Source organism: Halanaerobium polyolivorans (genome assembly GCF_020711195.1).
Taxonomy (GTDB): Bacteria; Bacillota; Halanaerobiia; order Halanaerobiales; family Halanaerobiaceae; genus Halanaerobium; species Halanaerobium polyolivorans.
Map to the genome: position 1 here is coordinate 1 of NZ_JAJFAT010000014.1, position 57,671 is coordinate 57,671.

Sequence of the window (57,671 nt, forward strand, 5' to 3'; positions counted from 1 at the left end):
TATTACAGTTTGGTCCACTATGGGCATTTTATTTATTATTTTTTTAATTAGTTCAAGTTCATTATACAATCAAGCATAATATTATAATGTTAAGAATAGAAAGAAAATATTATTTTTTTTATATTTGATATATCACATATCAAATATGAGATATGTAATATCAATAATCAATATTAATTAAAAGGGGAGTTGTTCAAGTTGAAAATTACAAAACTGGAATTATTTAAAGTTCCATCTCGATGGTTTTTCTTGAAATCTCAACTGACTAGGGAATTACAGACTAAGGTGAGCCAGTTGTCGAAGGCAAAGCAGATACCGCAATAACAGTAGTTAGAGAAATGGAGGACTACCTGGTTGAGAAAAAACCTCTAGAAATAGAAGTTATCTGGCACAAGTTTACAGATAGATGCTGTTTGTTCAAATATATTTATTCAGGAACAGAGACTTGGTATTCATTATAACAAAGGCAATGATTTACTAAATTATCTGATTAATAAAGAAGCATTTAAATATCAGGCTGGCTATGCAGAAATATCAGATTCTCCGGGGAGTGGAATCAAGATTAACGAAGAACGGGTTCGGAAATTAGTTTCTGATTCACATAACTGGAAGAATCTGTTCTGGCGAAATCAGTATGGCACAGTCGCCGAATGGTAAAATTAAAATATCTTATTATTTTTCTAAACCATAATTAGAGAGAAAAAGATTAATAATATCAAATTAGAAATTGTCACCCAGGATAAGTACTTAAAGCAGGATGAAATTAAAGATTAATTAATCAACTTGCTGCAGAAATAAAAATTGCAGGAGTTGAAAAACTTCTCTTAATTCCAGCTGATTACAGCCGTAAGTCTTTAAAGGAGATTGTTTGGCAAAATTCCAGTAACTTCATTTCTAGCTCATAACTGGAGAACTGAAACAATTAAAGTTGGCTAGATTTCAGCAGCAAAAATGAAATAATTTTCGATGGAGAATTAACTGAAGCACTTCCGCTGGAAATTAATAAACATTTATTTATTGATAAATATGATCTTATAATATCTACCGGCCAAGTTATCCCACATGAGTTGGTAGTGATGGCAAATTACACTAAAAATATAGTGGTGGCTGTGGAGGCAATCAGATTATTAATAAGTCATACTTGTGGATATTCCTAGCATTAATGGAAAAAATAACTTGTAAGGATTATTCACCTGTTAGAAAGCTATATGATTAATGTCAGAGTAAATTTATAGATCAGCTGCTACTTCTTTACCTGATGACAGTTAACTCTCAGATTAGTGATGACAAAAAAGGTTTGACAGAAATTAAAGGTATTTTTGCTGGCAGTAGTAGAGAAACTTTTGAAAAATCAGTTGAGTTAAGTCAGCTAAAAAATATAATAAGAGTTGAAAAACCGCTTAAAAATAGTGGTTTTCTTAAAAGAAGATAAATTTAAAAGCACCTGGATTGGCGGCAAGGCAATTTATCGGACTAGAATGGCAGTTGCTGATGGAAGAGAGGTGATTATTATTGCTCCCAGTATTCACAAATTTGGCGAGGAGCAGGAGATTGACATGCTGATTTGCAAATATGGTTATTGCGGTAAAGAAATAACCTTTGATTATTTATGTAAAAATAAAGACTTACAGGAAAATATTTCTGCAGCTGCCCATTTAATTCATGGTTCTTCTGAGGGTAGATTTAAAATTTCACTTGCTTCCCCCCCCACTAAGCGAGGAATAAATAGAAAATATTAATTTTAATTATTTATATTATCAGCAAACAATTGACAAATATAAAATAGATGAATTAAAAGTAGGATATAACAATGTAATTTGAGAATAGATTTTTTATGTCAATAATCCTGCAATAGGATTGTGGGTATATAAGAGAAATAAAAAGATTATTATATATCAGATACTAGATATTTGGAGGGTTTATTTTGAAAAAAAAATGGTGGAAAGAAGCAGTTGTTTATCAGATTTATCCAAGAAGTTTTAATGATAGTAATAATGATGGTATAGGTGATTTAAATGGAATTACAGAAAAATTAGATTATTTATTAGAATTAGGAGTAGATGTTCTTTGGTTAACTCCAATTAATAAGTCTCCAAATTATGATAATGGATATGATATAAGTGATTACAAAAAAGTAATGGATGAATTTGGTACTTTAAGTGATTTTAAGAATTTAATTAGTGAAGCAGAAAAAAAAGGACTAAAAGTAATTATAGATTTAGTTATGAATCATACGTCTTATAAGCATAAATGGTTTAAGGATTCTAAAAAGAAAAAAAATAATAAATCTGACTACTATATTTGGAAAAAAGAAATACCAAATAATTGGAGATCTTTTTTTTCAGGTTCAGCCTGGGAATATGAAGAAGAAAGGGGAGAATATTACTTACATTTATATGCTAAAGAACAAGCTGATTTAAATTGGGAAAATAATGAAGTAAAAGATGAATTTAAAAAAATAATGAAGTGGTGGTTGGATTTAGGAGTTTCAGGATTTAGACTGGATGCAATTCATCACTTGGCCAAAGAACAAGATTTTTCAGATATTGAAGTTGAAAATATTGATGATGAAAGCCAATTATTTTCTGCACCTCAATACACTCATAGAGAAAAAGTACATAAGATATTAAATGAATTTAATAATGAAATTTTCAATCCGAATAATTTACTTACTGTTGGTGAAATTGGATATGCTGATTTAGAAACAAGTTATAAATATACAGCTACAGATCGAAAAGAAGTTAGTATGGTAGTGCAATTTGATCATTTGAACTTATCAGATTTTAAAAAAGACAATTTAAAAAAAATGAAAAAAATCCAAAAAGACTGGTATAATAAATTATTTGAAGAAGCATGGATTGTACAATATTTAGAAAGTCATGACCAGCCGAGATCTTTATCAAAATATGGAGATTTAAAATACAGAGATAATTCAGCTAAATTATTAGCCACTCTATTGTTAACATCACCAGGAACTCCATTTATTTATCAGGGAGAAGAAATTGGGATGACTAATGTAAATTTTAATAAAATTGATGAATATGATGATATCAAAATGAAAAACAAATATAATGAATTAATTGAAAGAGGATTAAGCGAAGACAAATTTTTTGATGAGCTTAAAAAGAAAAGTCGAGATAATGCAAGGACTCCTATGCAATGGAATAATAAAGAAAATGCTGGGTTTAGTGATTCTACTCCATGGTTAAAAGTTAATTCTAATTATAAAAAAATTAATGTTGAAAATAACTTAAAAAACAATAAGTCTATTTTAAAAAGATATCAGAATTTAATTGAGTTAAGGAAAAAACATAAAGATTGTTTAGTTTACGGTAAATATGAGGATTTATTAGAAGAAAACAAAGATATTCATATTTATAAAAGGAAGTGTGAAGATAAAACGATCTTAATAATTTTAAATTTTACTAGAAAAAATATAAATTTAGAAAAAATAACAGGGGATTTGATTTTATTGGATAATTATGAATTTCTTTTATCTGATAATAAAGATAAAAGAACATTATTTGCTTTTGAATCAATGATATTAATAAATAAATTAAAACGAGGTGAAAAAAATGAAAATAAATGATCTTAGTGAAAGACAATTAGGATATATTTTAATTGCTCCAGCCCTTATATTTATATTCGGGATTGCGATTTTCCCTGTTTTTAGAACTATATGGATAAGTTTACATAATATAGATTTAAGAATAATTCATTTAGGAACTCCGTTTGTTGGATTAGATAATTATATTGCTATTTTTCAAGAAGCAAGATTTTGGAATGCACTAAAAAACACTTTGTTTTTTAGTTTTACATCTGTATCTTTGGAAATGTTTTTGGGTTTTGGGGCTGCTTTATTAGTGAATAGAAAATTTAAAGGGAGATCTATAGTACGGGCTTCTGTGCTCATACCATGGGCTATTCCAACAGTAATATCAGGTTTAATTTGGAGATTATTATATAATGACCAAATTGGAGTAATTAATGATATTTTTTTAAGACTTGGCTTTATAAGTGAATCAGTTTCCTGGATTGGAAATAGTTCAACTGCAATGTGGTCAGTAATAGTTGCTGATGTTTGGAAAACTACTCCATTCGTTACTTTATTAATCTTAGCAGGTCTTCAGACAATACCAAAAGAACTTTATGAATCCGCTAAAATCGATGGAGCAAATAAGTGGCAAGAATTTATAAATATTACTTTACCTTTATTAAAATCATCTATTTTAGTGGCATTATTATTTAGAATATTAGCAGCCTTTAAAGTTTTTGGCTTAATAGATGTTTTAACTTCGGGTGGGCCTTCAAATAGTACTGAAAGTCTTTCTTTATATGCTCATAGATTATTATTTAGGAATTTAAATTTTGGAGAAGGATCAGTAGTGTCGGTGATGACTTTTTTGGGAGTTTTATTAATAAGTTTTATTTTTGTCAAAATTTTTAATGTTGATTTAAGTCGCAAATAAAGGAGGAGAATATTGAGGTTATTAAATAAATATATAAAAAAAATATTATTTGGATTATTTCTAGTAGTTTTTACAGGGATAATTACATTTCCTTTCTTATGGAAATTTTTAATGTCAATTAAACCAGATAGTGAACTATATTCTATACCAATTAAATGGATACCGAGTTCAATAAGTTTTCAAAGATATGTAAATATATTAACTACCACTTCTTTACCTACTTACATAAAGAATAGTCTTATAGTAGCAACAACTACAACTTTAATTTGCATAATTATTGGTTCAATGGCAGCATATTCTTTGGCTCGCTTAGATATTAGAGGAAAGAAAATAATTTTATCTTTAGTTTTAGCTATTTCAATGTTTCCAGCTATTTCAATTGTTTCACCATTGTTTTTGATTTTGAGAGATTTTGGATTATTAAATTCTTATTTAGGATTAATAATACCATATACTACTTTTGCTTTACCATTAACAATTTTTATTTTAACAAGTTTCTTTAGAACAATTCCCTTTGAATTAGAGGAAGCAGCTAGAGTTGATGGTGCAACATATTTTCAGGCATTTATTAAAATAATCTTACCATTAGTTACACCAGGAATGTTTACAACTGCTATTTTAGTTTTTATTAGATCTTGGAATGAATATTTATTTGCTTTAACTTTTAATATGAGTGATTCTATGAGAACTGTACCAGTTGGCTTAACAATGTTTCAGGGTGAGTTTGCAGTTCCATGGGGAGATATCTCAGCTGCAACAATAATAGTAACAATACCATTAATAATTGGTGTTTTAATATTCCAGAGAAGAATTATTTCTGGATTAACTGCAGGGTCTGTTAAAGGTTAATAATTAAAAAGGGAGGTGCTAGTAAATTCTTGTTTTTTACTAAAGGACTATTTTTAATAACAACAAATAATATAAAAAATTAGGAGGATAAAAATGAAAAAACTATTAATATTAACTATTCTATTAACTTTTGTTTTAAGTTTTTCATCAGTTATAATGGCTGAAGATGATGTGGTGGAATTAGTGTTGTATGGTCGTGTAGATGATACTAGTACAATTACAAATATGATTGAAAGATTCAATGAAGAACACCCTAATATAAATGTTGTTCAGGAATCCACACCTTCTGGTGATGCAAGAGATTCTTATGTTACTCGTTTTGCAGGTAGAGATGATAGTTTTGATATTGCTCAAATTGATATTGTTTGGACACCAGAGTTTGCTTCTGCTGGTTGGATAGCACCTTTAAATGAATATTTTACTGATAGTGAATTAGATGCTTTTTTACCTGGACCGATAACTGGTACTAGTTATGATGGGCAACAATATGCCATACCTAGATTCACTGACGCTGGTATTTTATATTATAGAAAAGATTTATTAGAAGAAGAAGGGTTAGAACCACCTACAACATTTGATGAATTATATACACAAGCAGGATTATTACAAAGTAATTATGATGTATCACAGGGAATGACTCTTCAGGCTCAACAATATGAAGGTTTAATTTGTAATATTTTAGAATATATGTGGGGTAATGGTGGTAATGTTTTAGATGAGGATAATAATGTTGTTTTACATAGTGAAGAAAATATTGAAGCATTAGACTTTTTTGCAAAATTAGTTAAAAGTAATGTAACTCCCTCAGGTGTTAGTAGTTATGTTGAAGAAGATGCACGTGTTCCTTTTAATCAAGCAGATTCAGCTTTTCAGAGAAATTGGTTTTATGTCTGGGGACATGTTCAAGCTGAAGATTCTCCTGTAAAAGGAAAAGTAGGAATGGCTCCAATGCCAGTAGGACCCAATGGGGAAGAAAGTGCTGCTACATTAGGTGGTTGGAATATGGCTATAAATAATTTCTCTAACCATAAAGAAGAGGCTGCAACTTTCATTAAATATATTACAAATGAAGAAGCACAAATTGAAAATGCTTTAAATACAGGTAGATTACCAACTCTTAAATCTGTATATAATAGTGAAAAAGTATTAGAAGAATATCCACATTTTGAAGAATTATATGATGTATTCATTAATGCTAAGCCTCGCCCAGTATCACCAATGTATTCACAAATTTCTGAAGTAATGCAGCGTGAAATTCATAGTGTAATTACTGGATCTAAAAATAGTAATGAGGCTTTAAGAGATGCTCATAATGAAATAGAAAATATGATAAACTAATATGTTTTTTTGCAACAAATCCCATAAATTTGGGATTTGTTGCTTTACTTAAATATTTAATAAAATGTTACTTGTTAAGTATTTAAGTGAAGTAACATAATAATATTATTTTTATTATAAACTAGGAGTGAGAATTTTGCTTAGAAGCCAAAAAATTAGACAAAGCGGGCCAGAAATAGATGCCCTGAGGATGGGAATGGACTGGGAAGCTGAAGATCTTGCTAAAATGCAGATAGTAATTGCTAATACCTATGGCAGTGGTCATCCCGGAAGTTTTCATCTTGATAAATATGTTGAAATCTTAAAAGAAGAACTAAAAGAATTAGATGTTATGGGAAGCAGGATGACAACATCTGATATTTGTGATGGTATTGCCCAGGGCCATGATGGTATGAACTATTCCCTGGTTTCAAGAGAGATGATTGCCAATATGGTAGAAATTCAGGCAATGGCTGCTCCCTATGATGGGATTGCATTTTTTTCCAGCTGTGATAAATCTGTTCCTGCTCATTTGATGGCATTACTGCGCCTAAACTTACCTTCCATCCATATTCCTGGAGGTTCAATGGCACCTGGACCAGATAATTTAACTCTGGAGATGATTGGTAGTTATAGTGCTCAACTTGAAAGAGGAGAAATAACAGAAGAAGAATTTAAAAAATATCAATACTCAGCCTGTCCCAGCTGTGGAGCCTGTCAGTTTATGGGTACTGCTTCGACAATGCAGATTATGGGTGAAGCTTTAGGTCTTTCGCTTCCTGGTGCAGCTTTAATTCCTTCAACCAGTATAGCATTAGAGGAAATGACACAAGAGGCAGGTAATTATTTAGTAGAACTGGTTAATAATAATCTCAAACCAGCTGATATTGTTACAAAAAAATCATTTGAAAATGCGATTATGATTCATGCAGCAATAGGTGGGTCAACAAATGCTCTTTTACATATTCCTGCAATTGCTCATGAATTTGATATAGAAATAGAACTTGAACTTTTTGATAAAATTCATCGCCAGATTCCATTTTTAGCAAATATCAAATCCGGGGGAGAATATCCCAGCCGCTATTTCTGGTATGCGGGTGGTGTACCACAGATAATGAAAGAATTAAAAGATTATCTCCACCTTGATCAATTGACTGTGACCGGTAAAACACTGGCTGAAAATTTAGCAGAGCTTGATAAATTCAGTTATTTAAATTATATGACAAGTGATGCCCCTGAGCAGCTGCCTGCTAAAAAGAAAATTATCTATCCAGCAGGAGATCCAATCAATGAACAGGGTTCTTTAGCTGTTCTTAAAGGCAATCTAGCTCCAATGGGAGCAGTTGTTAAACATTCGGCAGTTGATCCAGCTGTGCATCAGTTTATAGGTCAGGCAAAGGTTTATGATCAGGAGGAAACAGCGCTTGAAGCTGTATTAAATGGAGAGATAAAGTCTGGTGATGTGGTAGTGATCCGTTATGAAGGCCCTAAAGGTTCAGGTATGCCTGAAATGTTTTATACCAGTGAGGCTATTGCAAGTGATCCTGTTTTAAACACATCTACAGCTTTGATAACAGATGGCCGCTATTCGGGGGCCACAAGAGGGCCAGCTATAGGTCATCTTTCACCAGAGGCGGTAGATGGTGGACCTATTGCTTTAATTGAAGATGGAGATTTAATAGAGATTGATATTAAAGCTAGAAGTTTAAATATTATTGGTATTAAAGGCGAAAAAACTTCGGCTGAAGAAATTGAGCAGATTTTAGCGGCTAGAAAAAAATTATGGAGCAAACCTGAGCCCAAATTCAACAAAGGTGCTCTGGGGCTTTTTATCAGAAATGCTGTACCAGCAGCAAAAGGAGCTTATATAGCCTTAGATTAAAAGTTAATATTTTTCAATCTAATTCACTCCTCTAGATCGCTCATTTTATATTTGAGCGGTCTTTTTTTGCTAAAAAAATTAAGATTTGTTTAAATATTTAAATAATTGCGACTTTTTTCTTTAAATTTTATTTAAATATGATATAATTATTTTAGGTAAAATTAAGTAACTGGGGTCTTTAAATGGCTATGTGCTTTCTCACTGGAAATTCAGAGGTTCAGATACCCTTTTTGCCTTAATCTTATTTGGGATGTTTATTCCTTATCAAAGCATCTTATTTCCGCTGGTTCAGTTTATGCAGAGAATAGGATTATATGGATCTATACCAGGTTTGATTTTGGTCCATGTTGTTTACGGACTGCCGATTACAACCTTAATGTTTAGAAATTATTATAAAGATGTGCCTAAAGCCCTTACAGAAGCAGCAAAGGTAGATGGGGCTAGTATTTTTAGTATTTATCGGCATATATTTTTTCCAATTTCTATCCCCTCTTTTGTGGTAGTTTTTATCTGGCAGTTTACAAATATCTGGAACGAATTCTTATTTGCGGTTACTTTAACCGATACTGCCAGTCAGCCGATTACTGTTGCTTTAACTAATTTAGCTGGAAGCCAGGTGGTAGAATGGAATGTACAGATGAGTGGAGCCATAATTACTGCTTTACCAACTCTTTTAGTCTATATTATTTTCGGCAGATACTTTATTAGAGGTATGCTGGCTGGTTCTGTGAAAGGATAAAAGAAAGGATTTGTTTAAATGAGCAAGGCAAAAATTGAAATTTATACAAAACAGTGGTGTCCATATTGTAGAAGAGCCAAAGCAATGTTAAAAAGCTTGGACTTAGAATATATCGATTATGACATCACAGATGATGAAGAACTTTATCAAGAAATGCTGGAGAGAAGCGGCAAAAAAACAATTCCCCAGATTTTTATTGATGAAGAAAATATCGGTGGTTATGATGCTTTAATAGAAAAAATCTCTCTGGGTGAATTGGATTATTTAATTGATTTTGACATACCAGAGTGTGAAGGAAATTACTGGGATTTAACTGTAATCGGAGCTGGACCTGCCGGGATGACAGCAGCAATTTACGGAGTGAGAAAGGGTTTAAAGGTGCTTTTAGTTTCCCGTGATATTGGAGGACAGGTTTTAGAAACAGATATTATCGATAACTATCCTCCAGAATATAATGCAAATGGACCAGATCTGATGCAGGATTTTTTAAAACACCTGAGAAATTATCAGCTTGATACCCTCTTTGGTGAAGAGGTTATAGAGATCAAACATGATCAAAGAGACCATCAGATAGTTCTTAAAAGTGATAAGATAATCAATACTGGAGCAGTTATAATTTCTGCTGGGACCAAAAAACGTCATCTTGGTGTCCCTGGTGAAAGCCAGTTAAAGGACAAAGGTGTGAGTTACTGTGCTACCTGTGATGGATTTCTTTATGAAGGCCAGCCGGTTGCAGTAGTTGGTGGAGGTAACTCCGGACTTGAAGCAGCTCTTGATATGGCTAAAATAGCTGAGAAAGTTTATCTTTTGGTCAGAAGTGAGCGGCTATCTGGAGATCAGACTCTTCAGGATAAGGTAATGAATTCGGAAAAAATTGAGATCTGTTGGTCTTATCAGGCACTAAAAATAAAAGGTGAGCAAAAGGTAGAATCTGTTATAATTAAAAATTTAAATACTGGTAAACAAAGGGAGCTAAAGGTAAAGGCGATTTTTATTGAAATCGGTCTACTTCCAAACAGTGGTTTCATCTGTGAAGAGCTTGATATTAATGATTATAATGAAGTAGTTATTGATGAGAATAATAAAACCAGTATTGAAGGTATTTTTGCTGCAGGTGATATCACAAATATTAAAGATAAGCAGATCATTGTTGCTGCAGCAGAAGGTGCTAAAGCAGCCTTAAGGGCAAATGAATACTTAAGTTGAATCAACTTTTGATAATTTAATCCTGCTGCAAATCTGGATGGTTTAAAAACTGTTCAGATTTTTTGCATTTAAAAGGACTTAAATCTTTGTTCTTGAATATAATATATAAGAAAAGAAAATATTTTTCATTATTTTAATTATATTTACTATTTCAGCTGAGGAGAGATATTATGGCTAAGGTCAAATGGGGTATTTTAGGTTGTGCAAATATTGCTAAAAAAGCGATTATACCAGCTATTTTAGCAGCAGATAATAGTGAGCTTTATGCAGTTGCAAGCCGCAGCAAGAGCAAGGCAAAAAGCTTTGCTGAAGAATTTGGAGCAGAGAAATTTTATGCTGATTATCAAAAATTGCTTGCAGATGAGAATATAGAAGCAGTTTATATACCTCTACCCAATAAACTGCATAAAGAGTGGACAATTAAAGCTGCTCAAGCAGGGAAAAATATACTCTGTGAAAAACCACTTTCCGGTAGTTCTAAAAAAGAGGCAGAAGAGATGCTGCAGGCAGCTGAAGAAAATGATGTCTTATTAATGGAAGGTTTCATGTATAGATTTCAGCCCTTTGTAATTAAATTAAAAGAAATGCTTGCTAAGGGAGTTGTTGGAGAGATCAAAGAGATTAAGGCCAATTTTGCCTTTGATGCAAGTAATAGAGATCAGGATCTTAGATTTAATGCTGAATTAGATGGGGGAGCTTTAAACGATATCGGCTGCTATACTGTTAATATTGCCCGTTATTTGATGGGAAAAAACCCAAGTAAAGTTGCCAATTTTTTCGAAAAAGAAAGTGAAGCTGGAGTTGACTTAAGTGGTAGTGCAACCCTTTACTTTGAGGGGGGTTCATTTGCCAGCCTTTATTATTCTATCATGTCTTATGACGAAAAGGATATTGAGGTTATTGGCACAAAGGGAATTATTAAAGTACCTGGATTTTTTGCCTGGAAAGATCAAAACTATTTTCTAGTTGAGCAGGAAGGACATAAGCAAAAATTAGCTGTAGAAACAGATGAACAGTATCAACTGGAAGTAGAAGCTTTTGCTGAGGCTATTATTAAGCAGGAAGATGTTCCTTTAAGGGTCGAAGAAGAAAGTTTTGCTAATCTTGAAGTAATAGATGCGATGCGTAAATCAGCTGCAGAGAATATAATAGTTAATCTATAAGTTGATTGAGCTTAATTTTTCTGCCGGAATTAAAAAATAATGTTTAAAACTGGATTTTTTTGGTGAAATAAATTACAATATAAATAGAGGGAACTTTGGATATAGGGATCATCATCAATCTTTACATTAAAAAGAGAAGGAAGTGTTAGAGTATGAGCAAATTTAATTTATCGGCCATCGATTCTTATAGTTATGAACCACTCCGTAAACAGGTCTACAATGTTTTAAGAGAAGCTATTTTAAAAGGTGAGTTAATGATTGGCGAAAAGATCACAGAAATGGAAATCGCTGATGAGCTTAGTGTCAGCAGAACTCCGGTTAGAGAAGCCTTCAGGATGTTAGAACAGGAAGAACTGATCAATATTATTCCTCAACAGGGCGTTTTTGTAGCCGGAATTGAGACAAAAAAAGAAATCGATGATATTTTTCAACTGAGGGCAGAATTAGAAGGGCTGGCAGCCTATCTAGCAGCACAAAACATTAGTGAAAAGCAGAAAGAACAGCTTAAAGCTTATACAGAAGAACTTAAAGATCATATTGACCATAATGATTACAGGGGCTGTATTAAAGTTGATATCGCTTTTCATAGAATAATCAAAGAGGCATCTGATAATAAATGGCTGGAAAAGTTCCTTGATACTCTTTTTGAACAGGCAACCCGTTTCCGCCGCAGCAGTTTCAGCAGACGGGGCAGGCTGCAGGAATTTTTGCAGGAACATCAGGAATTAGGAGAGGCCATAATAAAGGGGAAGCCAGACCAGGCAAGAGAAAGTGCTGAAGCCCATATAAGAGCAGCCTGGGATAGTATTATCACAGTTTTTGAAAAAGAGCAGCGCAAATAATATTTAATCTGCAGCTCTTGGATATTAAAGCTGGGGGGTGTTGTTTATATTGCCTAATTTTAAAAAGGAAAACAAAATTATTTTAATTTATCTCGGCCTGGGTTTAAGCTGGTATTATTTTTCCCAGCAGTACCTCCCTGTGTTTTCAGATAACTTTGCCTATTATAATCAACTGCAGAACTATAATTTCTTATTATATGTTCTTGTGAGCTCTTTCTTTGCCTTTATACTTTTGAAAAAATATTTATCAACTATAAGGGATAATAAGCGGCTGCTTAAATTAAAAGATAAAGATCTCAGAGATTTTAAAGAGCAGACACAGCAGTTGAATAATAATTTAGAACAGGCAGATCAAAAGCTCAAAAGAAAAAACCAGAGGTTTGTTAAAATGATTGCTGCAGTTTCAGCCTTAAATGATGATCAAGCTGAAGTTGAAGAAGATTTTTTAAGCAAAATTCTCAGCAGTGCTGTTCAGATCATTCCTGAAGCTGACTATGGTAAAATATATTTTTTTGAGGGCGAAAAGTGTAAATTTCTTAGTGCTGTTGGCCATGATTTCGAAATCTTAAGGAAAACAGATTTCAATAAAATTTTTCTTTGTGATTCAAGTGACTATAAGTCAAAGTGTATTCATGATTATATGATTAAACTTGAAAGATTGCCTAAGAAAAAAAGAGAAGAAATTATTAGAGCCTTAAAACCGATCAAAGAATCAATTTATAGTGAGATCATAGTTAAAGATAAGGTTATAGGCAGGATCAGCCTTGATATCGGGGAAGAAAGTGAGCATAATTTTAGCAACCTTAGTTCTATTATTTTAGATTCTTTTGCTGCTTTAGCTTCTTCTCATTTTGCTTATGAACAGTATGATAAATTACAGGCTAAATTCACCAAAGAATTAATCAACTCCATAATTAAAATCCTGGAAATGTATGATATGTATACTAAAGGTCATTCTGAACATGTAGCAAATCTATCACTTTTATTGGCTGAAGAAATGGGATTATCAGATAAAAAGGTTATGGATGCTTATTGGGCTGGGATGGTACATGATATTGGTAAGCTTTTAATCCCGATTAATATACTTAATAAAAAAGAAAAGCTGACAGATATTGAATATGATTTAATTAAACGACATCCTTTCTGGGGAAGTAAATCACTTTCTGATTCTGATGCTTTAAAACATATTGCCAGATATATTCAATTCCATCATGAACGCTGGGATGGTAAAGGTTATCCTAATGGTCTGGAGCGCAATGAAATACCAATTATCTCACAAATTCTTTCTGTGGCAGATACCTGGGATGCTATGACTTCTAACCGTTCATACCGCAATTCACTATCAAAGGAAAAAGCCCTTGCAGAGATCAAAAATAATCGGGGTAGCCAATTTTCACCGGCTGTAGTAGATGCATTTATTGAAATTGTTGAACAAAGAAAAATCAATATAGAGCAAAAGGTTAAAAATAAATTTAATCAATTAGAGAGCAAGGCTGTTTTGAGTGGTGGGAATAACTTATTTGAAAACTTATTTGAAAGGTCTAGCCAGGGGATATTGATCTTAGATGATGATTTTAATGTAGAAAAAGTAAACCCCTATTTTTTAAATCTCTTTGGTTTTCAAAGAAATGATGTTCTGGGTATTAATATTAAAAACTTTTTATTCCCTCGGGAAAAAAGAACTGAAGTAGAAAAAAATATTGAATCTCTCAAAGCTGGCCAAGAAATCAACTTAAATACATACCGTCAGAAAAAAAGCGGTGAAAAAATAGAAGTTGAAATTCAGGCTTTTCCGGTTGGAGAATCGGAAAATGAAATTAATTATTGTTTTATCTATCGCGATATTAGTCAATCAACTTTAAGTAGAAATCTATATCGATATGAAGCTTAAAAAGCTCTCCATTTCTGGAGAGCTTTAAGACTTTAACAGAGGGGGTAATTCTGTTAAAGAAAAATTAATTGCTTTTAACTAAAACCTCAAAACCAATTATCTGCAGAAACTTTTCTACCAATTCTGGATCAAATTGGCTGCCTGCACAACTCTTCAATTCCAAAACAGCTTCTTCTTTAGTCATCGCTTTTTTATATGGCCTTTCATTGATCATTACATCATAAGCATCAACTATGCTTAATATCCTTGCTAAGAGAGGGATTTCTTTAGCCTTTAGCCCTCTGGGGTATCCACTACCATCCCAGTGTTCATGGTGGCTTAAAATTTCTTCAGCCACTGGAGCAAATTCATCGGTTTCAGCTGCTATTTCTGCTCCCTTTATAGGATGTGTTTTTAGTATTTTCCACTCTTCTTCACTTGGTTTGCCGGGTTTATTTAGGATTGATTCTGGTATAGCAATTTTACCAATATCATGGATATTTGCTAATAGAGCCAGTTTATTTAACTCATCATTTCCTACTCCAACTTTCCTGCCTAAATCTTGAGCTAATTCTGCCATCCTGATTGAATGATTCTCAGTCTCATCGCTCTTATTTCTTAAGGTGCTTAATAAGCTTTTTACAATTTTATTTTTGCTGCTCTTTTCTTTTGTCAGCTGATCAGTAAAAAGGGCCTGTTCAGCCTGTTGAACTAGTTCAAATATGTCTTCATTGGCGCTTATTTTTAAGGCTGAGCCGGCACTTAAAGAGATATCAATTTTACTCTGAGGTTCAATATTGATAAGATTTTTAATTTCCCTTGTATATAACTCAACTTCTTTTTTATGGGTATTTGGCATTAAAATAATAAACTCATCACCACCCCAACGGCCAATAATATCACTCTTTTTAAGAGTTGAATTTAAAAGTTCTGCACTTTTAATAATAATTTGATCACCTATATTTTGGCCATAACTATTATTTATCAATTTGAGGCCATTAATATCTGTCATAATAATAGCGAGTGGAAGATTTTTCGGCTGATCAATTTTTTTCATCTCTTTAATAAAAGCTTTTCTGTTATATAAGCCGGTTAATTTATCATGGATATTTAAATAATTGATTTCTTTAAAATTCAAGTATTTACTATAAGCAGCTGAAATAAGATCTCCTAATACTTCTAAAAGATATACTACTTCTTTACTAAAGGCTCTTTTTTTCTTGACCGATTCAAAGCCAAGAAAACCTCTCAAGTCATTTTTATCGAAAATAGCAACTGCAACTAAAGACTTAATATTTTGTGCTTTTAAAGATCTTTTTTCATTTGCAGCAGCTTCACTTAATTGATTTAAATCAGCTATATAAACATAATTATTTTCAACTAAATTATCTCTAAACCAGGGGAAAGCATCATTATCTAGATTTTGTAGTTGATCAATTTTGGGTTCTATACCATCTCGACACCATTCATGGGTATTGCTGCTTTTGCTCCCATCTTCTGAGGTTAAAAATAAGTAGCTGCGGTCTATTTCAAAAAACTTACCTACTTTTTCTAAAGCATAATCGACTGCCTCATCAAATTGATGAGGATCTAATTTAACAAAATTTGCCGAGATATCAGAAATTAATTCTTGAAATTTAAGCTGAAATTTCAACTTAGCTTCTGATTTTTTTCTTTCCGTAATATCTTTAACTATTCCTTCAATCCTGATTGGATTATTTTCTCCATCATAAATTAATTTATTTTGGTCTTCTACCCAGATGACTTCACCATTTTTTTTAATAATCCTCATTTCTTTTCTTGAAAAGCCATTTTCATATAGATCATTATATGTTTCCTTAACTTTAGCTTTGTCTTCAGGGTGAACACAATCATACCAGAGCTTGAAATTATCCTCAAATTCTTCAGCTTCATAACCATAAATATTTTGAATAGAAGGACTGATATAATAAGTTTCATAATCAGGCCAGGAAGCAGACCAGATGGCATTTTCAACATTGTTTAAAATGCTTTGCAGCTTTTCATTAAACTGTTCTAAGCTCAAAACATTTAAAGCAAAGCTGATTTTGTTTTTGTTTTTTACATCAAGATTAAAAGGATAAAGCTCAATCTCAGTTTTAATTTTTTCATTATTCTTTTTGATTAACTCTACATTATTTAAAATCAGATCATTTTTTAAAGGTTGATCCAAAATATCTTTAATTAAATTGGCCTGACTATCAGATAATATATGCTGAATGTTTTTTCCTAACAATTCAGTTTTTTTATAAGCTAATAGTTTCTCGGCTCCAGCACTTAAGTATTTGATTAAAGCCTCCTGCTTTTCTTTATCAATCTGAATGATTATTAAGGCCAGGTTTTTATTTTTTTCGAATAATTTTTTGCAGTTTTCTTCATTGAATAATTTCATATTAGCCCTCCTTTTATAAATTGAAGCTTAAATTTATTGACATTAATTGTAATTAAATTCTAGAATATTAATATTTTTAATTATATATAATATAAATAGAATTTTCAAGCAATAGTAAGCATTATTATTACGATTTAAGCTAATCACCTAAAAGCAGACATTAAGCGACATAATTAGATATTAATGAACAAGGGTATGAATAAAATAAATTTTCAAAAATTATTGACAATTAAGAATAAAGTAATTATAATTAAGATAAATCATTATAACAATATTAAAAATTGTAATATAGAGGGGGCTTATTATGTCTGAGAAAGCACTATATTTAAAAGTAAAAGAATCATTAGCTGAAAAAATAAAAAATAATAAATTTGAAATCGGCAGTTATCTTCCTACAGAAAGAGAACTCTGTGAAGAATATGATGTCAGCAGAATAACTGTTAGAAGAGCTTTAGAAGAATTGGAAGATGAAGGTTTTGTAGTTAAAGAAAGATCAAAAGGAGTCAAGGTTATTAATCAATCTATTCAATATATTAAATCTGCTTTAAATCAATATCAGGGTTTTCATGCTAAAATGAAGCAAAAAGGTTTAAAAGCTGAAACATTTTTAAGTGAATGGGAGGTAAGAGAATTACCAGAAAAATTTTTTAATAATTTTAGTGGTATAGATGAATATTATGCTAGTGATTTATTATTATTAAAAAGGTTACTGGGAGTAGAAGCCAAGCCGATGATTTATTTAAGAACATATTTAACTAAGGAAACAAAGATCAATGTAGAAGATTATGAAGGGGGTTCTCTATATTCATTAATCAGAAAAAAATCAGGAAATAGCATAGCCTATAGTCGTGAATATGTAAGTGCAACTATCAGCACAAAAGATATGGAAGAACTTTTTAGGGTCGACCATAAAATACCGATTTTAGAGAGAAATCAGGTCGGCTATAACAAAGAAGGTAAAATATTATTTTTCACTGAAGCATTCTATAATAGTGAGATTTATCAGCACCATTTTCTTGCTTTAAAAAATGATGAATAGAAAGGTGGTTAAAGAATGAAAGAGCTAAATAAGAAATACATAACTGAAATCAAAAAAGAACTTCCTCAACTTGAAATATACACTCAAAAAGAGGAAAGGCTTATCTATGCCCATGCTACATTTCCAGTTGAATACAAATGGATACTTCAGGCTGAATATAAGTATCTGCCAGATGCAGTCTTAGCACCTGAAAGTGAAGCCGAGCTGATTAAAATTATGAAAATTGCTCATAAAAACAAAGTGCAGTTGATACCATATGGAGGCGGTTCCGGGATAGTTGGTGGAAGTATTGCTGAAGATAATGAAATAATGGTTGATACTAAAAAAATGCGTAAGTTTGAGATAAACCCCACAAATTTAACAGCAGTTGCTGGAGCTGGTTTAACAGGTGCAGAATTTGAAAACAGATTAAATGAAAAAGGCTATACTTGTGGTCATTATCCCCAATCTTTTCAAAGTGCTGTATTTGGTGGGATGGCTGCCACTGATGCTATCGGAACTTTTTCAACTAAATATGGTAAGATGTGTGATATGGTAAATTCTCTTAGGGTGGTACTGCCAGATGGTCAGCTTTTTAAAAGCCATAAAGCACCAAGAAAATCTTCAGGTCCTGATTTAAAATACTTATTTATTGGTAGTGAAGGAGTTTATGGAATTATTACTGAGGTTGAGATGAAGATTTATCCTTTAGCAGAAAAAAGAGCTTTTGAAGCTTATACATTTCCAGATACCCATTCTGGATTAGAAGCAGTGAGAAATTTCATGCGGCTGGGGATTAATCCACCTGTTGTCAGGCTCTATGATGAAGTAGAATCTGAGCCGAAAATTAAAAAGCTTGCTTATGAAAAAGGAATGTGTGTACTATTTTTGGTTTATGAAGGTTTAGAAGAAATTGTTGAAATTGAAAGGAAAAAAGTTAGAGAAGTTTGTATTTCTCATGGAGGTAAATATAAGGGTGAAGAAGGTGGAGAAAACTGGTTTAATACTCGCTTTTCAACCAAAGGAATGCTTGATTATGACCGGAAAAAAGGTGGAACTGCAGATGCAATAGAGGTAGCAGCCCCTTGGAATAAAATAGAAAATGTTTGGCGGGAAATGAGAAAGGCTTTAGAACCTCTCTGTGATTATGTAGATTGTCATTTTTCTCACTTCTATCATTCAGGAGCAAGTGTTTATGTTATCTTTCATGCTAAAACAGATGATGATTATCAAGGAGAAGAGTTATATAATCTTTGTTTGAAAAAAGCTATTGAGGCCAGTCTGGCAAATGGTGGTAATGTTTCACATCACCATGGCATTGGAAAGGCTAAAGCTCCTTGGCTTGTTGAAGAACATGGAGACGCAGGAATCTATCTACTTGAAGCAATCAAAGAAAAAATTGATCCAAATAGATTATTGAATAGAGGGGTGTTAGGTCTATGATTTCCTATAAATTAGATAATTACCTTGAGCAATTAAATAAACAGGTTATAAGTATGGACCAGGGCTTAGCATATAACCCTGAATTTAGAGCCACTAAAAAAATGCACGATTATCCTTCTCGTAAGGCACAGCTTATTCGCTCTTTATATTATGGAGAGCTGGAAGCTTCCCCCTACAATGCTGAAATAATTTTTAAATCTCTGTTATCAAGACAGGGTGAAAGATGGCAGAATTTTGGAGAATCTCCTGAAGATTATACTGATATTATGATTTTGGGTAGGGAGCTGCTCAACAAATCTGGGGTTTTAGCTGAAAAATTAGAAAAAATAGAGCAGCTAATCAAAGCAAATAATGGTCATCTCTTAGATATCGAAGAAAGTGAATTTCAAAAATACAAGGAGAAATTACCCCAATCAGCAGACTCAACTACTTACCTTTTTATAGATGATCAGACTTTAAAATATATTCCCCATTCACTAGAAAAGCTGGGACGGTTTTTCAGCAGTAAAGATATTGTCTTTAGTGATCAACTTGAACATCATTTTCCAGGTTGGGAATATTTTGTTTATGGTTTTGTAGAAGCTGGCAAAAAACATTTAGAAGAATTATTTGCAGAGCTAGAAGATAAAAATATAAAAGAGATAATTACTATAAGTGGACAGAGTCAATATTTATTAAATCATTTTGCCGATAAATTAGCCATAGAACATAATTTTAGAATTATTAATATCCTGGATATTTTAGAAAAAATAAAGGCTGAACAGAGTCTTTATCTTTATGCAGGTAGTTTCTATACTCGTTATCTAAACTATAGTAATAAAATAAATAATTTAGCAGATTGTAATCAAGAAAGCAAAATCAAAGCAGCAGTAGAATTCCTGCCTCTCTACAGAAAAGGAGCCAGGTTGAATCAGGTTAATATCTGGCAGTTTCCACTCTGTGCAGAATATGAATTATTTCTTTTTCCTGAAGAGCTAAGAACTGCTATTTTAGAAGATGGCTTAAAACAGATCCAAAGATCAATTCATAAAAAATTACTGCTTTTTGATCCCTATGCTTATCAAGCTTTAAAAAATTATGGTTATGAAGAGGAATTTGTCTACTTTACAGATTTAATTGAGGTATGGTGATTTGATGGATTCGAGAAGTGGAAAAGCAATTAGATTGAAAAGAATTTTTGGCCCAGAAGATAATAAGGCTTTAATAATGGCATATTCTCATTCAATAATTTATGGAGCAATTAAAGGAATGAAAAATATTGCTGAAATTAAGGAGAACCTCAGCCAAGTTGTTGATGAGGTAGATGCAGTTATTTTAAATCCAGGCACTTTTAAATTTGTGGAAGAACTTTTTTACGGAAAAGATAAAGCTGCAGTCATTTTACAGGTTGATTATCAAAATTACAGCCGTAAAGAAATACTTCCCTATTATGAAGGTTCAACCCAGTCACTTTTTTCTCTGGCTGATGCTTTAAAAGCCGGAGTAGATGCTGTGATGTCATATCTTTATTTTGGCTCAGCTGATCCAGAAATTGAAGCAGCAGAAATTAAACGTAATCAAGAATATATTAGACAGTCCAGAGAATATGGGATCCCATTGATAATTGAACCCCGCTTTGCCCGTGAGAAAGTTGAGCCTGAAAAAAAAGCTGAGCTAGAGATTATGAAGCTTTATACAAGAATTACTCAGGATTTAGGGGCAGATATTATTAAAATGATCTATCCAGGTTCAACAGCAAAACTTTCGGAAATTATTTCATGTCTAGATATCCCGGTTTTAATTGCAGGAGGTGAAAACAAAGGAAAAAAGCAAACTATTGCCAATGCAGAGGCCTATCTTAGTAATGGTGCATCTGGAATAATTTTTGGTCGCTCAATTTTTCAATCTGAAAATCCTAAGAAATTAAGCTCAAAGTTGAAGTCGATTGTTCATTCTTAAATTTCACTCAAAAAACTATTTTATCAAACTAGTATTTAAAAGAGGAAGGGAGAAAGAAAATGAAAAAATATGTACTGGTTATTGATGAGGGCACAACAGGAACGAGATCGTTAATCTTTGATAAGGAATTTAATATTGTTGCTCAAAGTTATCAGGAATTTACTCAGTATACTCCCGAAGAAAATATGGTAGAACATGATGCAGAAGAAATTTATCAAAAAAGTTTAGAAAATTGCAAAAAAGCTATGGCAGAGGCAGATATAAGTGCTGATCAAATTGATTCAATTGGAATTACAAACCAGCGAGCAACCTGTGTACTCTGGGATAAGAATACAGGTAAACCTATTCATAAAGCTATAGTCTGGCAGGACAGCAGAACTGCAAAAGAATGTGAAGAACTCAAAAATAGTGAGTGGGGAGAAAAAGCCAGACAAAAAACCGGTTGGGAAGTAGCTCCCGTTTATTCTTCAATGATGATCCAGTGGTTATTAGAAAACAAGCCAGAAGTTAAAAAAGAAGTAGAGACTGGAGATATCTTATTTGGCACGATGGATACCTGGTTGATCTGGAAACTTACAGGTGGTAAAAAACATGCAATTAGTTACTCTAATGCTTCTGTAACCGGTAGTCTTAATTTGGAAACTAATCAATGGTATGAAGAATTTCTTGACTATTTAGGTGTACCTGTTAGTATTTATCCAGAGATCATTAATGATTCTGGCGATTTTGGTCAAACTGACCCTGAAATATTTGGGACTGCAATTCCAATCAGAAGCTCAATTGCTGATCAACATGCTGCACTTTTTGCTCAAGAATGTAGAACAGCAGGAACAGCCAAAATCACAAATGGGACCGGTTCATTTGTGGATATCAATATTGGAAATCAATGTGTAGTTCCTGGAGCAGGCTTAAATACTGTAATTGCCTGGAAAATTGGTGATACTACTACTTATGCAGTAGAAGGATATGCAGGAACAACTGGTTCAGCGATTCAGTGGCTTAAAGAAGGCCTGGAAATAATTGATGATGCAGCTGAAACTGAAGCTATGGCAGAATCTGTTGCTGATAGTAATGGAGTATATTTTGTACCTGCTTTAACAGGTTTAAATGCACCATTCTGGGATTCTTTTGCCAGGGGAACAATTATCGGTATTAGTCGGGGAGCAAAAAAAGAGCATATCGTTAGAGCAACTCTGGAAGCTATAGCGTTCAGGATTAAAGATATCTGTGATGTTGTAGAAAATAAAGCTAAAATTGATATGGAAATGGTTAGAATTGATGGAGGAGTATCTAAAAATAACTTCTTAGCTCAACGTATAGCAGATATTCTAGATGCTCAGGTAGATAGACCTGGTTCAATTGAAGCAACCAGTCTTGGAGCAGCTCAAATGGCAGGACTATACACAGGTTTCTGGAAGCAAGAAGAGCTAGAAAATGCAGTAGATATGGAAAGTACTTTTAAACCTAAATTAGATAGTAAAAAAAGAAAAGAAGAATATTTTAAATGGAGAAGAGCAGTTGATAGAGCTGCAAGATGGCTCGATTTTGATTTAGAAGATATTTAGTGGTTGTGATGGGAGGAATATAATGATTGCTCATCTAAAAAAGTTGATTAAAGAAAATGAAAAATTAAATAAATATGATATAGAAATAGAAGTTCAGGCTAATAATGTGATTAAACTAACTGGGGTAGTTGATAACTGGGAAGAGGTAGTTGAGTTTGGTCATTTAGCTGCTAGCTTAGATTCAGTAAAAGGTGTCATTAACAATATTGATACAGCTGAAAAGAAAAAAACTACTATTGAAGCAGAGATAGTAAATGAAAAACTAATTAAAAAAACAGATGTTTTAATTGTTGGGGCAGGTGTTACCGGCTCTGCTATTGCTAGAGAACTTTCAAGATATGAGCTGGATATAGTTGTAATAGACAAAAATTCAGATCTAGCAGAAGGAACTACTAAAGCCAATAATGGAATGATTCATTCTGGTTATGCAGCTACTCCAGGTAGTTTAAAAGCAGAACTTAATGTAAAAGGAAATGCTAAATATGATAGATGGGCTGAAGAACTAAACTTTGATTTAGATAGAACCGGCTCTTTAGTGGTTGGGTTTAGTGAAGAAGATAAAAAACATATAGAAAAGTATTATGAAAAGGGTAAAAAAAATAATGTGCCTGGAATAGAAATACTGAGTGGAGAAGAAGCCAGAGAGTTAGAGCCTAATTTATCAGATAAAGTTAGCTCTGCTCTTTGGACACCTTCAGCAGCTTATGTAGCACCATATGAAGTTACTGTTGCCCTGGCCGAAAATGCTGTAGAAAATGGGGTAGAATTCAAGCTGGAAACTAAATTAACTGCAGTTGATAATCAGAATGGAGAAATCAACAAGGTATATACAGATCAAGGTGTCATAGAATGTAAATATCTGATTAATGCAGCTGGGGTTTATGCTGATCAGGTAGCTGAGCTAGCTGGAGATAGACAGTTCAGTATCCATCCTAGAAGAGGCAGTTTAATAATCTTTGATAAAGAAAAATCAGATGTATTAACTAGAGCAGTTGGGACTACACCTTCTGAACATACCAAAGGTGGGGTTGCCCAACTGACTCCTGAAGGTAATCCACTCTGGGGACCAACAGCGGTTGAAGTTGCTGAGAAAAATAATAAGGCTGTCAGTCAAAAAGATATTGATACTATTATGGAGAAATTTACTTCAATTGTTGATGGTATCGATCACAATGATATTATTACTATTTTTAGTGGAGTAAGAGCTGCCAATTATAAGGAGGATTTTGTTATTGAAGCTTCCCAAAAAATAAAGGGTTTAATTCAGGCAGCAGCAATCCAATCACCAGGGCTTGCATCTTCTCCTGCTATAGCAGAAAAAGTAGTAGAAATACTGCTCAATGAAGAAGAAAAACTAAATCTCCTTAACAAAGAAATTAGGAAAAAAGATAATTTTAAAGCAGAAAGAAATATTCCTAAAGCTTTTCACAAAGCTTCTTATCAAGAAAAAGAAGAACTTTTTAAACAAAATTCTGCTTATGGACATCTTGTTTGCCGCTGTGAAAAAGTAACAGAAGCAGAAATAGTAAATGCAGTTCATTCAAATATAGCTGCTACAACTATGGATGCAGTTAAAAGAAGAACAAGAGCTGGAATGGGAAGATGCCAGGGAGGTTTTTGTGGGCCCCGAGTCATAAAGATTCTGGCTAGAGAACTTAATAAAGAAGTTACAGAGATTACTAAAAAAGGTAGAACTTCAAATATTGTTAAGTTTAAAATTAAAGAAATATTTAAAAAAGGTAAAGCTTAAAAAAACTAAGGACTAAGGTACCAGGCACTTAAATTTAAGTACCTGGTACCTTTAATTAGTGTGCTATTTATTTTCAAGATAATTATTGATATGTTCTGCAAATTTTTTAAAATCATCAAGGCTATTATTTAAAACATTTGCTATAATTTCTACATCTATCTCAGCATATTCATGTACAAGAATGTTTCTAAATCCAGCCATACCTTTTATATTTTCAGCAAATTTTTTAGGGATAATATTATTTTCTCCTAGTTTTATAAATATATCAGCATATTTATCTACTGAAATTCCTTTATCAGCTAAAATATGATTTCCAATATCGAGAATTAACTGAATGGATAACTGTAAGCCTCTTTCTACTATCCACATTTTATCCAAATCATTTTTAAGTTCATCAGCGCAAATGCCTTCATATTTTCTTAGCTGTTTTAAATATTTGTCTAATTCCTGAATTTTTTTATTGACTATTTTTCGTTTCATAATATTTTCAACTCCCAAACCTTTTTTCTTTTATTCTTTTAGTCAAATATTCTGACTGTACTTTATACATTGGTAAAAAATCTAAATATTCTCGCATTGTCTTTTCATGAAAGCGATTTCTTTTTTGAGCTGATTTATTAATTAATAGTACTCCATTTTTTAAAATATCATGGGCAAATGCTGCAGTTATATTATTTAAGATGACTAGATCAATATCTCTATTAACAGCTGCTTGAAGTTCTACTATTAATTCGCTTCGATAACCAAAAACTCCACTCTGGGGTTTTTTGTTTTGGTCTATATATATTGCTAAATCTATATCGCTAAGAGGGTTTTCTTTATTTTCAGCAAAAGATCCAAAAAGATAAGCAAATATTATTTCTTTTCTATTTGAAAGAATTTCTTTGATTTTTTCTATATCCATTTTATCTCCTCTTTTCTTAATATAATTATATGCTGAAAAATTCATAATAGCAAATTTGTACTTTTAAACTTTCTGACTTATAATTTAAATAGTATATTCTTTTTTTAAAAAAATAAGGAGTGGTAAATCATGAAAGTTCTTGTTGCCCCAGATTCATTTAAAGGTTCATTAACAGCTTTAGAGGCTGCAGAAAATATAAAAAAAGGGATTAAAAACTTTGACTCAGAGATTGAGGTTGATTTGCTTCCTCTGGCTGATGGTGGAGAAGGAACGGTTCAGTCTTTGGTAGATGCTGCTGGTGGAGAAATTATCAAAAAAGAGGTTAAAGGTCCACTGGGAGATAAAGTTACAGCTTTTTATGGTCTTTTAAGAGAGCAGAATACTGCTGTAATAGAAATGGCTGCTGCATCTGGATTACCACTGCTGAGTGAAGAAGAGAGGAATCCTTTAAAAACAACTACTTATGGGACAGGAGAGCTGATTAAAGCAGCTTTAGATAAGGGAGTAGAAAAGATAATTATTGGGATTGGGGGTAGTGCTACCAATGATGCTGGGGTGGGGATGGCCCAGGCCCTGGGAGCAAAGATTACCGATAAAAATGGTGGGCCCTTAGCTTTTGGCGGAGAAAGTTTAGCTGAAATAAAAAATATAGATTTAAGCACTTTAGATCCGAGATTAAAAAAAGTAGAAATTTTAGCTGCCTGTGATGTAGATAACCCTCTTTATGGTAAAAATGGAGCTGCTTATGTTTATGCAGCTCAAAAAGGTGCTGATCAAGAGATGGTTGAAGTTTTAGATCAAAATTTGAGGATTTTTAATCAGGTTGTTAAACAGGAGCTTGGTGTTGACAGCAATAAAATAGCTGGTGCTGGTGCAGCTGGTGGGCTTGGAGCTGGTTTAGCAGTATTTTTGGGAGCAGAATTAAAATCAGGAATTGAGATCATTTTAAACAGTCTTGATTTTGAGTCCAGGCTGGAAGGGGTTGACCTTTTAATAACTGGTGAAGGGATGTTAGATGGCCAGAGTATTTATGGTAAGGTACCTACAGGAGCTGCAGAGCGGGCTCAAGCAAAAGAGATAGCTGTAATAGCTCTAGCAGGGAGCTTAGGTGAAGGGGTAGAAAAAGTTCTAGACCATGGTATTGATGCCTATTTCAGTATTATTGACAGACCAGCTGATTTGGAAACAATAATGGCAGCTAGCCCAAAACTGCTCAGTAATTTAAGTGAACAGTTGATGCGGGTCTTATCAATCTAGTCAATTTCTCCATATAATCCCTGTATACAGGTATAGAAATCATGACTTCTATTTACAGTTTCAGCTTTTAGATTTATACTATGAAGTACACCTTTTAAGATTTAATTAGCAGGAGAGAAGCGAAAATATTTAAGAGAAGGAATGATTATTATGCGATTTAGTAGAATGCCTGAAAAGCAGGGATTGTACAGTCCAGAATTTGAACATGATGCTTGTGGGATGGGCTTTGTAAGCCATATAAAAGGAAGAAAGTCCCACCAGATAGTAGAACAGGCACTTGAGGTGCTGGTAAATTTAAGTCACCGAGGAGCTACAGGCAGTGAAGAAAACACAGGAGATGGAGCAGGTATTTTGCTGCAGATTCCTGATCAATTTTTAAGAGCTAAGGCTTTAGAAAATGATTTTCAGCTACCTGAGTTAGGTGATTATGGAGTGGGATTGGTCTTCCTGCCTCCTGAAAAAGAAAAAAGAGATGTGATAGTTAAAATAATAGAAGATATTACTGCAGATGAGGGGCAAAAAGTTCTCGGCTGGAGAGATGTACCAATTGATGCATCGGAAATTGGTAACTCAGCTAGAGAGGTTATGCCCTATTTTAAGCAGATTTTTATTCAGCGCTCTGCTGAGGTAGAAGCAGGGATTGATTTTGAACGTAAACTATATTTAATTCGTAAAAAATTAGAAAAAAAGCTTAGAAATTCAGAATATAAGGGGGAGCTGTATCTAGCTTCTCTGTCCAGTAGAACTTTAGTCTATAAAGGGATGCTGACTCCAGGCCAGCTTAAGGGATTTTTCCCTGAGCTGAGTGATCCTAGGCTTAAATCAGCAATAGCCCTTATTCATTCTCGTTTTAGTACAAATACCTTTCCCAGCTGGGAGAGAGCCCATCCCAACCGCTATTTAATCCACAATGGTGAGATTAATACCATGCTTGGTAATCAAAATTGGATGCGGGCAAGAGAAGGTCTTTTTGCAACTGAGGCTTTTGGTGATGATTTAGCTGAACTGCTGCCGGTTATCAATGAAGATGGTAGTGATTCAGCTCGTTTTGACAATGCATTAGAATTTCTTCATTTATCAGGTAGGTCTCTGGCCCACTCGATAATGATGATGATTCCAGAGCCCTGGGAGCATAATGATTTAATGGAAGCGAAAAAAAGAGATTTTTATCACTTCCACAGTACTTTAATGGAAGCCTGGGATGGTCCAGCTGCTATGGCCTTTACAGATGGAACAAGAGTAGGGGCAGTACTTGATAGAAATGGTCTCCGCCCTTCCCGCTATTATATTACCGATGATGATCTTTTAATAGTTGCTTCAGAGGTGGGAGTATTAGATCTACCGGAAGAAAAGATAGTCAGCAAACAGAGGCTTGAACCTGGTAGAATGCTGCTCTTAGATACCGAAGAGGGCAGGATTATCAATGATAAAGAACTTAAAGCAGAAATCGCTTCAGCTGAGCCTTATGGCAAATGGCTGGATCATAATCTAATTAAAATGGAAGAGATAAATAATGATCAAGATAGTGAGCAGGATCTGCAGATCGATTCAAAGCGGCTGCTCAGAATGCAGAAAAGCTTTGGCTATAGTTATGAAGATCTACAAAAAATCTTGATTCCGATGGCTAGAGATGGAGTTGATCCTATTGGATCAATGGGTAATGATGCCTCACTGGCTGTTTTATCTGATCAACCACAGCTCTTATATAATTATTTTAAACAGCTTTTTGCTCAGGTAACAAACCCTCCTATTGACTCGATTCGAGAGAAGTTGATTACTGCCAGCAAATCATATCTGGGTTCAGAAGCTAATCTGCTTGCACCAGAGGCTAAAAGCTGTAGACAGCTGGAATTAGAAGATCCTTTTTTGACTAATGCTCAGCTTAAAAAGATCAAAGAGCTTGATCAGCCCGGTTTTAAAACAGCCGAAATAGATATTGTCTTTGCCAAAAAAGAAAATGATTTAGAAAAAGCAATTAAAGATCTTTTTGCTGAGGTTGATAGATTAATTGCAGAAGGAACAAATATTATCATCTTAACAGATAAAAAAGTTGATGCTGATCAGATGCCGATTCCAGCCTTACTTGCTGTATCTGCTATTCACCATCATCTGATTAAAAATGGTAGTAGAACTAAGGTTTCGATTGTCTTAGAATCAGGTGAGCCAAGAGAGGTACATCATTTTTCTCTCTTAATTGGTTATGGCTTAGATGCTGTTAACCCCTATTTGGCCTATGCCTCTATAGTTGAGCTGGTTAAAGAAGGCTATTTAGATATGGATAGCAAAAAGGCAGTGCAAAAATATATTAAGGCCTCTGTCAAAGGTGTTATTAAGGTAATGGCCAAGATGGGGATTTCAACTATCCAAAGTTACAGAGGTGCCCAAATCTTTGAGGCGATAGGAATCGGAGATGAAGTAATTGATAAGTATTTCTGTCGTACTCCTTCTCGGATCGGCGGAATTGGCTTAAAAGAAATAGCCAAAGAAAGTCAGCTTAGACATGATAGTGCCTTTAAGGGAATCAAAATAGAAAGAGATACCCTTGATCCCGGCAGCAATTTTGGCTGGCGTAAAGATGGAGAAGAACATCTATATAATCCAGAAACAATCTATCTGCTGCAGAGAGCAGTAAGAGAAGATAATTATCAACTATATAAAGAATATGCAGCTAAAATAAATGATCAAAGTGATAAAATGTTAACTTTAAGGGGACTGCTTGAGCCTGATTATACTGCTGAAGCTATTCCTTTAGAAGAGGTTGAAGCAGCTGAAAATATTATGAAGCGCTTTAAAACAGGTGCAATGTCATATGGATCAATCAGTGGAGAAGCCCATGAAGCACTTGCCATTGCTATGAATAGAATCGGTGGTAAGTCTAATACAGGTGAAGGTGGAGAAGACCCTGAGCGTTATACAAGAGATGAAAATGGTGATCTCCGCAATAGTGCTATCAAACAGGTTGCTTCAGGTCGCTTTGGGGTTGATTCAAGTTATTTAGTTTCTGCTGAGGAGATTCAAATCAAGATGGCTCAAGGGGCAAAACCTGGTGAAGGTGGTCAGCTGCCGGGTAAAAAGGTTTATCCCTGGGTAGCTGAAGTAAGAGGAACAACCCCAGGAGTTGGTTTGATCTCTCCTCCTCCTCATCATGATATTTATTCGATCGAGGACTTAGCCCAGCTGATCCATGACCTTAAAAATGCTAACCGTGATGCTGATATAAATGTTAAGCTGGTATCAGAGGTTGGAGTAGGTACTGTAGCAGCTGGAGTAGCTAAGGGTAAGGCAGATGTAATTTTGATTTCAGGTTATGATGGAGGTACAGGAGCTTCTCCTAGAACCAGTATAAGACATGCAGGTTTACCCTGGGAGCTTGGCTTAGCTGAAACCCATCAAACCCTGGTTATGAATAATCTAAGAGATAGAGTTAAATTAGAAACAGATGGTAAGATTATGACAGGTAAAGACCTGGCAGTTGCAGCAATGTTGGGAGCTGAGGAATATGGTTTTGCAACAACCCCTTTAGTTGCTCTAGGCTGTGTGATGATGAGGGTCTGTAATAAAAATACCTGTCCGGTTGGAGTTGCAACCCAGGATCCAGAATTAAGAAAGAAATTTACCGGTAAAGCAGAACATGTTGTTAATTTCATGCGTTTTATGGCTGAAAACTTGCGAGAGGAAATGGCAGCCTTAGGCTTTAGAACTATTGATGAGATGGTAGGTCGGGTTGATAGGTTAGGCAGAGATAAGGCTTTTGATCACTGGAAGGCAAAAGGGCTTGATTATTCAGCAATTCTACATCAGCCAGACGTTGCCAAAAAGAAAGCTGTTTTCTGTCAGCAAAAACAAGATCACGGCCTGGAAAATAGTTATGATCTGAGAGAACTGCTTGAGCTAACAAAGGCTGCAATTGAAACTGGAGAAGCAATAGAAAAAGACCTGCCGATTAAAAATACCGATCGGGTGGTTGGAACCATTCTCGGTAGTGAAATAACAAAGAGATATGGTCAAGCTGGTTTAAAAGAAGATACTATTAAATTGAATTTCAAAGGTTCAGCTGGACAGAGTTTTGCCGCCTATTTACCCAAAGGGGTAAGATTTAGCTTGAGTGGAGACAGTAATGATTATCTGGCTAAGGGATTATCTGGTGGTAAGGTAATTGTTAAAAAACCGGCTGAAGCCTCATTTAAAGCTGATGAAAATATTATTATCGGTAATGTAGCCTTTTTTGGTGCTACTGCTGGTAAAGCCTATATAGAAGGAGTAGCCGGAGAAAGATTTGCGGTCCGTAATAGTGGAGCTGAAGCTGTTATAGAAGGGCTTGGTGACCACGGCTGTGAGTATATGACAGGTGGTAGAGTTGTTGTGCTCGGCTCGGTTGGTCGTAATTTTGCGGCTGGAATGACCGGAGGAACAGCTTATGTACTTGATCTAGAAGGAGATTTTGTTCAAAAAGCCAATCAGGAGATGGTTGATTTAGAGGTTCTAACTGAGGTTGAAGATGGCCCGATAGTTAAAGCAATGATCGAAGAACATCTTGCTTATACAGGTAGTCTTAAAGCAGAAGAAATCTTAAATAACTGGTCAGAATATAAGCATAAATTTATTAGAGTTATGCCTAGAGATTATCAGCGGATGATCAGAGCAATCGAAGACTTTAAAGAACAGGGTTTAAGTAGAGATGATGCCTTAATGAGAGCTTTTGAAGAAAATGCTCAAGACAAAGCCCGTGTCAGCGGTAATTAAAGCAGGAGAGGAGAATAGATTATGGGTAAAGCAACTGGTTTTATAGAATATCAGCGGGAAGTGCCACAAGAGCGCCCGGTTGAAGATAGAATTAAAGATTGGCAGGAATTTAAAACTAAGTTCTGCAGTGAAGAAGCTGCTAAAATTCAGGGAGCCCGCTGTATGGAATGTGGAATACCTTTCTGTCACAGTGGATTGGAAATTGGAGGTATGGTTTCAGGTTGTCCGGTTAATAATTTGATACCAGAATGGAATGATTTGATCTATAAAGGGAAGTGGAAAGAAGCTGTTAGAAGACTGCTTAAAACCAATAATTTCCCCGAGTTTACAGGTAGGGTCTGTCCTGCTCCCTGTGAGGGTTCTTGTACTTTAGGCCTGAATGAGCCTGCAGTAACCATTAAACAAAATGAATATCAGATTATAGAGAAGGCTTTTGCTGAAGGCTGGATTAAACCACAACCACCTGAAAGTAGAAGTGGCAAAGCTGTGGCAGTTGTTGGTTCAGGTCCAGCCGGTCTGGCAGCAGCTGATCAGTTAAATAAATTAGGCCACTGGGTTAAAGTCTATGAACGTCAGGATAGAATAGGTGGATTATTAACCTATGGTATACCAAATATGAAACTTGATAAAGAAGAGGTTGTTAAAAGAAGACTGGATATTATGGAAAAAGAAGGAGTAGAATTTAAAACCGGGATTGAAGTTGGTAAAGATCTGAGTTTAAAAGAGCTGCAGGAAGATAATGATGCGGTTGTTTTAGCTGCTGGAGCAACAAAAGCTAGAGATCTTAAGGTTCCCGGTAGAGATGCGGAAGGTGTCCACTTTGCAGTAAAATTCCTTAAAGAAAATACCAAAAAGATTTTAGATGCAGAAAACCCAGCTTATATTTCAGCTGAAAATAAGGATGTAATAGTAATTGGTGGTGGGGATACGGGTACTGACTGTGTAGCTACTTCTATTCGTCAGGGCTGTAATAGTGTAACTCAGTTTGAGATTATGCCCCAACCCCCTAAGGAAAGACAGCTCAATAACCCCTGGCCAGAATGGCCCAAAATAGAGAAGTTAGATTATGGGCAGGCAGAAGCCAAAAAACTTTATGGTTCTGATCCCAGAGAATATTTAATTATGACCAAAGAGATTATTAAAGATGAGTCAGGTCATGTCAAAGCACTTCGAACTGTTAAGATCAACTGGGATAAAGATGAAAATGATAACTTTATTCCTGTAGAAAGAGAGGGTACAGAAAAGATCTGGCCTGCCGATTTGGTTTTGATCGCAATGGGCTTTTTAGGACCTGAAGATAGCTTTATCTCAGCAAATGCTTTAGATCAAGATCAGCGTTCTAATGTTAAGGCAGCTTATGGTGATTTTAGAACAAATCTTGAAGGAGTTTTTGCTGCTGGAGATATGCGCAGAGGTCAGAGCTTAGTTGTTAATGCCATTGATGAAGGTAGAAAGGCTGCAAAATCGGTAGATCAGTATTTAGCAGAGTAAATAAATAAAGGGATTATCAGCTAAGTTGCTTGATTTTTCAGCTTTAATGTAGTAAAATTAACTTTAAATAATCTTTCTTTATTAAAGATTAAAGAATATTTTTTTTGCTTTTAGTAATTATTATCTTAGGAGCGAGTATTTAGAAAAAACAATTTTTAAGGGAGGAAATTTAATAATGAAAAAGACTTTAGTTTTAATGCTTTTAGTTTTTGCTGTGTTTGCTTTTAGTTTTTCAGCTTATGCTGAAACCTATGTAGTAGGAACCAGTGCTGGTTTTCCACCTTTTGAGTATGTAGAAGATGGAGAAATTGTTGGTTTTGATATGGATTTAATTACCGAGATTGGTAAAAGACAGGGTTTTGAGGTTGAATTTAGAGATATCAGTTTTGATTCTCTACCTCCAGCTTTAACTACCGGCAGTATTGATATTATTGCAGCTGCTATGACTATTACTGAAGAAAGAAAAGAACTATTTAACTTTTCTGATCCATACTATTCTGCCAATCAGTCTGTATTAGTTCATGAGGACTCTGAAGTTGGTTTACCTGTTTTATTTGGTGATAATGATATTGGTGTTCAAACAGGTACTACTGGTGATCTCTGGGTACAGGATCATTTAGTTGAGCCCGGTATTTTAACAGGTAATGTTAGAAACTATGATAGTTTTGTCTTAGTTATTAGAGATCTGTCAAATAGAAATATCGATGGTGTTGTTTTAGATAAACCTGTTGGTGAAACATATAGTCAGGGCAATCCTGTTAAAGTTGTAGCAGAGATTATTACCGGTGAAGAATACGGAATGGCTGTTGCCAAAGGTAATGATGAATTATTAGAAAAAATCAATGCCGGTTTAGAAGAGGTTATTGCAGATGGAACAATGGATGAATTAATCGAAAAGTACTTTGAGTAAAATAATAATTGAATTTTTGGTTCTAAGCTAGTATAATATTAAATTGTATAAGCTATTGAAATATCTAAAAGCTTAAAGCAGTTGAGTTTATTATTAACTCTGGCTTTAAGCTTTTATTTTACTAAAAACTTTAGTATTTTTTTGTTTTAAGAAAGGGTTATTTTATGATAGAAAATATTGATTTAATTCAAAGTGCATTACCATTTTTACTTAGGGGTACAGTTGTTACTATCCAGCTTACATTCTGGAGCCTTCTTTTAGGTGTAGTTGTTGGTTTGCCCTTAGCTTTTGCCCAGGTATATGGGAATAAGGTGGTAACTTTTTTTACTGCCATTTATGAGAGAATTGCTAGAAGTATTCCCCTGCTGGTTATACTTTTATTGATAAATTATGCTTTACCGATGCTGGGTTTTAGAATTCCTGTTTTTAGGGCTGCTGTCTTAGGGATAGGACTGAGAAGTTCAGCCTATCAATCACAGATTTATCGGGGAGCGATTCAATCTGTTAGTGGTTCACAGCTGAAGGCTGCAATGTCATTAGGGATGAACAAGCTAACCGCTTTTACCCATATTATTGCTCCACAGGCAATTAGAATTGCAATTCCTCCTGTTACTAATGAATCAGCAATTGTTTTAAAAGATACCTCACTTGCTTTTACAATTGGGGTTGTGGAATTGGTTAGACAGGGAGATTATTTTATCGCTACTTCTAATGAGCCGATGGTTATTTACCTAACTGTTGCCGCAATTTATTTTGTTTTAACTACTACTATTAACCTGGCCCTCTCTTTATTTGAAAAGAAATACAAGATACCGGGGATAGGAATCGAAGGAGGACATTCAGATGCCTACTAAGCATTTATTAAAAATAGAGGATTTACATCACAGCTTTGGTGAAGATGAAGTACTAAAGGGTATTTCTCTTGCTTTAAATAAAGGAGAAACCAAAGTTATAGTTGGACCAAGTGGAACTGGAAAAAGTACTATTTTAAATAATATTATTCGTTTAGTTCCTCCTGTTAGTGGTAAGATCTATTTAGAAGATGTGGAGATCACCTCAACCAAAAAGATCAACCAGATTAGGCAGCAGATTGGTTTTGTATTCCAGGATTTTGGTTTATTTAATCATCTTACTGCTAAAGGTAATGTGATGATTGGTTTAACAAAGGTTAAAAAGATGGATAAAAAAGAAGCAGAAAAAATTGCTATGGAAGAACTGGAAAGAGTGGGAATAGGTGGTTTTGCCGATTCTTATCCTTCTCAGTTATCTGGTGGTCAAAAACAGCGGGTTGGTATAGCTAGAGCTTTAGCGATGAAACCTAAATTGATTTTGTTTGATGAACCTACTTCTTCTTTAGATCCAGAATTAACCGGAGAAGTTTTAACAGTTATGAGGAATTTAGCTCAAGAAGGGATGACGATGTTGATCGTTACCCATGAGATGGGTTTTGCCAGAACTGTAGCAGATGAGCTTATTTTTATGGAAGGTGGCCATATTATTGAACAGGGTCCCCCAGAAAAATTATTTAAAAATCCTGAGCATAAAAGAACCAGAGAATTTCTCTTTAAGTTAACTGATTTATATGGTGAGGGTGAAGAATAATGTTAGATATATTTCTTGATTTTTATCCGCTCTTATTTAGAGGTTTAGGTGTTACTTTATTAATTACCCTTATTTCCTGTACATCTGGTACTATTTTAGGGATCTTTCTTTCCCTGGGTAAGATCTATGGAAATAAGCTGGTTTCAAGAACTGTTACCGCTTTTATAGCTATTATTAGGGGAACTCCATTACTGGTACAGTTATTCATTATTTATTATGGTTTACCAGCTTATGGGATTCGATTTGCTCCTATTACTGCAGCGGTAATCAGCTTTATCATTAACTCAGGTGCCTATCAGGCTGAATATTTACGGGGTTCAATCCAATCGGTAAGTTCAGGTCAGCTTAAAGCTGCTCTTTCTCTGGGAATGACAAAATGGATGGGAATTATTCATGTAGTTTTACCTCAAGCCTTAAGAAGGGTTATTCCTGCCTGGACAAATGAATTTATATATATGATCAAGTATTCTTCTTTAGCCTATGTTATTGGTGCTAAAGAACTGATGACAGAGGGTAAGTTAATTGCCAGCCGTAATTTTCAATTCTTTAATGTCTATATGGTTGTCGCTTTAATTTATCTAGTTGTAATAATTATCTTTGTCCATTTATTTAATAAGTTTGAGAAGAAAGTTGCTATCCCAGGTTTTGATTTTGAAAGATAAACAGAAAAAAATATCTCGATATTATATCTCAACCATTAAAGAAATTGAATTTTCTTTGCTGGTTGAGTTTTTTTATGCCTGTAGATAAAAAAAATATAGAATTAAAATCTTTTAATGGAATTATATAGAAACAAAAAGTAGAAAGTTTTCCATTATAACTATAAAAAAAGCAAATAAAACGAAAATTTTCTACTTTTTCTCTTGACATCGACAAATTTGCGTATTATAATGAGTTTAAATTGAAATAGTCAAATAAATTTAAAAATTTAAAATCATCAAAATGAGGTGGGAAAAAGTGAGTGTAGCTCAGCAAGCTAAGAAAAAAGAAATTGTGGACGATCTAATTGATTTATTGTCGGCAGAACAGGTAAATACCAATGAAGAAGATTTATATGAAGCATCAGTGGATAGGTATAAGAAATTTGCTTATGCACGCAATGCTGTTGATGTTCCTAAACCAGCAGCAATAGTTTATCCGAATTCCTCAGAAGAAGTAAGCAGCATTTTAGAATTTTGTAATCAGCAAAAGATTAATGTAATTCCTAGAAGTGGTGATACTTCAACAGAAGGGGGGTTAGAAAACTGGAAAGAAAATACCATAATTATTGATGCAGAAAATTTAGACAAGATTGTAGATATCAATACTTATAATATGGAAGCAAAAGTTCAGGCAGGAGTGCCATTAGAAGAACTGGAAAATGCCCTTAGAGAAAAAGGCTTTACAACTGGACATTCTCCACAATCTAAACCTGTAGCAAAAATGGGTGGCCTTGTGGCAACAAGAAGTATAGGTCAGCTTTCAACTTTATATGGTGGAATTGAAGATATGGTTATTGGATTAGAGTGTGTATTTCCTGATGGACACATAGCTAATATCAAAAATGTTCCTAGAAGAGCTGGTGGCCCGGATATTAGGCATATTGCAATAGGTAATGAGGGTACACTCTGTTACATAACAGAAGTTACAGTTAAAATATTTAAATATTATCCTGATAACAATAAGTTTTATGGTTATCTTACAGAGGACATTGAAACAGGGATCAAAGTTTTAAGAGAAGTAATGGTTAATGGTTACCGTCCTTCAGTGGCAAGAGCATATTCTGAAGAGGATGCTAATCAACATTTCTATCACTTCAGTAAAGATAAATGTGTTCTGATTTTAATGGCAGAAGGACCAGAAAATATTGTTGAGGCTACTGGTGAAGCAATTGAAGAAGCAGTTGAAAAGTTTAGTGATGGTATTATAGAAGAGGTGGATAGTGAACTAATTGAAAACTGGTTTAATAACTTAAACTGGTCACAACAAGATATTGATGATGAATATGAAGGTATGATTGAAAATGATTCACATACCGGATTCACCACAGAAATATCTGCTAATTGGGAAACTATACCGGTAATTTATAATAATGTTATGAGGAGAATTAAAGAAGAATTTCCTCGTGCTCATGAATTAACTCTGCTTGGTGGTCATTCATCTCACAGTTATATTAACGGAACAAATTTATATTTTGTCTACAATTATGAAATCAATTGTGCACCTGAAGATGAATTAAGAGTTTATCACCATCCAATTCACAAGATTATTGTAGAAGAGACCTTAAAACAAGGTGGTTCAATGTGTCATCACCATGGAATAGGAAAATACAGAAGTGAATGGACTAAAGAAGAACATGGATCTGCATATTATATGCTGGAAAAGCTCAAAGAAGTATTTGATCCAAATGATATTATGAATTATGGATCAATTTTCCCTAAAGAAGATGGGATTAAAAAATATATAAATAAAGAAAAATAAATAAAAATAAATAAAAAAAGAGGTATCCTTCTTTGAATTTCTAATAAAACAACAGGCATTGTTCTAATATTCAAAGAAGGAATCCTCCTAAATATTTTATCAGAAAAGAGCTTAAATTAAAACAGAATATCAGTTTTAATTTGTTAAATTTAATTATTTTTTATTTATAAAATTTAGAATCTTTTAAATTTAGCAAAACAAGTTATTGATCATATCAACTTCGACTTAAAAAAGGAGGAAATAATGTTTGATAATATAAAAACTAAGGATTTAAAAAGGTATATTCAATTTGCTTTAATAGTTTTATCTGCTGGAGTTATATATCCTGTGGTATATTTAAGAACTCAATTTCAAGAAAGTATACTTCAGGTCTTTAATATGACCGCAGCCCAGTTAAATACAATTTACTCTATATTAGGGATAGTCTTTATTATTGGTTACTTACCAAGTGGTTTTCTCAGTGATAAATTTTCTGCCAAAAAATTATTAACAGTTTCTCTTTTGGGAACTTCTTTAGGAGGCTTTTGGTTTGCCCGAGTTCCAGATTATTCGCAAATACAAATAATATTTGCAATCTGGGGATTCTTCACAGTATTTACTTTTTGGAGTGCCCATATGAAACTGGTAAAAATGCTGTCTAGTGATGAAGATGAAGGAAGATTTTTTGGTATTCTAGATGGGGGTAGAGGTATTGTAGAAGCAGCTCTGGGAAGTTTAGCAGCATTTATCTTTGCTAGAATTTTAGGAAATAGTACCGCCTTAGCTGCAAGAACCGATGCTTTAATTTCAGTGATATATATGTATTCATTTGTTTTATTAATTACCGCAGTTCTTGTCTTCTTTTTTGTGGAGGAACAGAAAAAGACCTCTAAAAATACAAAGCAAAAAGAAAAGACTTCACAATTTGAACTTTCTGATATAAAAAAGGTTTTAAAGAATAAATATGTATACCTCCAGGGTGGTATTGTTTTCATGGGTTATGCGGTTTTTTGGACCTCATATTATGTTGGGGGTTTTCTAGAAACAAATGTCGGAGCAAGTTCAGTAGCGGTTGGTACTGTTATGAGTATTGTTTTATGGATGAGACCGGTAGGTGGTTTTGTTGGGGGATATTTAGCTGACAAAATCGGTAAAGAGAAAACTATCGGGGGAGCACTAGCAGGTGGAGTTCTTTGTCTTCTTTTAATTGCTACTTTACCTGTAACACTTAATAACTTTATTTTTTATGCATTAGCGGTAGTATTTGCTGTTTTTTATTATGCCATTAGAGGTACATACTGGGCATTACTTGGGAAAGCAAAAATAAAACCTGTTATTATGGGGACTGCAATAGGTTTAATATCACTGATAGGATACTTCCCAGATATAATCATACCTCAGGTAAATACCTTACTATTTGATACTTTTGGTCCCAATGGTGGTTATAATGCTTATTTTATAGTTAGTGCTGTAGTGGGACTAATCGGCATCTTGATCGCATTTGCTTTCTATAGAATAAATCAAAAAGAAACACAAGAAATTATAGAGGAAGAGGTTGCATAAATAATTATGAAAATTATCTGTCTTGTTAAATATGTTCCTAATGTAGAGGATATAAAATACGATTATGAAAAGAATATCTTAATTAGAGATAATGTAAAATTAATACTTAATCCTGATGATGCCTGTGCAGTAGCTTTTGCCCTTGAATTGAAAGAGCATCAGCCTGAGCATGAGATAGAAGTTATAACAATGGGTCCAAAATCGGTTAAACCCTTTGTTGAAGATCTGCTGAGAAGAAATGTTGATAAAGCAAGCATTATTTCCGATAAGTTATTTGCAGGTAGTGATACTTATGCAACAAGTAAAATATTGTCCCATTATCTAAAAGATAAAGAATTTGATTGTATTTTAACAGGAACAAATAGCCTGGATGGTGATACATCACATATCCCTTCTCAAATAGGAGAGTTATTGGGTTTAAACCAAATGTCAAATATAACTAAAATTGACCTGGCAAGATTTAAAAAAACCAAGGCAGTGATTGAAGTAGAAAATGGAGAAAATGTATTAACTTATGCAATGCAGCTGCCTGCTATCTTGAGCCTTAGAAAAGAAAGTGATTATAAACTACCTTATATTGAATATGAGAATATGTCTTTAGATGTTAGTGATAGATTAGATATCATTTCCAATCAAGAGCTAGGTCTTGCTAAAGAAGAAATAGGTCTTAAAGGATCTTTAACAAAGGTAGTTAATACCTATAATAAGAACTTTGAAGAAAAAGACAAAGTAGTAGTTGAAAATAATGAAGAAGGTATTGATTTTGTCTACTCATTTTTAAAAAAGAAAGGCTTTGTTTAAAATGAAAAACACTTTAATTTATATTGACCAAGAAAATATAATAAACTCAATAGAATTATTGGAGGTTGCCAGACAAATCCATGCTGATCAAGAATATCAAAGTTTTGGTCTATTAATCAATCAGCAAATAGAGAATAAATATCTAGGTGAATTTGATTCAATTATCAATATCAAAGATCAAAACATAAAAAGTTATGACCAGCTTGCTTTAACAGATGTGATAGAAGAGCTTCAAAATGAATATCAATTTGAGAGCATTATAATACCAGCAACTCACATTGGAAGGATGCTGGCACCTCGTTTAGCAATGAGACTTCATGTTGGTTTAGTTGCAGATGTAACAGAGATCAAAAAAGATGAAAAAAGCTTAGAATTGATCAGGCCGGCTTTTAGTGGAAGGATTATGGCTGGGATTGAAACAAATGCAAAAAAACCAATTATGTTGACAGTTAGACAAAATGTTTTTACTCATCATATCGATCAGAATAAAGAACTAAAGATGATTAATTATCAGCCTAATAATTATAATAAAGCTGAAATTGATTTATTAGAAAAAAAGCAATGTGAATTATCTTATGATATTCGTGAAAGTGAAATTTTAGTTTCAGGGGGTGGTGGAGCTCTTAAAGATTTTGAGCAAATCAAAAATCTAGCAGATAAATTAAATGCTGAGGTTTCAGCAAGTAGGAAAATAATAGATGATGGTAAAGCATCTAGAAATATTCAGGTTGGACAGTCAGGTAAAACAGTTAGTCCAGAACTTTACATTGCTTTGGGAATTAGTGGAGCAATTGAACATGTGGCAGGACTAAAAAATATAGAAAATATTATTTCGGTAAATATTAATAAAAATGCTCCTATCTGCAGTCTTTCTGATATAGTTGTAGTGGGAGATGCAATTGAATTTGTTAAAAAATTAGCAAATAAATTAGAAAAAAATTAGGGGGATAAAAATGAAGATTATGGATTTTGATTTGGATATGTTTAGTTTAGAAGGTAAAAACGCTCTGGTTACAGGTGGAAATACTGGGCTTGGACAAGCTTTTTCTACAGCTTTGGCTAAAGGTGGAGCTAATGTTATGGCAGTAGGTTTAGATGATGATGGTGGAGAAACCAAAGAAATGATAGAAGCCTGTGGGAGCGAATATAAATTTATGCAGGCTGATATTACTGAAGATGGCAGATGTAAAGCAGCGGTTGATGCAGTTGTTGATGAATGGGGAAGCATTGATATTTTGGTCAACTGTGCTGGTATATCTATAAATGTTAAAGATGTCACAAAATATACAAGAAAAGAATGGGATAAAATGATTTCTGTTAACTTAACTGCTGCATTTGAGTTGATTCATGAGTCAGCTAAGTATATGATAGAACAAGAAAGCGGTAAAGTTATAAATATTGGTTCTCTTTTCTCCTTCTTAGGTGGACAGTGGTCACCTGCTTATGCTTCTACTAAACATGGTATTGTTGGTTTAACCAAAGCTATGTGTGACGAATTAGCCCAATTTAATGTACAGGTTAATACAATTGCTCCAGGTTATTTTAAAACAAAAATCACTGAAGAAACAAGAAAAAATGAAGAGAGAAACAAAACTATTTTATCACATATTCCTGCTAATAGATGGGGAGATAAAGCTGATTTAATGGGAGCATGTGTATATCTTGCCAGTCCTGCTTCTGATTATGTAAATGGAACTGTACTGACTGTCGATGGCGGTTATTTAGTAAGATAAATTTATATTTCAAAAAGGAGAATCTAAAAATGGCTAAATATATACTTGGTATAGATCAAGGAACTCAAAGCACAAAAGTTACGATTTTTGATACCTTTGGCAAAAAAATTGCTTCTCATACAGAACAGTTAAGGGAAATTCAATTAGGTGATAATGGTAAAGCTATTCATCCTGATGATGATTTATGGACCAGTCTTAAACTGACCTGTAATAAATTATTCGAAAAGTTCGAAGGTAATAAAGATGATATAATTGGGGTAGGCTTATTATCTATTAGATGCTGTAGAGCAGTTATGAAAGAAAATGGCGAATTATATTCACCAGTTCAGAGTTGGATGGATATTAGGCTTTCTCGCCCCTATGAAGTAAAAGATGATGAAATAGCTTATGTTACTACAACAACAGGCTATTTAACCCATAGGTTAACAGGTGAAACAAAAGATACACGCTCTAATTATGTTGGTCCCTGGCCTATTAATCCAGAAACTTTAGAATGGTATGCAGATGAAGAAAAATATACCACTCCTAAAGAAATGTTGTTTGAATTGGTAGACCCTTCTACAGTTTTAGGAGAAGTTACTGAAAAAGCAGCTGAATTAACTGGTATACCGGCTGGACTTCCAGTAGTATCTACCTCAAATGATAAAGCAGCAGAAGGTTTGGGAGCAGGTTTAGTTAATGATGGAACTGTTTTAGTTTCTCTAGGAACATACATAACTTCGATGATGCTAGGTGAAGACTATGATCCAAGCCCAAGCAATTATTTTACTAACCCAGGTGCAACACCAGGCGAATTTCTCTATGAGAGTAGTGGAATTAGAAGAGGTATGTCAACAGTAACCTGGATTAAAGAATTACTGGGTAGTGATATTATAGATGAGGCAGAAAAGAGGGGTATCTCACCGGAAAATTATTTGAATATTTTGGCTGATGATGTTCCAGCTGGTAGTGATGGCTTATATACAATTCTTCATTGGTTACCTCGTCCTAGCAATATTCATGAACGGGGAATAATGCTTGGTTTTAATGGTAAACATAAGGGGCCTCACATGTTCCGCTCCATTTTAGAAGGTATTGCTATGACCATGTATAATAATTCTCAGGCAATGTGTGATGAGTTAGATATTGACCTCAATCATATAGTAGTAAGTGGTGGTGGTTCTAAAGGTGACTTATTCATGCAAATTTTTGCAGATATCTATGGAGTACCTGCCCGCAGAAATGAAGTAAATGGAGCAGCTGGACTTGGTTCTGCAATTTGTGCAGCTTTAGCACTTGATGTATATGAGAGTAGAGAAGAAGCAATAAAGAACATGGTTAACTTTGACGATGAATTTTTACCAAATCAAGAAAATCATGAATTATATCAAGAGATAAACGAAAAAGTATATAAACATATTCCAGAAAAAAATAATGAGCTTCTAAAAAGATCATATCAAATTATTAATGGAAATAATTAATATGATTTAAAAACTAATAGCTGGCAGGTAATTTTATCTGTCAGCTATTTATTAGACTAAATATTTTGAAAATACCAATAGCAATTCAGATTAAAGGAAAATGGGAGGAGAGTTATTTTAATGAAAGAAAAGCAAAAAATAAAAGTTGATCAAGCTAAGAACAAAAAAATTAAGCCTTTAGTATTTTGGCCACCTTTTTTAATATTAGTTAGTGCGGTTGTTTTTAGTTTAGTTAATTATGATGCTTTTTCAGTAGCAATGAACAATGCAAATGATTGGTTGTTGGGAAATTTTAGTGGTTTGTTCAGTATTGGTGCGTTATTGATGTTAATTTTGAGTATTTTTATTATTTTTTCTCCTTTTGGCAGGGTTAAAATTGGTGGCTCTCAGGCTAAACCAATGTTAAGTAAATTTGAATGGTTCTCGATTACTATCTGTACCACTATTGCAATTGGTATTTTGTTTTGGGCAGCAGCTGAGCCAATGTATCATATGATGGAACCACCTACCTCTTTAGGTATAGCTCCTAATAGTGCTCAATCTGCAAATTTTGCTATGTCAACTATGTTTTTGCATTGGACTTTTACCCCTTATGCCATTTATTCCATACCTTCACTGATGTTTGCTTTTGCATATTATAATATGAAAGAGGATTTTAGTTTATCATCACTTCTCACACCTTTATTTGGCAATAGATTAAAGGGAAAAACTTCTAGTATTATAGATGCTGTAGCTTTATATGCATTGGTTGGTGGGATGGCAGCTTCTTTAGGCACAGGTATTTTAACAGTTTCTGGTGGGATTAATAATGTTTTTGCTATTCCAAGCAACCATTTGTTGTGGGCAGTAGTAGCTTTAGCAATTATTGGGACTTTTATAATTTCTGCTTCTACGGGTTTGATGAAGGGGATTAGAATCTTATCTAGTTTAAATGTAAAAGTATTTTTAGTTTTGATTGCTTTTACTTTTATTGTTGGGCCAACAGGATTTTTTATTAATTTTAGTATTGAATCTTTTGGGCACTATTTAAGAAATTTTTTCCAGAGTAGCCTATTTACAGGAGCTGCAGCTGGTGATGACTGGTCAAAATGGTGGACAACATTTTATTGGGCAAATTGGCTGGCCTGGGCACCTGTAACTGCCCTATTTCTGGGAAGAATTGCCTATGGTTATACTGTACGGATGTTTATGTTCGTTAATTTTGTTCTACCTTCATTATTCGGTAGTTTATGGATGTCAATATTCAGTGGAACCGCAATTCATCAGCAGTTAAATGGTCTCAATCTGGCAGGAGCATTAGGTGGTACAGGTCCTGAAGCAGTTTCATTTGCTATGTTTTCTAATCTGCCTCTTTCAGGAATTGTTATTCCATTTTATATATTCATTGCTTTTATCTCTTTTGTTACAGCAGCAGACTCTAATACAAGTGCTATGGCTGGAATAAGTTCTACGGGTATTTCTCCTGATAGTCCTGCTCCACCTCTACATATAAAATTGATTTGGGGATTAACAATTGGAGTTGTAGCCTGGGGAATGATTACTTTTGCCGGGATAGACGGAATAAAAATGCTTTCTAACTTAGGTGGATTTCCTGCTTTGTTTTTAATTTCTTTAGTTGGAATATCTTTGACCTTAGTTGCCTTTAATCCTAAAAAATATGATTCTTTTAAGTCTGACTATGATCAAGCAGGTAGACCTTTAGATAAAAGTGAAATAATAGAAAAAAACAATTAATTTAGAAATAGATTTTAGAGGAGGATTTGATTTGAGTAAAGAAAAGCAAGAAAAACCCTTAGTTTTAATTACTAATGATGATGGAATTAATTCACCGGGTTTAAAAGCATTAGCTGAAGCTTTAGAGCCATTGGCAAATTTATTAATTGCAGCACCTAAAGATCAACAGACCGGTATGGGAAGGGGTTATCTTAAAGGAGATAATGTTGGCAGGATTGAAAGTAAAGAATTAAATATAAATAACAGGCAAATTAAAGCTTATGCTGTTAATGGTTCTCCTGCCCAATCTGTTGCTCATGCTGTTTTAGAACTAACAGCAAAAAAACCTGATTATTGTATTAGCGGCATAAATTATGGTGAAAACATTGGCCTTGCTTATACCTGTAGCGGCACTCTTGGAGCAGCATTTGAAGCTGATAGTTTAGGTATAAAATCTTTGGCTTTTTCCAAAGCATTCCCATTTAATAAACAACAATCTCAAGATTATATCGATATAGATTGGAATTCTGAAAAGTTTTATATTAGAAAAATATTTTCCAAAATTATTCATAAGGGTTTTCCTGAAAAGACAAGAATATTTAATATAAATTTTCCTTATGATCTTAGCAAAGATACGGAGATTAGGATAACTAAACAGGCATATACAAATTTTGGAGTTTATATCAAACCTGAAAATAGGGTTTTAGATAAAGCCCATTCTCTAGACTGGAAAATAAATCCTAAAATTGATAATTTAGAGCAAGACACGGATATTTATGCAGTTCACAAAGATCAGGTTGTTTCTATTACACCAATGAATGCAAATATGTCAGTTGAAATAGATAAAGAATTAATATTTGAAATTTGAAATATAAAGAGCCTTGATTGGAGATGGATAAAGAGCATGAAGCATGTGGGGAAATTAAAATTAAATTATATATGCACAGGTTGTGGAAGTTGTGAAGTTATTTGTCCAGTTAATGCCATTAAGCTGGGACTTGACTTTGATTTTTATACTCCTAAAGTAGATAATGAGCTATGTGTTTCATGTAATAAATGTCTTAATATTTGTCCAGGCTTGGAAATTAACAATAAAAAATTGAGCCAAAAATTTTTAGCCATAAATGTTCAACATAAAAGTGACTATATATTAGGAAATTACATCTCCAATTATATTGGCTATTCTAATAACAGTTCTTTAAGGTTTAATGCAGCTTCTGGTGGAATTGCAAGCCATTTGTTATTATTTTTATTAAAAAATAATTATATTGATGCTGCAATTGTAACTAAAATGGATGAAAAAAACCCACTTATGACTAAAAGTATTATCGCTCATAGTAGAGAAGAGATCATTAATGCAAAAACTTCAAAATACTGTCCTACAAGTCCTATTACTGCATTAAAAAAAGTCAAAGCACAAAAGAAAAATAATAAAAAATATGCTTTTGTTGGTTTGCCATGTCAAATTCAGGGTTTGCGTAAGCTGCAGGAAAATGATGAGTGGTTTAAAAATAATATAATTTTTACTATTGGCCTATTATGTTCACATAGTGTTAAATATTCAGGGACTAGGGTTATTTTAGATAGATTGGATTTCAGAAAAAATAAAGTAAGACAAATTCAATATAGGGGTCAGGGTTGGCCAGGCCAATTAAATATAGAAGCTGAAAAAACTAAAACTTCTATCCCTCTTGATGAGTACTGGGAAAGTTATTTCGCTTCATATTTTTTCACTCCATATAGATGTATTACTTGTCATGACTTAATGGCTGAATTAGCCGATATTTCATTGGGTGATGCCTGGTTAAATGAAATAATAGAAAAAGATGATAAAGGTAGCTCAATTATGATTTCGAGAACTGAATTTGCTGAAAAGATAATAAAAGAAATGAAAAATAAAAATTCTATCACTGCCTATAAAATTAACACGGAAAAAATAAAAGAATCTCAAAAAGAGATTATTATGAGAAGAAAAGGTGCTTTTAAATATCGGATAGAATTATTAGATTTTTTTAATAAGCCAAGACCTAAATATGAGGACCATTCTTTAGAAGAAATTAAGAATGATTCAACAAAAATAAAATTAAAATCTTATTTTGGCTCTTTTTTGATTTATTTGAGCGCTTTTTTAGGTTCAACTTTATTAGGGGAGCTTTTAATAAAAAAAACTTCTACAAGATTATTGAAAAAATGGTCTTTTTTTATATATAAATTTGGCGGTAGAAAATATCATTCAGATTAATAAACTTCCATTCTTTGACTAAGCAAAAGTTATATTATATAATAAAGATTGGAATTTTATCATAGATAATTTAAATTATAAAAATGGGGAAAGTGAATAATATTGATACAAATCAATCTTAGCAATTTGAATGATTTTGAAAGAGAAATATATAATAAACTTTTGGAGTATTCTAAGGAAAATCCTCCTTTTAGGATCAAAGATGCTGCAGAAGTTTGTGACTGCTCAGTTTCAAAAATTTCTAAATATGTTCAGAAATTAGGCTTTAGAAATTACAAACAGTACATAGCTTTTTTATATGGAGAAGAGTTAGAAAACGAAAATCAATCTGACGAATTAGATCGGCTCAAAAAATTTATTAATGATTTTGATACCTCAATGGTTGATGAATTTATAGAGCTGCTGAATGAGCATCAAAAGATAGTTTTGTTTGGTTATGGTCCTTCAGGTGCAATCACCGAATATTTTGAATACAAACTTAGAACCTGTTCTGATAATTTTGTTATTTCTTTATTAGATGAAACTTCATTATTATCTGTAATTGATGATAATACATTGCTGGTTATTTTTACAGCTACAGGAACATTTCGGTCATTTGAGCCGATCTATAAAAGGGCCAAAAAACAAGGGGCTAATGTGGCAATAGTAGTTGAAGAATATAATACCAGGCTATTTAATCAGTGTGATCGAATTTTTTGGTTATCAAAGTTCAATCAGCCTGATCATTTTGAACCATATCAGAAAACTAGAACGATCTTTTTTATCTTTATGGAAGAGGTAGTAAGAAAGATAATATTGAAAAAAAAGAAAATTAAGCAAGATAAATAGAAAAAAATAAAAAGCCCGAAAGGGCTTTTTTTAATATGCTATCATATTTTTATCAGCGTTTTTGGCTTTGTAAAGCATTTTATCTGCTTTGGCAACCAATTCATCTGCATCTTCACCATCAAATTGATGCAGACCAGCACTGATAGTAATCTGAGCATTTTTAATATCTATTTTTCTAATCGCCTCTAATATTCTTTCGGCAATTATTTTTCCTTCTTCTAAGCTTGTATTGGGGAAGATAATTAAAAATTCATCCCCACCATGTCGGCCTGCAATATCCATTTCCCTGATATTTTGACTAATTTTTTTAGCAAGTGCAGCTAGAACTTCATCTCCAATAACATGTCCATAGTTATTATTGATATTTGTAAAATCATCAATATCAAGCATCATTATTGTTAGCTTATGATCACCATGATTTACTCTATTGATTTCAGCTTTAAGCCTCTGCATTATCTCTCCATAGTTGTAAAGACCGGTTAAATCATCAATCAATGCCTTTATTTTCAATATTTCATTCATCTCAATTAATTCTTTTTCTTGTTCTTTCATCTTTGTAATGTCAGTGACATATGTTACCTTTTTATATTTGCCATCTGGACCAACAATTCTGGCTGCACTGGCAGCAATTGTTTTTTCTTGACCTCTTTTTGTTTTGACCTGCCATTCTTTGCTTAATTCACAGCCTTCTGCAATAAATTTATCATGCAGCTTAGTTAAAGTTTCTCTATTTTCTTTAGTTGTAACTATCGAAAAATGTTTGCCAATGAGTTCATCACGGCTGTAACCATATATTTTAGTATAATGGGAATTAACAGCTTCGAAAATTCCTTTTTCATCTGTAACACAAAATCCAATTGGAACTGCATTTACTATTGTTTCATTGATATTAAGTAGTGCTATTAATTCTTCTCTACTTAAATCATCATATTTCATTTATATCTACCCCTAAACTTTTTTTAAAATCTATTTTTCCCCATAAAAATAATAATAATTTTGATATGTATAAAAATTGATGTCAAATATAAATTCAAATTTATTATAGCATATCATATATATCTGAGCAAGAAATGGCAATATATATTGTAGTTAATTTAATGATATGATATAATAATTATTGCTTGATTGTCATTGTAAAAATTCTGAAAGCATATGCTCAGAAACTTTATATTATTAGATTAAAAAATATAAATATATATGGGGTGTCATAGATTGCAGATTAAAGATTGTGCATTTGTACTTGAAGGTGGAGGTATGAGAGGTGCTTTTACAGCTGGAGTTATAGATTATCTATTGCAAAATGAAATATATTTTGAGCAGCTATATGGAGTTTCCTCTGGAGCAAATAATGCTGCTAATTACTGCAGTAGACAGAGGCTGAGAAACAAGAAGCTTTTTACTGAGCTGGTAGAAGATAAAAGATATATGGCCATTAAAAATTTAATTAAAAATGGCAGCTATTTTGGGATGGATTTTCTTTTTCATAAACTTCCCAGGCAGGTACTTCCTTTTGATTATCAGGCTTTTAAAAATTCTTCTAGTAATTTAAAGGTAGCTGTTACTGCCTGTGAGAGTGGAGAAGTAGAATATTTTTCTCCTCAAAAATTTGAGAGCAATGAAAAAATAGACAAACTATTTAAAGCTTCAAGCAGTTTACCATTAATGGCAAGTCCGGTAGAAATTGAAGGAAAAGCTTATTTAGATGGTGGAATTAGAGATTCGATTCCTGTTAAAAAGGCTTTAGCTGATGGTTATAATAAAGTTTTTGTGATCTTAACCAGACCTAATGATTACCGCAAATCACCTCTTAAAGCTAAATTTATATTGGATATTTTCTTAAAAAAATATCCTAACTTAGTTGAGAGTTTGAAAAAAAGACATCTTAATTATAATAAAACTTTAGACTTGATTAGAGAAAAAGAGGAGCAGGGAGATTTTTTTGCTTTAAGACCTGAAGAACTTGAAATTGATCGTTTCAGCAAAGATGCTGAAGAGCTTAGAGATCTTTATAATACTGGCTATGAATTAGGCTTAGAAAAAGCAGAAGCATTAAAAAATTGGCTTGAATAATAATTTAGAACTAACAAAATTACATAATTTTTATTTAAACCCTCTAATATGATATGATCCCCTTATGGTAGATAGATTAAATAACAAAAATCTGTTCTATGATATGATAAATTTGTAAATTAAAATTCGATAGGAGGCTGGATTATGTCGCAGAATAACTATCAAGACTATTTATCATCTTTAACCAAAAAAGATCTAACAGAAATCAGGAGATACTGGCAGTTTGGTGGAATAAGTCAGCTTAACAAAGCAGACTTAGTTGATGCTTTAGAAAAAAGAATAAAAAATGGACTCAAAGATTGGCTTTGCAACCTTACTCCAGAAAACATTGCTTTTTTAGAAAAAATAATTGCAGAACAAAAGAATACTCAGAGAGTAGAAGTCACTTTTAGAGATCTTTTGCCCCCTGCTCTTTATAATTTTTATTATAGGGGGATAATAGATCTAATTGATAATAAGCAGCTAACCTCTGTTCGAATTCCTGCAGATTTATTAGAAGAACTTAGAGACATTATTAATCAAGCCGAATTCAAAAAACAAATTCAAGAAAATGAAGAAATTATAACCTTTGTCCGCGGCCTGCTTATTTATTATGGAGCATTAAGTACAAGTCAAATTCATGATTTTTATCAAAAATATTATGCTAATAAAGCTGAATCACTGGATTACCTTCGGTTAAGAAATGTTATAGAAGAAAAATATTATTCAAGCTATGATATTGAAAAACACAGCTATTATTATCTTGATCCAGGAGTTTTAAATCCCGAATTCGTAATTGAAGAGATTGAGAGACGTTCAAGTATTGATTATTACTTACCAAGAAAAAAAGAAATACTTTATGCGGGAGATAATGAAATCGAAAAATTGAATTTTGTCCAGCGCAAATTCAAAAAGATGCTTAAAAAAGATTTTTCAATTAATGATGATGAGGCAGAAGATATACTTTGGGAAATGATGCTGGATATAAAAAATGATTTTAATTCAATAAAAATCTTTCGAAAATTTGCTGATCAATATGAGTTTGAAAGTGAAAAGCAGACAGACAAGTTTTTGCGGCTATTAAATGAGCTGCACAACAACACCCGGATGTGGATTCTCAAAGGTCATACCCCAACTGAGGTTTTTGAAGAAGCAAGAAAACATTTGGGATCTCTGCCTAAAGAAAAATATAATCCAGGTTCTGTTGGGGAAAATACAGTTGTTAAGGGTGAACAAACCGGCAGAAATGATCCCTGTCCCTGTGGAAGTGGAAAAAAATATAAAAAATGCTGTTTGGGTAAAGATTGATCTGCTATAATATAGGTTAATATAATATCAAAAGACCACATTCATATGTTCATTAAATCATACTAAAGCTTGACCATATTTTAGGAACTAGCTCAATTTTTTAATTGCTTTAATCCTTTTTTTGGGATATAATATAATTGTTAGCTAGTACAAATTTTTCATTCTGTTTTGCTATGGAAACCCGGGAGAAAGGAATGGTGAGATTAATTGGCTGAAGATAAGGCTTTAGGTCAAATCCTTTCTAAAATAGAAAATATGGATTCAAAGCTAGACAGTTTAGATTCTAAGGTAAGTAGTCTAGACTCTAAGGTAAGTACTCTAGATTCTAAAGTAAGTAGTTTAGATTCTAAAGTAAGTAGTTTAGATTCTAAAGTTGACGGAATCGAAAACAAATTATCTAACTTTGAAAATGAATTTGATGACTTCAGAGAGCAAACCGATGAGACATTAGCTCGAATTGAGCACAGATCAGATGCTACTTTTGAACAAACTGCTATGCTGAGTGAATTCAGGACTGAAACTTTATCAGGACTTGATGATCTAAAAGATGATATTGGTTATTTTACCAAAAAAGAAGCTGAAAACGAAAAAGAGATCTATAAATTAAAGCAAAAACTGATAAATAACTAAATATAAATGGACTAATATCAACCCTCTGGTGTTTAGCCGGAGGGTTTAATTGTTGATAGTCGAAAAAAATAAATTTAAAAAAGAGGATATTAAATTAGAAATATTTGAAAAAACATTGATATGTGCTAGTAAATATTGTAATATTAATATGATGAATTATTTTATCAAAATAGGAGCTGGTATTTATGGAGAATAATAATCAAGGAGCACCGCAATATTATGATGAATATGAGATAGATTTAAGAGAGTACATAATGCTTTTATGGAATAAAAAATGGTTTATTGCTGCATTTGTGATTATCGCAGTAGTTGCTGCATATGTTATTTCAGCAAACTTTATTGAAACAACATATGATAATTCAGCTTCAGCAGTAGTTCAACTTGCAAATACTCCAGGTCAATATAGTGAAACCGAATCTGTTAATCAACTGTTAAAAAGTGATGAAATTGTAAATACTGCTTTAAATGAAGTTAATACAGATTTATTGACTGTTAATAATCTTGAAACAGAGATAATTTCTGAGTTAAAACTTACTGATCAAGGTATGCAGGGAGCTGTATACGGGGGTATTATTCAACTTAGAGCTCAAATTAATAGTACTAATCCTAATGATGCAGAAGAATTAAGTTTAGGTTTAAACGCGGTTTTAAATGAATTTAAAAACAGATCGGACAATTACTTTACAGAAGTTATGAGAGATAAAGAAGAACATTTATCAGAATTAGATAATGAAATAAATAACCTTAATCAAGAAATTGAAAAAACAAATCAGATTTTAAATAATATGGGAGAAGTTACTGCAGAACAGGCTTTTATGGTTGCTAATGTTAATGATAAATTAGATACCTTATCGAGAACTAAAAGAGAATACATAAATGATTATCAGAATTTAAGAAGAGAAGTTAATGATCATCGAGATTTTAGAGTTTTAAATTCTCCTTCTGCAAGCACAAATAAAATAGGGCCAAATATTCGATTGAATATGGCAATTGCAGCCGTTCTGGCATTAATGTTAGCTGTATTTGTTATTTTCTTTATTGAATTTATGAAAGAAGATTGAATTTAAAAGCCGTTTTTAAATAAAGAGGGTGTAAATTATGCTATCCGGAAATGCAAAAATAAATAAAAAAGAAATTGAAAATAAAATCAGCAATTATTTTACTAAGCTAAATGATATCTCAGCTGTCTATATTTTTGGTTCTTTTAATACTGAAAGATTTAATCAAAATAGTGACCTGGATCTGGCTGTGATTTATTCTGAAGGGTTGAATAAATTTAAGAGATTTGATTTGAGATTAGCACTAATGGCTGAGCTGGAGAAATTAATTGAGCTAGAAGTTGATATTGTTGATTTTGAAAATGTTGATTTAAAATTTAAACATCAGATTCTGGACGGGAAATTGATTTACTGCAGTGATCAGAGCCGCAGAGTTGAACTGGAAAAGAAAGCAATTTTAAATTATATAGATATGCGTAAATTTTATAAAATTAATGATCAGAACCTGGGGAAGGGTTTTTAGCCATGGTAGATGCAGAAGTAGTCAGAAATAAGCTTGAACACCTGGAAGAATATATCAATGATCTTGAGGAATACCAGGATTTAAACCTTGAAAAATTGAGTGGAGATAAAGTGCTATTTCGTTATTTAGAAAGAACAATTCATTTAGCAGTAGAGAGTGTCCTGGATATTGGCAGCCATATTATAAGTGATAGAGTGAAAGTCTGCTCGCAAACCTCGTGGGCTTGCCCCGAGGAGGGTCAATTAAAAGCAATTTTCAGGTGGTATAGGGAATATATTGAATAGAAGTGTAGACCGGTTTCATCATTTTTTTTCATTTTATAATGATTTAATGATATAATTTATTTAGATAATTAATGAATGGATTGTTTGACCTGACAGATATGAGGGTATTCTCAGAATATTTTTTGCTAATAATTGCAAAATCATTTGGCTTTTATGCAGGAAACTCTTTAGCTATCCTTAATATATTATATAGATGTTTAATTTATGAACAAAAATAAGACGATATTCGACATGCTAATTATTTGACCTATAAATTTAAGGTGATTAATAAAAATGGAAAAAAAAATTACAGATATTCTGGAGATATTAGATAAAGAGGACAGCCCTTCTCAGAGAAAAATAGCTGAAGAAACTGGTTTTTCACTGGGATTGGTAAATATTTTGATTAAAAAAGCTGTTAAAAAAGGTTTGCTTAAAATAGAAAAACTTAATTCTAGAAATATCAAATATATAATAACTCCAGAAGGAATAAAAGAGAAAACTAAAAAAACTATCAATTATCTCAGCAGATCATATAAGGCTATACAGCAGTTAAAGGCCTTGATTGAAGAGCTTGCCTTAAAAGATAAGAAAGAGGGTAAAAAGATTTTTTTGTTAAAAGAGGATGATGAAATTTTTAAATTAACCCAAAAAAGTCTCTTAGATTTAAATGTTGATTTTGAAGTAGTAAATAAATCTGAGATAGTTAATAAAGTTGGAAAAAAGCAGAGTGTTCTTTATCACTGGAATCCAGATTTAGATTTAGAACAAAGCAATTTAGAATTGGTTAATATATTTAGATATTAACTAAAAAATAATTATTATAAAAAAGCAGGATTTACCTTGTTTTTGTAGTATGAAATTAAATAGAGATGTTTAAAAATTGAACAATAAATATGACAATCAATACATATATTGCTAATGACATCGAATGTCATTAGCTTAGAAGTGCTATACCTATAAAATAATCTCCATTAATTGAAAAATATTGGTAATAATACTTATAATTCCAATTAATTAATGGTATAATATAGTTAAGAAATTAATTATTTACATGTGAAATTAAAATTCTTAGCTTTAAAAGGAGATTATTATGAATAAGGTAGAGCCGATAAGAGATAAAAATAAAATTCTCCAAATCAAAAAGATCCTACTCAAGAAAAGCTTTAGAAATTATATGCTTTTTGTTGTTGGTATTAATACTGGTTTAAGAATTGGTGATTTGCTTAAACTGAAGGTTAAGGATGTTAGAAATCAAAGTCATATTATTATTAAGGAACAAAAAACTTCTAAAAACAAACAGTTTTTAATAAATTCTAATCTTCGCTTAGAATTAAGTAAATATTATAAAGATATGCAGGGTCATGAATACTTATTTCAAAGCAGAATTGGTAACAATAAAGCTTTATCTAGATTTCAGGCATATAGGATTTTAAGTGAAGCCGGTAAAGAAGCAGGTTTAGATAGGATTGCTTGCCATTCAACTCGTAAGACATTTGGATATTTCCATTATAAGAAGTATAAAGATGTAGCTCTTTTGCAGAAACTTTTTAATCATTCTTCACCAGCAATTACATTAGATTATATTGGCATAACTCAAGATATTATTGACGATTCTATAGAAGATTTTACTTTATAATCTTGGAAGCGGTTTCAGATGATATTGCATCTACTTAGATATTATTTTTGCAATATATTCTTTTTTACATGCAAATTGAAAATATAATAACATGAGTCATATACTTATAAAACTATTTATATATATTGATCTGCAACATATTGGACATTATGTTGAATAGGTTAAGAGAAATGAAAATATAGATATAGAATATAAGAGTTTTTTGTATATGAACTTAAGGGATTGAGTTTATATGTAAAAAACTATTTTTTTATGTTTGGGGAATTTAGATGAATTGTCATTATTATAATAGAGATGCTCTTTTACTTTAAAAAAGTTTTAAATTATTTCAATTATAAACTGGGGGAAGTAATATAGATGATCACTTCGTTAAAAAAACTATGGGATTTATTTAATAAAAAAGAACGTCTGCAGATCTTTGGGCTTTTACTTGCTGTTTTAGCAATGGCCTTTGCTCAGGTTATTGGAGTAGCATCTGTAATGCCTTTTATGGATCTAGTTATGAATCCGGAGATGGTAGAAAGTAATAATCTACTTAATACTTTATATAATTATTTTGCCTTTGAATCGATTAATTCTTTTACTATTTTTATAGGGATTGCAATGTTTTTAGTTATAGTCTTATCTAATGCTATTTCTACCTTTGCAATTTGGCTTAAGATGAAGTTCGTTTGGAAAAACAATCATCATCTCTCCATGCGGCTGCTCAAACAATATCTTGCCAAACCATATGCCTACTTTTTAGTTAATAACTCTTCTGATCTAGGTAAAAATGTTCTCCAGGAGATTCAAACATTAACAACCCAATATTTAATTCAATTATTAAATTTAATTATTTATGGTTTAGTAGCTATAGCAATAATAGTAATGCTCTTTTTTAGCAATTTTACAATTACAATAGCTGCAATATTGCTTTTAGGTGGTGGCTATGGAGCAATCTATTATTTCACTAGAAAAAAAATGAAAAAAGCTGGAGAAAAAAGATTAGAAGCCAATAAATTTCGCTATAAAACAGCTAATGAAGCTTTTAATAGTATTAAACAGATTAAAGTTAGAAGCAAAGAAGATGTATTTTTAAATAGATTTGCAGTCCATTCACTTAATAATGCTGATTATAGAGCCTGGTATTCTATTATCTCACAGCTGCCTCGCTATATTTTAGAAGCAGTTGCTTTTGGTGGGATAGTATTACTGGTGCTCTTTTTAATTGTATCTGGGGAAGAAGCAAGTCAGGTAGTTCCTATTGTCAGTCTTTTTGCTTTTGCTGGTTATCGTTTAATGCCTGCTCTGCAGAGAATTTTTAAAGCAGCAAGCTCCTTGAATTTTAATACAGCTATCTTAGATAGAATCCATGAAGATATTTTTGAAACAGGTAAATTTGCTTCTTCAGCCTGGCCTGATAAAACTCCAGAAGCTTTAGATTTTAAAGATAAGATTGAATTAAAAAATCTCAGCTTCAGTTATCCTAATGATAAAGAATCTGTTTTAAAAAATGTTAACCTGGAAATAAGCAAAGACCAGGAGATAGGACTTGCAGGAGCAACAGGGGCAGGTAAATCTACTCTGGTTAATGTTATCTTAGGTTTATTAAGACCAGAAGAAGGTAAAATGCTGGTTGATGGAGTAGAATTAACAGATGATAATATTAGAAACTGGCAGCAAAATATAGGTTATGTGCCTCAGGATATTTATCTCTGTGATGATACAATTTTAAGTAATATTGCTTTTGGAGTTCCAGAAGATCAAATAGATTTAAAAGCTGTTAAAAAAGCAACAAAAATAGCTAATATAGATCATTTTATAGAAAATGAATTAGAAAAAGGTTATCAAACTATAGTTGGAGAAAGAGGAGTAAGGGTTAGTGGTGGACAGAGACAACGGCTAGGTTTAGCTAGAGCTTTATACCATGATCCTGAAGTATTAGTTCTAGATGAAGCTACAAGTTCATTAGATAATAAAACTCAAAAATCGGTAATGGAAGCTATTAATAATATAGCTAAAGTTAAGACTATGATTATTATTGCTCATAGATTAAGTACAGTTAAAGACTGTGATCTTATCTATATGTTAGAACAGGGAGAGATTATTGACTTTGGAGCTTATGAAGAATTAGC

48 protein-coding genes and 1 pseudogene (1 of these 49 running past the window's edge) are annotated in these 57,671 nt (G+C 32.9%); 45 read left to right on the forward strand and 4 right to left on the reverse strand.

Annotated features, from left to right (window positions below; genetic code table 11):
• Nucleotides 1–1,258 precede the first annotated feature (1,258 nt).
• From LJ207_RS09710 to LJ207_RS09770, 12 genes and pseudogenes are all read left to right on the forward strand, one after another.
• Nucleotides 1,259–1,432: a hypothetical protein gene (locus tag LJ207_RS09710; RefSeq protein ID WP_229346303.1), complete on the forward strand. Its 174-nt coding sequence runs from the start codon at nucleotides 1,259–1,261 to the stop codon at nucleotides 1,430–1,432.
• Nucleotides 1,410–1,739 (forward strand): hypothetical protein, encoded by a 330-nt coding sequence (locus LJ207_RS09715; protein WP_229346304.1) that lies wholly within the window; start codon nucleotides 1,410–1,412, stop codon nucleotides 1,737–1,739. The genes LJ207_RS09710 and LJ207_RS09715 overlap by 23 nt, the downstream gene beginning before the upstream one ends.
• Before the next feature lie 185 nt (nucleotides 1,740–1,924).
• Entirely contained in the window at nucleotides 1,925–3,589 is a 1,665-nt protein-coding gene (locus tag LJ207_RS09720; protein ID WP_229346305.1) for a glycoside hydrolase family 13 protein, read from the forward strand.
• Nucleotides 3,576–4,469 carry a carbohydrate ABC transporter permease gene (locus tag LJ207_RS09725; RefSeq protein ID WP_229346306.1) on the forward strand — a complete coding sequence of 298 codons (894 nt, stop codon included), beginning with the start codon at nucleotides 3,576–3,578 and terminating at the stop codon, nucleotides 4,467–4,469. Before LJ207_RS09720 ends, LJ207_RS09725 begins: the two co-directional genes overlap by 14 nt.
• A gap of 111 nt (nucleotides 4,470–4,580) precedes the next feature.
• Nucleotides 4,581–5,318, forward strand: a complete 738-nt coding sequence (locus tag LJ207_RS09730) for a carbohydrate ABC transporter permease (RefSeq protein ID WP_229346307.1) — start codon at nucleotides 4,581–4,583, stop codon at nucleotides 5,316–5,318.
• Nucleotides 5,319–5,501: 183 nt separating this feature from the next.
• Nucleotides 5,502–6,656: an ABC transporter substrate-binding protein gene (locus LJ207_RS09735; RefSeq protein WP_229346308.1), complete on the forward strand. Its 1,155-nt coding sequence runs from the start codon at nucleotides 5,502–5,504 to the stop codon at nucleotides 6,654–6,656.
• Nucleotides 6,657–6,792: 136 nt separating this feature from the next.
• Nucleotides 6,793–8,517 (forward strand): dihydroxy-acid dehydratase, encoded by a 1,725-nt coding sequence (gene ilvD / locus LJ207_RS09740; protein ID WP_255666846.1) that lies wholly within the window; start codon nucleotides 6,793–6,795, stop codon nucleotides 8,515–8,517.
• 169 nt (nucleotides 8,518–8,686) lie between these two features.
• Nucleotides 8,687–9,256, forward strand: a pseudogene (locus tag LJ207_RS09745) (carbohydrate ABC transporter permease); the annotation flags it as partial.
• Nucleotides 9,257–9,274: 18 nt separating this feature from the next.
• Nucleotides 9,275–10,462 (forward strand): FAD-dependent oxidoreductase, encoded by a 1,188-nt coding sequence (locus tag LJ207_RS09755; RefSeq protein ID WP_305038488.1) that lies wholly within the window; start codon nucleotides 9,275–9,277, stop codon nucleotides 10,460–10,462.
• A gap of 170 nt (nucleotides 10,463–10,632) precedes the next feature.
• On the forward strand, nucleotides 10,633–11,625 hold the full coding sequence (locus LJ207_RS09760) for a Gfo/Idh/MocA family protein (protein ID WP_229346311.1): 993 nt from the start codon (nucleotides 10,633–10,635) through the stop codon (nucleotides 11,623–11,625).
• A 152-nt stretch (nucleotides 11,626–11,777) separates the two neighbouring features.
• Nucleotides 11,778–12,467: a GntR family transcriptional regulator gene (locus tag LJ207_RS09765; RefSeq protein ID WP_229346312.1), complete on the forward strand. Its 690-nt coding sequence runs from the start codon at nucleotides 11,778–11,780 to the stop codon at nucleotides 12,465–12,467.
• 49 nt (nucleotides 12,468–12,516) lie between these two features.
• Nucleotides 12,517–14,358 carry an HD domain-containing phosphohydrolase gene (locus LJ207_RS09770; protein ID WP_229346313.1) on the forward strand — a complete coding sequence of 614 codons (1,842 nt, stop codon included), beginning with the start codon at nucleotides 12,517–12,519 and terminating at the stop codon, nucleotides 14,356–14,358.
• 64 nt (nucleotides 14,359–14,422) lie between these two features.
• On the opposite strand, the gene LJ207_RS09775 is transcribed toward LJ207_RS09770, so the two are convergent.
• On the reverse strand, nucleotides 14,423–16,747 hold the full coding sequence (locus LJ207_RS09775) for an HD domain-containing phosphohydrolase (protein ID WP_229346314.1): 2,325 nt from the start codon (nucleotides 16,745–16,747) through the stop codon (nucleotides 14,423–14,425).
• A 304-nt stretch (nucleotides 16,748–17,051) separates the two neighbouring features.
• Here LJ207_RS09775 and LJ207_RS09780 point away from each other — a divergent pair, with 304 nt between their 5' ends.
• From LJ207_RS09780 to LJ207_RS09805, 6 genes are read left to right on the forward strand one after another with little or no spacing between them, the layout of a single operon-like run.
• Entirely contained in the window at nucleotides 17,052–17,786 is a 735-nt protein-coding gene (locus tag LJ207_RS09780; RefSeq protein ID WP_229346315.1) for a GntR family transcriptional regulator, read from the forward strand.
• Nucleotides 17,787–17,801: 15 nt separating this feature from the next.
• The gene (locus LJ207_RS09785; protein ID WP_229346316.1) at nucleotides 17,802–19,208 is read left to right on the forward strand and encodes an FAD-binding oxidoreductase; all 1,407 of its coding nucleotides are present in this window, start codon (nucleotides 17,802–17,804) and stop codon (nucleotides 19,206–19,208) included.
• A complete protein-coding gene (locus LJ207_RS09790) occupies nucleotides 19,205–20,338 on the forward strand; it encodes a hypothetical protein (RefSeq protein WP_229346317.1) in 1,134 nt (377 codons plus the stop codon). The genes LJ207_RS09785 and LJ207_RS09790 overlap by 4 nt, the downstream gene beginning before the upstream one ends.
• A gap of 4 nt (nucleotides 20,339–20,342) precedes the next feature.
• Nucleotides 20,343–21,146 (forward strand): class I fructose-bisphosphate aldolase, encoded by an 804-nt coding sequence (locus tag LJ207_RS09795; protein ID WP_229346318.1) that lies wholly within the window; start codon nucleotides 20,343–20,345, stop codon nucleotides 21,144–21,146.
• A gap of 59 nt (nucleotides 21,147–21,205) precedes the next feature.
• Entirely contained in the window at nucleotides 21,206–22,711 is a 1,506-nt protein-coding gene (locus LJ207_RS09800; protein WP_229346319.1) for an FGGY family carbohydrate kinase, read from the forward strand.
• 22 nt (nucleotides 22,712–22,733) lie between these two features.
• Nucleotides 22,734–24,461 (forward strand): FAD-dependent oxidoreductase, encoded by a 1,728-nt coding sequence (locus LJ207_RS09805; protein ID WP_229346320.1) that lies wholly within the window; start codon nucleotides 22,734–22,736, stop codon nucleotides 24,459–24,461.
• Nucleotides 24,462–24,524: 63 nt separating this feature from the next.
• Here the strand turns inward: LJ207_RS09805 and hepT are convergent, their stop codons facing one another.
• Nucleotides 24,525–24,941, reverse strand: a complete 417-nt coding sequence (gene hepT / locus LJ207_RS09810) for a type VII toxin-antitoxin system HepT family RNase toxin (RefSeq protein WP_229346321.1) — start codon at nucleotides 24,939–24,941, stop codon at nucleotides 24,525–24,527.
• A 7-nt stretch (nucleotides 24,942–24,948) separates the two neighbouring features.
• On the reverse strand, nucleotides 24,949–25,365 hold the full coding sequence (gene mntA / locus LJ207_RS09815; RefSeq protein ID WP_229346322.1) for a type VII toxin-antitoxin system MntA family adenylyltransferase antitoxin: 417 nt from the start codon (nucleotides 25,363–25,365) through the stop codon (nucleotides 24,949–24,951).
• A gap of 129 nt (nucleotides 25,366–25,494) precedes the next feature.
• Here mntA (LJ207_RS09815) and LJ207_RS09820 point away from each other — a divergent pair, with 129 nt between their 5' ends.
• From LJ207_RS09820 to LJ207_RS09900, 17 genes are all read left to right on the forward strand, one after another.
• Complete coding sequence (locus tag LJ207_RS09820; protein ID WP_229346323.1) at nucleotides 25,495–26,622, forward strand: glycerate kinase family protein; 1,128 nt, start codon at nucleotides 25,495–25,497, stop codon at nucleotides 26,620–26,622.
• A gap of 150 nt (nucleotides 26,623–26,772) precedes the next feature.
• On the forward strand, nucleotides 26,773–31,365 hold the full coding sequence (gene gltB, locus LJ207_RS09825; RefSeq protein ID WP_229346324.1) for a glutamate synthase large subunit: 4,593 nt from the start codon (nucleotides 26,773–26,775) through the stop codon (nucleotides 31,363–31,365).
• Nucleotides 31,366–31,386: 21 nt separating this feature from the next.
• On the forward strand, nucleotides 31,387–32,856 hold the full coding sequence (locus tag LJ207_RS09830) for a glutamate synthase subunit beta (protein ID WP_229346325.1): 1,470 nt from the start codon (nucleotides 31,387–31,389) through the stop codon (nucleotides 32,854–32,856).
• Nucleotides 32,857–33,031: 175 nt separating this feature from the next.
• Nucleotides 33,032–33,766 carry a basic amino acid ABC transporter substrate-binding protein gene (locus LJ207_RS09835; protein WP_229346326.1) on the forward strand — a complete coding sequence of 245 codons (735 nt, stop codon included), beginning with the start codon at nucleotides 33,032–33,034 and terminating at the stop codon, nucleotides 33,764–33,766.
• 164 nt (nucleotides 33,767–33,930) lie between these two features.
• Entirely contained in the window at nucleotides 33,931–34,620 is a 690-nt protein-coding gene (locus tag LJ207_RS09840; RefSeq protein WP_229346327.1) for an amino acid ABC transporter permease, read from the forward strand.
• Nucleotides 34,610–35,368 carry an amino acid ABC transporter ATP-binding protein gene (locus LJ207_RS09845; RefSeq protein WP_229346328.1) on the forward strand — a complete coding sequence of 253 codons (759 nt, stop codon included), beginning with the start codon at nucleotides 34,610–34,612 and terminating at the stop codon, nucleotides 35,366–35,368. The genes LJ207_RS09840 and LJ207_RS09845 overlap by 11 nt, the downstream gene beginning before the upstream one ends.
• On the forward strand, nucleotides 35,368–36,030 hold the full coding sequence (locus LJ207_RS09850) for an amino acid ABC transporter permease (protein WP_229346329.1): 663 nt from the start codon (nucleotides 35,368–35,370) through the stop codon (nucleotides 36,028–36,030). Before LJ207_RS09845 ends, LJ207_RS09850 begins: the two co-directional genes overlap by 1 nt.
• A 280-nt stretch (nucleotides 36,031–36,310) precedes the next feature.
• A complete protein-coding gene (locus LJ207_RS09855; RefSeq protein WP_255666848.1) occupies nucleotides 36,311–37,828 on the forward strand; it encodes an FAD-binding oxidoreductase in 1,518 nt (505 codons plus the stop codon).
• Nucleotides 37,829–38,071: 243 nt separating this feature from the next.
• A complete protein-coding gene (locus LJ207_RS09860; RefSeq protein WP_229346331.1) occupies nucleotides 38,072–39,370 on the forward strand; it encodes an MFS transporter in 1,299 nt (432 codons plus the stop codon).
• A gap of 6 nt (nucleotides 39,371–39,376) precedes the next feature.
• Nucleotides 39,377–40,171, forward strand: coding sequence for an electron transfer flavoprotein subunit beta/FixA family protein (locus LJ207_RS09865; RefSeq protein ID WP_229346332.1), 795 nt, complete (start codon nucleotides 39,377–39,379; stop codon nucleotides 40,169–40,171).
• A gap of 1 nt (nucleotide 40,172) precedes the next feature.
• Complete coding sequence (locus LJ207_RS09870; protein ID WP_229346333.1) at nucleotides 40,173–41,114, forward strand: electron transfer flavoprotein subunit alpha/FixB family protein; 942 nt, start codon at nucleotides 40,173–40,175, stop codon at nucleotides 41,112–41,114.
• A 10-nt stretch (nucleotides 41,115–41,124) separates the two neighbouring features.
• A complete protein-coding gene (locus LJ207_RS09875) occupies nucleotides 41,125–41,904 on the forward strand; it encodes an SDR family oxidoreductase (protein WP_229346334.1) in 780 nt (259 codons plus the stop codon).
• Between the two features lie 29 nt (nucleotides 41,905–41,933).
• The gene (locus tag LJ207_RS09880; RefSeq protein ID WP_229346335.1) at nucleotides 41,934–43,364 is read left to right on the forward strand and encodes an FGGY-family carbohydrate kinase; all 1,431 of its coding nucleotides are present in this window, start codon (nucleotides 41,934–41,936) and stop codon (nucleotides 43,362–43,364) included.
• Nucleotides 43,365–43,484: 120 nt separating this feature from the next.
• Nucleotides 43,485–45,098, forward strand: coding sequence for a BCCT family transporter (locus tag LJ207_RS09885; protein ID WP_229346336.1), 1,614 nt, complete (start codon nucleotides 43,485–43,487; stop codon nucleotides 45,096–45,098).
• 31 nt (nucleotides 45,099–45,129) lie between these two features.
• Nucleotides 45,130–45,945, forward strand: coding sequence for a 5'/3'-nucleotidase SurE (surE, locus tag LJ207_RS09890; protein WP_229346337.1), 816 nt, complete (start codon nucleotides 45,130–45,132; stop codon nucleotides 45,943–45,945).
• A gap of 36 nt (nucleotides 45,946–45,981) precedes the next feature.
• Complete coding sequence (locus tag LJ207_RS09895; protein ID WP_229346338.1) at nucleotides 45,982–47,319, forward strand: Coenzyme F420 hydrogenase/dehydrogenase, beta subunit C-terminal domain; 1,338 nt, start codon at nucleotides 45,982–45,984, stop codon at nucleotides 47,317–47,319.
• A gap of 102 nt (nucleotides 47,320–47,421) precedes the next feature.
• Nucleotides 47,422–48,147 carry a MurR/RpiR family transcriptional regulator gene (locus LJ207_RS09900; protein WP_229346339.1) on the forward strand — a complete coding sequence of 242 codons (726 nt, stop codon included), beginning with the start codon at nucleotides 47,422–47,424 and terminating at the stop codon, nucleotides 48,145–48,147.
• Between the two features lie 30 nt (nucleotides 48,148–48,177).
• On the opposite strand, the gene LJ207_RS09905 is transcribed toward LJ207_RS09900, so the two are convergent.
• The gene (locus LJ207_RS09905; protein ID WP_229346340.1) at nucleotides 48,178–49,083 is read right to left on the reverse strand and encodes a sensor domain-containing diguanylate cyclase; all 906 of its coding nucleotides are present in this window, start codon (nucleotides 49,081–49,083) and stop codon (nucleotides 48,178–48,180) included.
• Between the two features lie 276 nt (nucleotides 49,084–49,359).
• On the opposite strand from LJ207_RS09905, the gene LJ207_RS09910 reads away from it, so the two are divergent.
• The 10 genes from LJ207_RS09910 to LJ207_RS09955 all read left to right on the forward strand — a co-directional run.
• Nucleotides 49,360–50,217, forward strand: coding sequence for a patatin-like phospholipase family protein (locus tag LJ207_RS09910; protein ID WP_229346341.1), 858 nt, complete (start codon nucleotides 49,360–49,362; stop codon nucleotides 50,215–50,217).
• A 144-nt stretch (nucleotides 50,218–50,361) separates the two neighbouring features.
• Nucleotides 50,362–51,504, forward strand: coding sequence for a YecA family protein (locus tag LJ207_RS09915; RefSeq protein WP_229346342.1), 1,143 nt, complete (start codon nucleotides 50,362–50,364; stop codon nucleotides 51,502–51,504).
• A gap of 207 nt (nucleotides 51,505–51,711) precedes the next feature.
• Nucleotides 51,712–52,134, forward strand: a complete 423-nt coding sequence (locus LJ207_RS09920; protein ID WP_229346343.1) for a coiled-coil domain-containing protein — start codon at nucleotides 51,712–51,714, stop codon at nucleotides 52,132–52,134.
• A gap of 52 nt (nucleotides 52,135–52,186) precedes the next feature.
• A complete protein-coding gene (locus LJ207_RS09925; protein WP_229346344.1) occupies nucleotides 52,187–52,330 on the forward strand; it encodes a hypothetical protein in 144 nt (47 codons plus the stop codon).
• Complete coding sequence (locus tag LJ207_RS09930; RefSeq protein ID WP_229346345.1) at nucleotides 52,320–53,195, forward strand: Wzz/FepE/Etk N-terminal domain-containing protein; 876 nt, start codon at nucleotides 52,320–52,322, stop codon at nucleotides 53,193–53,195. The genes LJ207_RS09925 and LJ207_RS09930 overlap by 11 nt, the downstream gene beginning before the upstream one ends.
• Nucleotides 53,196–53,232: 37 nt before the next feature.
• Nucleotides 53,233–53,655 (forward strand): type VII toxin-antitoxin system MntA family adenylyltransferase antitoxin, encoded by a 423-nt coding sequence (mntA, locus tag LJ207_RS09935; RefSeq protein ID WP_229346346.1) that lies wholly within the window; start codon nucleotides 53,233–53,235, stop codon nucleotides 53,653–53,655.
• A gap of 2 nt (nucleotides 53,656–53,657) precedes the next feature.
• Entirely contained in the window at nucleotides 53,658–53,939 is a 282-nt protein-coding gene (locus tag LJ207_RS09940; RefSeq protein WP_229346347.1) for a DUF86 domain-containing protein, read from the forward strand.
• A 273-nt stretch (nucleotides 53,940–54,212) separates the two neighbouring features.
• The gene (locus LJ207_RS09945; protein ID WP_229346348.1) at nucleotides 54,213–54,725 is read left to right on the forward strand and encodes a winged helix-turn-helix transcriptional regulator; all 513 of its coding nucleotides are present in this window, start codon (nucleotides 54,213–54,215) and stop codon (nucleotides 54,723–54,725) included.
• 286 nt (nucleotides 54,726–55,011) lie between these two features.
• Nucleotides 55,012–55,557 carry a site-specific integrase gene (locus LJ207_RS09950; RefSeq protein WP_229346349.1) on the forward strand — a complete coding sequence of 182 codons (546 nt, stop codon included), beginning with the start codon at nucleotides 55,012–55,014 and terminating at the stop codon, nucleotides 55,555–55,557.
• A 357-nt stretch (nucleotides 55,558–55,914) separates the two neighbouring features.
• On the forward strand, nucleotides 55,915–57,671 hold the 5' portion of the coding sequence (locus LJ207_RS09955; RefSeq protein ID WP_229346350.1) for an ABC transporter ATP-binding protein. 46 nt of this gene lie beyond the right edge of the window; the window shows 1,757 of its 1,803 coding nt (coding positions 1–1,757); it begins with the start codon at nucleotides 55,915–55,917; the stop codon falls past the right edge of the window.

What these genes read in the sequence shown, in the direction of transcription:
- LJ207_RS09710 (WP_229346303.1), top strand. Translation starts at nt 1,259, where the DNA reads ATGACAGTTAACTCTCAGATTAGTGATGACAAAAAAGGTTTGACAGAA.
- LJ207_RS09725 (WP_229346306.1), top strand. Translation starts at nt 3,576, where the DNA reads ATGAAAATAAATGATCTTAGTGAAAGACAATTAGGATATATTTTAATT.
- LJ207_RS09730 (WP_229346307.1), top strand. Translation starts at nt 4,581, where the DNA reads ATGTCAATTAAACCAGATAGTGAACTATATTCTATACCAATTAAATGG.
- LJ207_RS09755 (WP_305038488.1), top strand. Translation starts at nt 9,275, where the DNA reads ATGAGCAAGGCAAAAATTGAAATTTATACAAAACAGTGGTGTCCATAT.
- LJ207_RS09760 (WP_229346311.1), top strand. Translation starts at nt 10,633, where the DNA reads ATGGCTAAGGTCAAATGGGGTATTTTAGGTTGTGCAAATATTGCTAAA.
- LJ207_RS09765 (WP_229346312.1), top strand. Translation starts at nt 11,778, where the DNA reads ATGAGCAAATTTAATTTATCGGCCATCGATTCTTATAGTTATGAACCA.
- LJ207_RS09775 (WP_229346314.1), bottom strand. Translation starts at nt 16,747, where the DNA reads ATGAAATTATTCAATGAAGAAAACTGCAAAAAATTATTCGAAAAAAAT.
- LJ207_RS09780 (WP_229346315.1), top strand. Translation starts at nt 17,052, where the DNA reads ATGTCTGAGAAAGCACTATATTTAAAAGTAAAAGAATCATTAGCTGAA.
- LJ207_RS09785 (WP_229346316.1), top strand. Translation starts at nt 17,802, where the DNA reads ATGAAAGAGCTAAATAAGAAATACATAACTGAAATCAAAAAAGAACTT.
- LJ207_RS09790 (WP_229346317.1), top strand. Translation starts at nt 19,205, where the DNA reads ATGATTTCCTATAAATTAGATAATTACCTTGAGCAATTAAATAAACAG.
- LJ207_RS09795 (WP_229346318.1), top strand. Translation starts at nt 20,343, where the DNA reads ATGGATTCGAGAAGTGGAAAAGCAATTAGATTGAAAAGAATTTTTGGC.
- LJ207_RS09800 (WP_229346319.1), top strand. Translation starts at nt 21,206, where the DNA reads ATGAAAAAATATGTACTGGTTATTGATGAGGGCACAACAGGAACGAGA.
- LJ207_RS09805 (WP_229346320.1), top strand. Translation starts at nt 22,734, where the DNA reads ATGATTGCTCATCTAAAAAAGTTGATTAAAGAAAATGAAAAATTAAAT.
- hepT (WP_229346321.1), bottom strand. Translation starts at nt 24,941, where the DNA reads ATGAAACGAAAAATAGTCAATAAAAAAATTCAGGAATTAGACAAATAT.
- mntA (WP_229346322.1), bottom strand. Translation starts at nt 25,365, where the DNA reads ATGGATATAGAAAAAATCAAAGAAATTCTTTCAAATAGAAAAGAAATA.
- LJ207_RS09820 (WP_229346323.1), top strand. Translation starts at nt 25,495, where the DNA reads ATGAAAGTTCTTGTTGCCCCAGATTCATTTAAAGGTTCATTAACAGCT.
- gltB (WP_229346324.1), top strand. Translation starts at nt 26,773, where the DNA reads ATGCGATTTAGTAGAATGCCTGAAAAGCAGGGATTGTACAGTCCAGAA.
- LJ207_RS09830 (WP_229346325.1), top strand. Translation starts at nt 31,387, where the DNA reads ATGGGTAAAGCAACTGGTTTTATAGAATATCAGCGGGAAGTGCCACAA.
- LJ207_RS09835 (WP_229346326.1), top strand. Translation starts at nt 33,032, where the DNA reads ATGAAAAAGACTTTAGTTTTAATGCTTTTAGTTTTTGCTGTGTTTGCT.
- LJ207_RS09840 (WP_229346327.1), top strand. Translation starts at nt 33,931, where the DNA reads ATGATAGAAAATATTGATTTAATTCAAAGTGCATTACCATTTTTACTT.
- LJ207_RS09845 (WP_229346328.1), top strand. Translation starts at nt 34,610, where the DNA reads ATGCCTACTAAGCATTTATTAAAAATAGAGGATTTACATCACAGCTTT.
- LJ207_RS09850 (WP_229346329.1), top strand. Translation starts at nt 35,368, where the DNA reads ATGTTAGATATATTTCTTGATTTTTATCCGCTCTTATTTAGAGGTTTA.
- LJ207_RS09855 (WP_255666848.1), top strand. Translation starts at nt 36,311, where the DNA reads ATGAGGTGGGAAAAAGTGAGTGTAGCTCAGCAAGCTAAGAAAAAAGAA.
- LJ207_RS09860 (WP_229346331.1), top strand. Translation starts at nt 38,072, where the DNA reads ATGTTTGATAATATAAAAACTAAGGATTTAAAAAGGTATATTCAATTT.
- LJ207_RS09865 (WP_229346332.1), top strand. Translation starts at nt 39,377, where the DNA reads ATGAAAATTATCTGTCTTGTTAAATATGTTCCTAATGTAGAGGATATA.
- LJ207_RS09870 (WP_229346333.1), top strand. Translation starts at nt 40,173, where the DNA reads ATGAAAAACACTTTAATTTATATTGACCAAGAAAATATAATAAACTCA.
- LJ207_RS09875 (WP_229346334.1), top strand. Translation starts at nt 41,125, where the DNA reads ATGAAGATTATGGATTTTGATTTGGATATGTTTAGTTTAGAAGGTAAA.
- LJ207_RS09880 (WP_229346335.1), top strand. Translation starts at nt 41,934, where the DNA reads ATGGCTAAATATATACTTGGTATAGATCAAGGAACTCAAAGCACAAAA.
- LJ207_RS09885 (WP_229346336.1), top strand. Translation starts at nt 43,485, where the DNA reads ATGAAAGAAAAGCAAAAAATAAAAGTTGATCAAGCTAAGAACAAAAAA.
- LJ207_RS09895 (WP_229346338.1), top strand. Translation starts at nt 45,982, where the DNA reads ATGAAGCATGTGGGGAAATTAAAATTAAATTATATATGCACAGGTTGT.
- LJ207_RS09905 (WP_229346340.1), bottom strand. Translation starts at nt 49,083, where the DNA reads ATGAAATATGATGATTTAAGTAGAGAAGAATTAATAGCACTACTTAAT.
- LJ207_RS09915 (WP_229346342.1), top strand. Translation starts at nt 50,362, where the DNA reads ATGTCGCAGAATAACTATCAAGACTATTTATCATCTTTAACCAAAAAA.
- LJ207_RS09930 (WP_229346345.1), top strand. Translation starts at nt 52,320, where the DNA reads ATGGAGAATAATAATCAAGGAGCACCGCAATATTATGATGAATATGAG.
- mntA (WP_229346346.1), top strand. Translation starts at nt 53,233, where the DNA reads ATGCTATCCGGAAATGCAAAAATAAATAAAAAAGAAATTGAAAATAAA.
- LJ207_RS09940 (WP_229346347.1), top strand. Translation starts at nt 53,658, where the DNA reads ATGGTAGATGCAGAAGTAGTCAGAAATAAGCTTGAACACCTGGAAGAA.
- LJ207_RS09945 (WP_229346348.1), top strand. Translation starts at nt 54,213, where the DNA reads ATGGAAAAAAAAATTACAGATATTCTGGAGATATTAGATAAAGAGGAC.
- LJ207_RS09950 (WP_229346349.1), top strand. Translation starts at nt 55,012, where the DNA reads ATGAATAAGGTAGAGCCGATAAGAGATAAAAATAAAATTCTCCAAATC.